Annotated in this window: 54 protein-coding genes (1 of these 54 cut by a window edge); 27 read left to right on the forward strand and 27 right to left on the reverse strand. The window is 61.8% G+C overall.

Annotated elements, in window-relative coordinates; translation table 11 throughout:
• Nucleotides 1-119 precede the first annotated feature (119 nt).
• The gene (locus tag SOP95_RS17495; protein ID WP_046815894.1) at nucleotides 120-1,004 is read left to right on the forward strand and encodes a sugar nucleotide-binding protein; all 885 of its coding nucleotides are present in this window, start codon (nucleotides 120-122) and stop codon (nucleotides 1,002-1,004) included.
• Nucleotides 997-1,926, forward strand: a complete 930-nt coding sequence (locus tag SOP95_RS17500; protein WP_323607766.1) for an NAD-dependent epimerase/dehydratase family protein — start codon at nucleotides 997-999, stop codon at nucleotides 1,924-1,926. The genes SOP95_RS17495 and SOP95_RS17500 overlap by 8 nt, the downstream gene beginning before the upstream one ends.
• Before the next feature lie 90 nt (nucleotides 1,927-2,016).
• On the opposite strand, the gene SOP95_RS17505 is transcribed toward SOP95_RS17500, so the two are convergent.
• The 5 genes from SOP95_RS17505 to SOP95_RS17525 all read right to left on the reverse strand — a co-directional run bounded on the left by SOP95_RS17505 (nucleotide 2,017) and on the right by SOP95_RS17525 (nucleotide 6,140).
• Nucleotides 2,017-2,715: an OmpW/AlkL family protein gene (locus tag SOP95_RS17505; RefSeq protein WP_274074404.1), complete on the reverse strand. Its 699-nt coding sequence runs from the start codon at nucleotides 2,713-2,715 to the stop codon at nucleotides 2,017-2,019.
• Nucleotides 2,716-2,937: 222 nt separating this feature from the next.
• Nucleotides 2,938-3,456, reverse strand: a complete 519-nt coding sequence (locus tag SOP95_RS17510) for a DUF3299 domain-containing protein (RefSeq protein WP_274074405.1) — start codon at nucleotides 3,454-3,456, stop codon at nucleotides 2,938-2,940.
• Between the two features lie 10 nt (nucleotides 3,457-3,466).
• Nucleotides 3,467-4,732: an ABC transporter permease gene (locus SOP95_RS17515; protein WP_323607767.1), complete on the reverse strand. Its 1,266-nt coding sequence runs from the start codon at nucleotides 4,730-4,732 to the stop codon at nucleotides 3,467-3,469.
• A gap of 1 nt (nucleotide 4,733) precedes the next feature.
• Nucleotides 4,734-5,444, reverse strand: a complete 711-nt coding sequence (locus SOP95_RS17520; protein ID WP_323607768.1) for an ABC transporter ATP-binding protein — start codon at nucleotides 5,442-5,444, stop codon at nucleotides 4,734-4,736.
• 135 nt (nucleotides 5,445-5,579) lie between these two features.
• Nucleotides 5,580-6,140, reverse strand: a complete 561-nt coding sequence (locus SOP95_RS17525; protein WP_274074408.1) for a DUF2796 domain-containing protein — start codon at nucleotides 6,138-6,140, stop codon at nucleotides 5,580-5,582.
• A gap of 135 nt (nucleotides 6,141-6,275) precedes the next feature.
• On the opposite strand from SOP95_RS17525, the gene SOP95_RS17530 reads away from it, so the two are divergent.
• On the forward strand, nucleotides 6,276-6,620 hold the full coding sequence (locus SOP95_RS17530; RefSeq protein ID WP_274074409.1) for a hypothetical protein: 345 nt from the start codon (nucleotides 6,276-6,278) through the stop codon (nucleotides 6,618-6,620).
• A gap of 95 nt (nucleotides 6,621-6,715) precedes the next feature.
• Here the strand turns inward: SOP95_RS17530 and trxA are convergent, their stop codons facing one another.
• The 3 genes from trxA to SOP95_RS17545 all read right to left on the reverse strand — a co-directional run bounded on the left by trxA (nucleotide 6,716) and on the right by SOP95_RS17545 (nucleotide 8,838).
• On the reverse strand, nucleotides 6,716-7,588 hold the full coding sequence (gene trxA / locus SOP95_RS17535) for a thioredoxin (RefSeq protein WP_323607769.1): 873 nt from the start codon (nucleotides 7,586-7,588) through the stop codon (nucleotides 6,716-6,718).
• A 132-nt stretch (nucleotides 7,589-7,720) separates the two neighbouring features.
• Nucleotides 7,721-8,377: a class I SAM-dependent methyltransferase gene (locus SOP95_RS17540; RefSeq protein WP_323607770.1), complete on the reverse strand. Its 657-nt coding sequence runs from the start codon at nucleotides 8,375-8,377 to the stop codon at nucleotides 7,721-7,723.
• The gene (locus SOP95_RS17545; protein WP_323607771.1) at nucleotides 8,374-8,838 is read right to left on the reverse strand and encodes a YbaY family lipoprotein; all 465 of its coding nucleotides are present in this window, start codon (nucleotides 8,836-8,838) and stop codon (nucleotides 8,374-8,376) included. The genes SOP95_RS17540 and SOP95_RS17545 overlap by 4 nt, the downstream gene beginning before the upstream one ends.
• A 118-nt stretch (nucleotides 8,839-8,956) precedes the next feature.
• Here SOP95_RS17545 and nrdR point away from each other — a divergent pair, with 118 nt between their 5' ends.
• The 12 genes from nrdR to SOP95_RS17605 all read left to right on the forward strand — a co-directional run bounded on the left by nrdR (nucleotide 8,957) and on the right by SOP95_RS17605 (nucleotide 17,711).
• Nucleotides 8,957-9,421 carry a transcriptional regulator NrdR gene (nrdR, locus tag SOP95_RS17550; protein ID WP_003228656.1) on the forward strand — a complete coding sequence of 155 codons (465 nt, stop codon included), beginning with the start codon at nucleotides 8,957-8,959 and terminating at the stop codon, nucleotides 9,419-9,421.
• On the forward strand, nucleotides 9,418-10,551 hold the full coding sequence (ribD, locus tag SOP95_RS17555) for a bifunctional diaminohydroxyphosphoribosylaminopyrimidine deaminase/5-amino-6-(5-phosphoribosylamino)uracil reductase RibD (RefSeq protein ID WP_323607772.1): 1,134 nt from the start codon (nucleotides 9,418-9,420) through the stop codon (nucleotides 10,549-10,551). The genes nrdR and ribD overlap by 4 nt, the downstream gene beginning before the upstream one ends.
• A gap of 47 nt (nucleotides 10,552-10,598) precedes the next feature.
• The gene (locus SOP95_RS17560; protein ID WP_007906836.1) at nucleotides 10,599-11,261 is read left to right on the forward strand and encodes a riboflavin synthase; all 663 of its coding nucleotides are present in this window, start codon (nucleotides 10,599-10,601) and stop codon (nucleotides 11,259-11,261) included.
• 32 nt (nucleotides 11,262-11,293) lie between these two features.
• A complete protein-coding gene (gene ribBA, locus SOP95_RS17565; protein ID WP_274074413.1) occupies nucleotides 11,294-12,385 on the forward strand; it encodes a bifunctional 3,4-dihydroxy-2-butanone-4-phosphate synthase/GTP cyclohydrolase II in 1,092 nt (363 codons plus the stop codon).
• Between the two features lie 91 nt (nucleotides 12,386-12,476).
• On the forward strand, nucleotides 12,477-12,953 hold the full coding sequence (gene ribH / locus SOP95_RS17570; protein WP_003228649.1) for a 6,7-dimethyl-8-ribityllumazine synthase: 477 nt from the start codon (nucleotides 12,477-12,479) through the stop codon (nucleotides 12,951-12,953).
• Complete coding sequence (gene nusB, locus SOP95_RS17575) at nucleotides 12,950-13,450, forward strand: transcription antitermination factor NusB (protein WP_008053839.1); 501 nt, start codon at nucleotides 12,950-12,952, stop codon at nucleotides 13,448-13,450. Before ribH ends, nusB begins: the two co-directional genes overlap by 4 nt.
• Nucleotides 13,451-13,468: 18 nt before the next feature.
• Nucleotides 13,469-14,434 (forward strand): thiamine-phosphate kinase, encoded by a 966-nt coding sequence (gene thiL, locus SOP95_RS17580; protein WP_323607773.1) that lies wholly within the window; start codon nucleotides 13,469-13,471, stop codon nucleotides 14,432-14,434.
• Complete coding sequence (locus SOP95_RS17585; protein WP_046815881.1) at nucleotides 14,431-14,934, forward strand: phosphatidylglycerophosphatase A family protein; 504 nt, start codon at nucleotides 14,431-14,433, stop codon at nucleotides 14,932-14,934. Before thiL ends, SOP95_RS17585 begins: the two co-directional genes overlap by 4 nt.
• A 24-nt stretch (nucleotides 14,935-14,958) precedes the next feature.
• Nucleotides 14,959-15,696 (forward strand): substrate-binding periplasmic protein, encoded by a 738-nt coding sequence (locus SOP95_RS17590; RefSeq protein WP_323607774.1) that lies wholly within the window; start codon nucleotides 14,959-14,961, stop codon nucleotides 15,694-15,696.
• A 181-nt stretch (nucleotides 15,697-15,877) separates the two neighbouring features.
• The gene (ribA, locus tag SOP95_RS17595) at nucleotides 15,878-16,495 is read left to right on the forward strand and encodes a GTP cyclohydrolase II (protein ID WP_180204442.1); all 618 of its coding nucleotides are present in this window, start codon (nucleotides 15,878-15,880) and stop codon (nucleotides 16,493-16,495) included.
• Nucleotides 16,492-16,911 (forward strand): MFS transporter, encoded by a 420-nt coding sequence (locus SOP95_RS17600; protein WP_323607775.1) that lies wholly within the window; start codon nucleotides 16,492-16,494, stop codon nucleotides 16,909-16,911. The genes ribA and SOP95_RS17600 overlap by 4 nt, the downstream gene beginning before the upstream one ends.
• Nucleotides 16,911-17,711, forward strand: a complete 801-nt coding sequence (locus SOP95_RS17605) for a cobalamin-binding protein (RefSeq protein ID WP_323607776.1) — start codon at nucleotides 16,911-16,913, stop codon at nucleotides 17,709-17,711. The genes SOP95_RS17600 and SOP95_RS17605 overlap by 1 nt, the downstream gene beginning before the upstream one ends.
• Nucleotides 17,712-17,849: 138 nt before the next feature.
• Here SOP95_RS17605 and SOP95_RS17610 read toward each other — a convergent pair whose 3' ends face one another.
• The 5 genes from SOP95_RS17610 to SOP95_RS17630 form a co-directional block, all read right to left on the reverse strand.
• Nucleotides 17,850-19,733 carry a TonB-dependent receptor domain-containing protein gene (locus SOP95_RS17610; protein WP_323607777.1) on the reverse strand — a complete coding sequence of 628 codons (1,884 nt, stop codon included), beginning with the start codon at nucleotides 19,731-19,733 and terminating at the stop codon, nucleotides 17,850-17,852.
• A 119-nt stretch (nucleotides 19,734-19,852) separates the two neighbouring features.
• Nucleotides 19,853-21,751, reverse strand: a complete 1,899-nt coding sequence (gene dxs / locus SOP95_RS17615; RefSeq protein WP_323607778.1) for a 1-deoxy-D-xylulose-5-phosphate synthase — start codon at nucleotides 21,749-21,751, stop codon at nucleotides 19,853-19,855.
• A 91-nt stretch (nucleotides 21,752-21,842) separates the two neighbouring features.
• Nucleotides 21,843-22,730 carry a (2E,6E)-farnesyl diphosphate synthase gene (ispA, locus tag SOP95_RS17620; protein ID WP_274074420.1) on the reverse strand — a complete coding sequence of 296 codons (888 nt, stop codon included), beginning with the start codon at nucleotides 22,728-22,730 and terminating at the stop codon, nucleotides 21,843-21,845.
• On the reverse strand, nucleotides 22,727-22,969 hold the full coding sequence (locus SOP95_RS17625) for an exodeoxyribonuclease VII small subunit (protein WP_007894317.1): 243 nt from the start codon (nucleotides 22,967-22,969) through the stop codon (nucleotides 22,727-22,729). Before SOP95_RS17625 ends, ispA begins: the two co-directional genes overlap by 4 nt.
• Nucleotides 22,970-23,131: 162 nt before the next feature.
• Nucleotides 23,132-24,271, reverse strand: coding sequence for a Fic family protein (locus tag SOP95_RS17630; protein WP_323607779.1), 1,140 nt, complete (start codon nucleotides 24,269-24,271; stop codon nucleotides 23,132-23,134).
• A gap of 276 nt (nucleotides 24,272-24,547) precedes the next feature.
• Between SOP95_RS17630 and SOP95_RS17635 the strand changes: the two genes are divergently transcribed.
• From SOP95_RS17635 to SOP95_RS17660, 6 genes are read left to right on the forward strand one after another with little or no spacing between them, the layout of a single operon-like run.
• Complete coding sequence (locus tag SOP95_RS17635; protein ID WP_323607780.1) at nucleotides 24,548-25,336, forward strand: YfaP family protein; 789 nt, start codon at nucleotides 24,548-24,550, stop codon at nucleotides 25,334-25,336.
• A 35-nt stretch (nucleotides 25,337-25,371) separates the two neighbouring features.
• The gene (locus SOP95_RS17640) at nucleotides 25,372-27,084 is read left to right on the forward strand and encodes a DUF2138 domain-containing protein (protein ID WP_323607781.1); all 1,713 of its coding nucleotides are present in this window, start codon (nucleotides 25,372-25,374) and stop codon (nucleotides 27,082-27,084) included.
• Complete coding sequence (locus SOP95_RS17645; RefSeq protein ID WP_323607782.1) at nucleotides 27,054-27,719, forward strand: DUF1175 domain-containing protein; 666 nt, start codon at nucleotides 27,054-27,056, stop codon at nucleotides 27,717-27,719. The genes SOP95_RS17640 and SOP95_RS17645 overlap by 31 nt, the downstream gene beginning before the upstream one ends.
• Complete coding sequence (locus tag SOP95_RS17650; RefSeq protein WP_323607783.1) at nucleotides 27,716-32,272, forward strand: alpha-2-macroglobulin family protein; 4,557 nt, start codon at nucleotides 27,716-27,718, stop codon at nucleotides 32,270-32,272. Before SOP95_RS17645 ends, SOP95_RS17650 begins: the two co-directional genes overlap by 4 nt.
• A 1-nt stretch (nucleotide 32,273) precedes the next feature.
• Entirely contained in the window at nucleotides 32,274-33,893 is a 1,620-nt protein-coding gene (locus tag SOP95_RS17655; protein WP_323607784.1) for a DUF2300 domain-containing protein, read from the forward strand.
• Nucleotides 33,894-33,896: 3 nt separating this feature from the next.
• A complete protein-coding gene (locus SOP95_RS17660; protein ID WP_323607785.1) occupies nucleotides 33,897-34,709 on the forward strand; it encodes a YfaP family protein in 813 nt (270 codons plus the stop codon).
• A gap of 55 nt (nucleotides 34,710-34,764) precedes the next feature.
• Here the strand turns inward: SOP95_RS17660 and SOP95_RS17665 are convergent, their stop codons facing one another.
• The 10 genes from SOP95_RS17665 to exaC form a co-directional block, all read right to left on the reverse strand.
• Nucleotides 34,765-36,216, reverse strand: coding sequence for a DUF1254 domain-containing protein (locus tag SOP95_RS17665; protein WP_323607786.1), 1,452 nt, complete (start codon nucleotides 36,214-36,216; stop codon nucleotides 34,765-34,767).
• 529 nt (nucleotides 36,217-36,745) lie between these two features.
• Nucleotides 36,746-37,492 (reverse strand): S24 family peptidase, encoded by a 747-nt coding sequence (locus SOP95_RS17670; RefSeq protein WP_274074435.1) that lies wholly within the window; start codon nucleotides 37,490-37,492, stop codon nucleotides 36,746-36,748.
• A gap of 229 nt (nucleotides 37,493-37,721) precedes the next feature.
• A complete protein-coding gene (gene ppa / locus SOP95_RS17675) occupies nucleotides 37,722-38,249 on the reverse strand; it encodes an inorganic diphosphatase (RefSeq protein ID WP_003205933.1) in 528 nt (175 codons plus the stop codon).
• A 113-nt stretch (nucleotides 38,250-38,362) separates the two neighbouring features.
• Nucleotides 38,363-39,175 carry a zinc-dependent peptidase gene (locus tag SOP95_RS17680; protein ID WP_274074436.1) on the reverse strand — a complete coding sequence of 271 codons (813 nt, stop codon included), beginning with the start codon at nucleotides 39,173-39,175 and terminating at the stop codon, nucleotides 38,363-38,365.
• Between the two features lie 4 nt (nucleotides 39,176-39,179).
• Nucleotides 39,180-39,836: a DedA family protein gene (locus SOP95_RS17685; protein WP_274074437.1), complete on the reverse strand. Its 657-nt coding sequence runs from the start codon at nucleotides 39,834-39,836 to the stop codon at nucleotides 39,180-39,182.
• A 212-nt stretch (nucleotides 39,837-40,048) separates the two neighbouring features.
• Nucleotides 40,049-40,510 (reverse strand): GNAT family N-acetyltransferase, encoded by a 462-nt coding sequence (locus tag SOP95_RS17690; RefSeq protein WP_077186306.1) that lies wholly within the window; start codon nucleotides 40,508-40,510, stop codon nucleotides 40,049-40,051.
• Between the two features lie 116 nt (nucleotides 40,511-40,626).
• Nucleotides 40,627-41,451, reverse strand: a complete 825-nt coding sequence (gene eutC / locus SOP95_RS17695; protein ID WP_274074600.1) for an ethanolamine ammonia-lyase subunit EutC — start codon at nucleotides 41,449-41,451, stop codon at nucleotides 40,627-40,629.
• 5 nt (nucleotides 41,452-41,456) lie between these two features.
• Complete coding sequence (locus tag SOP95_RS17700; protein ID WP_323607787.1) at nucleotides 41,457-42,851, reverse strand: ethanolamine ammonia-lyase subunit EutB; 1,395 nt, start codon at nucleotides 42,849-42,851, stop codon at nucleotides 41,457-41,459.
• A gap of 185 nt (nucleotides 42,852-43,036) precedes the next feature.
• Complete coding sequence (gene eat, locus SOP95_RS17705) at nucleotides 43,037-44,407, reverse strand: ethanolamine permease (protein WP_274074439.1); 1,371 nt, start codon at nucleotides 44,405-44,407, stop codon at nucleotides 43,037-43,039.
• A gap of 211 nt (nucleotides 44,408-44,618) precedes the next feature.
• A complete protein-coding gene (gene exaC / locus SOP95_RS17710; protein ID WP_274074440.1) occupies nucleotides 44,619-46,139 on the reverse strand; it encodes an acetaldehyde dehydrogenase ExaC in 1,521 nt (506 codons plus the stop codon).
• A gap of 301 nt (nucleotides 46,140-46,440) precedes the next feature.
• On the opposite strand from exaC, the gene SOP95_RS17715 reads away from it, so the two are divergent.
• Nucleotides 46,441-48,363, forward strand: coding sequence for a sigma-54-dependent Fis family transcriptional regulator (locus SOP95_RS17715; RefSeq protein ID WP_323607788.1), 1,923 nt, complete (start codon nucleotides 46,441-46,443; stop codon nucleotides 48,361-48,363).
• A gap of 36 nt (nucleotides 48,364-48,399) precedes the next feature.
• On the opposite strand, the gene SOP95_RS17720 is transcribed toward SOP95_RS17715, so the two are convergent.
• Nucleotides 48,400-49,524, reverse strand: a complete 1,125-nt coding sequence (locus SOP95_RS17720) for a J domain-containing protein (protein ID WP_323607789.1) — start codon at nucleotides 49,522-49,524, stop codon at nucleotides 48,400-48,402.
• A gap of 194 nt (nucleotides 49,525-49,718) precedes the next feature.
• Between SOP95_RS17720 and mpl the strand changes: the two genes are divergently transcribed.
• Genes mpl through SOP95_RS17735 form a run of 3 tightly spaced genes read left to right on the forward strand, consistent with a single transcriptional unit; the run spans nucleotide 49,719 to nucleotide 51,974 of the window.
• Complete coding sequence (gene mpl / locus SOP95_RS17725; RefSeq protein WP_274074443.1) at nucleotides 49,719-51,068, forward strand: UDP-N-acetylmuramate:L-alanyl-gamma-D-glutamyl-meso-diaminopimelate ligase; 1,350 nt, start codon at nucleotides 49,719-49,721, stop codon at nucleotides 51,066-51,068.
• Nucleotides 51,065-51,697, forward strand: coding sequence for a flavin prenyltransferase UbiX (gene ubiX, locus SOP95_RS17730; RefSeq protein ID WP_274074444.1), 633 nt, complete (start codon nucleotides 51,065-51,067; stop codon nucleotides 51,695-51,697). Before mpl ends, ubiX begins: the two co-directional genes overlap by 4 nt.
• Complete coding sequence (locus SOP95_RS17735) at nucleotides 51,690-51,974, forward strand: YceK/YidQ family lipoprotein (RefSeq protein ID WP_323607792.1); 285 nt, start codon at nucleotides 51,690-51,692, stop codon at nucleotides 51,972-51,974. Before ubiX ends, SOP95_RS17735 begins: the two co-directional genes overlap by 8 nt.
• An 85-nt stretch (nucleotides 51,975-52,059) precedes the next feature.
• Here SOP95_RS17735 and SOP95_RS17740 read toward each other — a convergent pair whose 3' ends face one another.
• The 3 genes from SOP95_RS17740 to SOP95_RS17750 all read right to left on the reverse strand — a co-directional run bounded on the left by SOP95_RS17740 (nucleotide 52,060) and on the right by SOP95_RS17750 (nucleotide 55,016).
• A complete protein-coding gene (locus tag SOP95_RS17740) occupies nucleotides 52,060-52,701 on the reverse strand; it encodes an oxidoreductase (RefSeq protein ID WP_274074446.1) in 642 nt (213 codons plus the stop codon).
• A gap of 27 nt (nucleotides 52,702-52,728) precedes the next feature.
• Nucleotides 52,729-54,447: a C13 family peptidase gene (locus tag SOP95_RS17745; protein WP_274074447.1), complete on the reverse strand. Its 1,719-nt coding sequence runs from the start codon at nucleotides 54,445-54,447 to the stop codon at nucleotides 52,729-52,731.
• A gap of 113 nt (nucleotides 54,448-54,560) precedes the next feature.
• A complete protein-coding gene (locus SOP95_RS17750) occupies nucleotides 54,561-55,016 on the reverse strand; it encodes a MaoC family dehydratase (protein ID WP_274074448.1) in 456 nt (151 codons plus the stop codon).
• A gap of 194 nt (nucleotides 55,017-55,210) precedes the next feature.
• On the opposite strand from SOP95_RS17750, the gene SOP95_RS17755 reads away from it, so the two are divergent.
• Both SOP95_RS17755 and SOP95_RS17760 read left to right on the forward strand, forming a co-directional pair.
• Complete coding sequence (locus tag SOP95_RS17755) at nucleotides 55,211-55,573, forward strand: CidA/LrgA family protein (protein ID WP_274074449.1); 363 nt, start codon at nucleotides 55,211-55,213, stop codon at nucleotides 55,571-55,573.
• Nucleotides 55,570-55,990, forward strand: the 5' portion of a protein-coding gene (locus tag SOP95_RS17760; RefSeq protein WP_008065952.1) for an LrgB family protein. Its footprint extends 296 nt past the window's final position; only the first 421 of its 717 coding nucleotides appear in the window; it begins with the start codon at nucleotides 55,570-55,572; its stop codon lies off the right edge, out of view. Before SOP95_RS17755 ends, SOP95_RS17760 begins: the two co-directional genes overlap by 4 nt.

The following is a 55,990-nucleotide window of genomic DNA, read 5'->3' on the forward strand; positions in this document are numbered from 1 at the left end:
CGGATGACGGTTGCGCACTAAACCCGCAAAATGCAACGATTCCGGCAACTATCGATGACATCGCCCGCGGGCGGTGTCGATACAGCCATCGTTCCAATCAGACTGGGCCTGCTGACTCTATGCGAATGCGCCTTATGTTACTGGGCGGCGGAAATGCCCTTGGGCAGGCGCTGATTCGCCTCGGTGCGGAGGAAGACATCGGTTTCCTCGCCCCCCGCCCACCACAGGACGGCTGGGATGCCGCGAGCCTGACGCAACTGCTCGACGACACCCGCCCGGACGCGTTGATCAACCTCGCCTACTACTTCGACTGGTTCCAGGCGGAGACGGTCAGCGAACAGCGCCTGGCCGGGCAGGAGCGGGCGATCGAGCGCCTGGCCGAACTGTGCCAGCATCACAACATCGTCCTGGTGCAACCGTCGAGCTATCGCGTGTTCGACGGCTCCCGGGCGACCGCCTACAGCGAAAAAGACGAACCGCTGCCGCTGGGCCTGCGAGGCCAGGCCTTGTGGCGGATCGAGCAAAGCGTGCGCGCCACCTGCCCGCAACACGTGCTGTTGCGTTTCGGCTGGCTGCTCGATGACAGTCCTGACGGCACCCTCGGGCGTTTCCTCGGCCGCGCCGAGCAACCCGAGGAACTGCTGTTGGCCGACGACCGCCGGGGCAATCCGACACCGGTGGACGACGCGGCCCGGGTGATCATTTCGGTACTCAAGCAACTCGACTGCAGCGCGCCGCTGTGGGGCACCTACCACTACGCCGGGCATGAGGCGACCACGCCGCTGGCCCTGGGCCAGGCGATTCTCACCGAAGCCCGCGCCCTGCACCCGCTGGCCATCGAAGCGCCGACCGCCCAGGCCCACGCCGCGCGCCCGGACGCCGCGGAAGAACCGCAACACGCGGTACTGGCCTGCAAGAAAATTCTGCACACCTTCGGAATCAAGCCACGCGCCTGGCGTGCGGCCCTTCCGAGCCTTCTGGACAGGTTCTATCGTCATGGCTGATCGCCCCGTTCTGATTACCGGGGGTGCCGGATTCATCGGCTCCCATCTCACCGATGCCTTGCTCATCAAGGGCTATTCGGTACGGATTCTCGATGACCTATCCACCGGTAAACGCAGCAACCTGCCGCTGGACAATCCCAAGGTCGAGCTGATCGTCGGCGACGTTGCCGATGCCGCCCTGGTCGCCCGTGCGATGTCCGGTTGCAGCGCTGTGGTGCACCTGGCGGCCGTGGCATCGGTACAGGCGTCGGTGGACGACCCGGTGAAGACCCACCAGAGTAATTTCATCGGCTCGCTGAATGTCTGCGAAGCCATGCGCCAGGCGGGCGTCAAGCGCGTGCTGTTCGCCTCCAGTGCCGCGGTGTATGGCAACAATGGCGAAGGCGAATCAATCGATGAAGACACGCCCAAGGCGCCGTTGACACCCTACGCGGTGGACAAGCTGGCGAGCGAGCAATACTTCGATTTCTACCGGCGCGAGCATGGGCTGGAGCCGGTGGTTTTCCGCTTCTTCAACATCTTCGGCCCGCGCCAGGATCCGTCCTCGCCGTACTCCGGGGTCATCAGCATTTTCAGCGAGCGCGCACAGAAAGGCCTGCCGATCACGGTGTTTGGCGACGGCGAGCAGACGCGGGACTTTCTCTACGTCGAGGATCTGGTCGATCTGCTGGTGCAGGCCATCGAGAAACCCCAGGTGGAAGAGGGCGCGGTCAACGTCGGCTGGAACCAGGCGACCAGTCTCAAGCAGATGCTGGCGGCCCTTGAGGTCGTGGTTGGCAAGCTGCCACCGGTGAGCTACGGCCCGGCGCGCTCAGGTGACATTCGTCATTCGCGGGCCAACAACCAGCGTCTGCTGGAGCGCTTCCGGGCGCCCGAGCCGACGCCGTTGAGCGTCGGGCTGGCGCGGTTGCTGGGACAATAGAAAAAGGCGCCTGTAGAGGCGCCTTTTTTTGTTACTGATCGTTCCCGTCCATAGGACAAGGGAGCGACCAATCCACCACCACGTGAATACTTAGAACTTGTAACCCAGACCGACCATGTAGATGAACGGATCGACATCCACGTTCACCCGTGCCCGGGTGCCCGGTGCCACGGCGTCGTTTTCCACGGTCGCGCGGGTATCGATGTCAATGTAACGCACCTGGGCGTTGATCATCACGTTGTCGGTCAGCATGTAGTCGGCACCGACCTGGAACGCCATGCCCCAGGAGTTTTCTGCCTTGAAGTTGCTGAAGCCGTTGGCCTGGGCTTCGCTGCCGACATGCTCGTCGTAGATCCAGGTGTAATTGATACCGGCGCCGAGGTACGGCTGGAAGTCGGATTTGGCATCCAGCGGGTAGTACACGATGCTGAGGGTCGGTGGCAGGTGTTTCAGCGTACCGAGTTTGCCGTTGGCCGCACCCAGGGCGGTGCCCTTGAGCTTGACGTCGTGCTCGAACGGCGTGGCCGCGAGCAACTCGATCCCCCAGTTGTTGGTGATCATGTAGGCAACGTTCAGACCCAGTTGCGTGTCGCTGCTCATGGTCGCCTTGCCACCCAGGTCGGCGCCGCTCAGCGGACCCTGATCGACCTTGACCGAGGAACTGTCGGCCTCCGGGTTGACGGTAATCGCACCGGCACGAAGGATGATGTCACCGGCTTCGTGGGCGTGGGCGAACGGGGCTGCAAGCGCCAGCGCTACCAGCGAGGCACCGAGCAAGGACTTGTTCATGGGGGGCTCCAGAGGACGTTAAAAATCTTCGATGTCCAATGGTAAGGCGGCTAACGATCTGGTCTTTTGATGCAGCTCAATGAAATCGTGATGGGTTTGGTTTTTGTGGTGTTCATGATGGCCTCATCGCCAGCAGGCTGGCTCCCACAGGGAGTCGCCGATCCTTGTGGGAGCCAGCCTGCTGGCGATGACTATCGACCAGACAACACACGACTACCGGGTTCACTCCGGCAATTCATACAGGTAGATCTTGTCCGCCTCCATCTGGTACCCGGCATCCGCCAGCTCACTGGTGGACGGCTTGACCTGCATCGGCCCCTCGATCCAGTAAGGCTGATACAGCTCGTCGAGCTTCACGCCGACTTCACTTTTGACGTGCACGATCTGGTTCGAAGGCGGTGGCGGTACGTGGATGCAGGCGCCGAAATACGGCACCAGCAGAAAGTCCGTGGTACGACCGTCTTCACTCACTTCCAGCGGCACGATGTAGCCCGGCAAACGAATGTTCTGACCGTCGAGGGCCTTGACCACCGGGGCGTTGGGCATGTCCTGTTTCGCTGCCGGCGCCGATTCGGCGGACAGTGCATCGCTGAGCTTCGACAGGTCGTGCAGCGGTGTCATGTTGGGCACTTCCGGTGCCGCATCCGGCGGGATCATTTCCGACCAGGTCAGCTCTTTCGGCTCGGCCGCCCACAACGGCAGGGCGACCAGCATCAACAGCGCAAAGACAGCGCGGGGCATTTCAACGTCCTCATAAACGGATCGACAGGCCATCGGCCAGGGATTGGCGATAGGCGCGCCAGGCTGGCACGCTGCCCATCAGCAACGCAGCGATCAGGATGCCACCGAGTAGCGTCCATTCATATTCGCTCGGCCACGCCAGCGGCAGAAACAGGCCGTAATTGGCTTGCACGTAACCCTGGGCTGCCGCGATACAGACGTAGAGCAATGCCACGCCGGCCACCACACCGGCCACCGCCAGGGCAAACGCCTCGAGCACCAGCAGCGTCGCGATGTGCCAGGGCCGCGCGCCCACCGATCGCAGGATCGCCATCTCCCGCCGACGTTCGTTGAGACTGGTGAGAATCGCCGTGAGCATGCCGATCAAGCCGGTCAGCACTACGAACAGCGACACCACGAACAGGGCCTTTTCCGCCGTGCTCATCAAGCTCCACAATTCTTGCAACGCAACGCCCGGCAGGATCGCCAGCATCGGTTCGCCACGGAATTCGTTGATCTCGCGCTGCAGGGCGAAGGTCGAGATCTTGCTGTTGAGGCCGAGCATGAACGCGGTGATCGCCTGGGGTGTCAGGTCCATGTTGCGCGCCTGATCGGCGCTGACCCGCCCGTTGCCCCGGGCCGGCACGCCGTTGTGCCAATCGACGTGAATGGCTTCCATGCCGCCGAGGCTGATGTGCAGCGTGCGGTCTACCGGGGTGCCGGTGCGCTTGAGAATGCCGACCACGGTGAAGGGCTTGTCGTCGTGCTTGACCAGGCTGATCACGGCCACGCCGTGGGCCAGCACCAGTTTGTCGCCGAGTTTGTAGTGCAGCGCGTCCGCGACTTCAGCGCCGAGCACCACTTCGAACGGGTCGCTGGCGAAAGCACGACCCTCGGCCAGTTCCAGGTGTTGCTGGCGGCCGTACTGGTAGTGTTCGAAGTACGCCCCGGTGGTGCCCATCACCCGATAGCCGCGATGGGAGTCGCCAAGGGACATCGGTATGGCCCACTTCACTTTCGGGTTGCTGGCGAAGTGTTCGAAGCTGTCCCAGCGGATGTTGTTGGTGGCGTTGCCGATGCGGAATACCGAGTACAGCAGCAGGTTGACCGAGCCGGAGCGCGCGCCGACGATCAGGTCGGTGCCGCTGATGGTGCTGGCGAAACTGGCCTTGGCCTCGGTGCGCACCCGTTCCACGGCCAGCAGCAGGCACACCGACAGGGCGATGGCAAACGCGGTGAGGATCGCGGTGAAACGGCGGTTAGCCAGGCTGGCCATGGCTAGACGGAACAGATACATCTCAGACCTCGGACGGGGTGGCGGCGCGATTGAGTTCGGCCAGCGACAGGTTGCGATCGAACAGCGGCGCCAGGCTCTGGTCATGGCTGACGAACAACAGGCTCGAGCCGGCCTCGCGGCATTCGGCGAACAGCAGGCGAATGAAGTTTTCGCGGGCGTCGTAGTCGAGGGCTGAGGTCGGCTCGTCGGCGATCACCAGTTCCGGCTGACCGATCAGCGCGCGCGCGGCGGCCACGCGTTGTTGCTGGCCGATGGACAGGGAGTCGGCGCGGCGCGCGAGGATGTTGTCATCCTTCAAACCCAGATGGGCGAGCAGGGTGGCGGCGGCCTGGTCGATGCTGCCGTGGCGCTGCTTCGCCCGCTCGGCGCGCAGTTTCGAGAAGTGGCAGGGCAGTTCGACGTTCTCGCGCACCGACAGAAACGGCAGCAGATTGAACTGCTGGAAGATGTAGCCAGTGTGATCGACACGAAAGTGATCGCGGGCGCCGGCCGACAGTTCCGTTAGCTCCTGGCCAAGCAGGCGGATGCTGCCACGATCGGGCTTCTGCACGCCGCCGAGCAGGCCCAGCAGGGTGGTCTTGCCGCTACCGCTGGGGCCCTTGAGGAACAGGGTTTCCCCAGGCGAAAGGCGAAACGCCGGGATATCCAGCAGCGGCGGGTGACCGGGCCAGCTGAAGCTCAGGTCGGACAATTCGATGAGTGCTTGGGTCATGGCGCTGATTTCATGGGTGTTGATTATCCTGTGGGAGCGGGCTTGCTCGCGAAGGGGGAGTGTCAGTCGACATCTATGTTGCATGACACACTGCCTTCGCGAGCAAGCCCGCTCCCACATTGGTTGTGCGGTGGATCAGAACTTGAGGGAGGCAGCCTTGGCCGTCACTTCAACCCCTTGCTGCCCGCTCGGGCCGATCAGTTGTACCTGAATTTTCCGGGTCGCCGGGAAGCTGTTGAAGATATTCGCCAGATCCAGGGTCTTCAGCGCGCCCGGCGTGGCGCAGGTGAATTGGTAGCGGGCGTGGATTTCACTGTGGTCATGGTGGTGTTCATCGTCGGCCTCTGGCGTGTCGCCAAACAACGGGCTTTCCAGCTCCTGGTTTTCCACCACGCAACCGGCGGCTTTCGGCAGGCTGAACAGCGCCAGCGGTTGCTCAAGGCGAGCGCGGGTCGCAGCGACCTTGGCTTTGTCGGCATCGGTTGCGGCGACGTGCTCAAAGCCCACCAGGTTCATCGCCGGACTGTCCAGCTCCAGCTCCAGGGTCAGGCCATCCAGTGCCGCGTTCAGGCGCCCGACACCGTGCTCATGGGCGCCAAGGCTGCCGTGCTCATGGTCGTGATCATGTTCGTCAGCGGCGTGAACGCCAGCCAGCGGCAACAAGGCAAACGGCAGAGCGAGAAGCAGGTGACGCATGGCGAGTCTCCGAAAGACAAGATGAAAGAGATGTTATGTAATCTTATAACATGACGCGCAGAGTGTGACTGCCTGCTTGGCGTTGCACAAGCCCCGTGGGAGCATGGGTGCGAAGAAATGTTCGGGAGCTGACTCATGTTGCGAATTCGCGGAAGCATCGGCGACTGGCCGGTGGATTTGACGCTGGAGATGGATGACGCCGACTGGGCAAGGCTGGGTGCGCAGTTGAAAGTGGAAAAAACCGAGGTCAGTGCTGCGCCAGTGGCGAAACCGCTGAATCAGGACGATGCGCTGTGGCAGGTCGCCAAAGATCTGCTGCGCAAGGCCGGGCAATTGAGCGGGCCGCAATTACTCGATCAACTGGAAGGGCTGACCGGCAGTGCGGCGGCGGGCAAGCGCCTGTTGGTGCGCTTGCGGCATAGCCCGGACGTGAAGGTGCAAAGTGGCGCGGATACGCCGATTTTCCACTGGATCGAATAAACCGCAAAAGATCGCAGCCTGCGGCAGCTCCTACAAGGGCAACGCATATCCCCTGTAGGAACTGTCGAGCGAAGCGAGGCTGCGATCTTTTGATCTTAATAAAGCGCAGCAAACAACTTGCGACGGTACGTCGTTACCAGCGGATGATCGTTACCCAGCAGTTCGAACACCTGCAGCAAGGTCTTGTGCGGCAGACCCTCGCTGTAGCTGCGATTGCGAATGAACAGCTTGAGCAGTCCATCCAGCGCCGCGTCGTATTGCTGGCGGGCCAGTTGTTGAACGGCCAGCTGATAGACCGCTTCATCGTCCTGCGGGTTTTTCGCCAGGCGAGCCTTCAAGTCGGCGGCATCCGGCAAGTCCTTGGCCTGGCCGAGGAACTTGATCTGCGCCTTGGCGCCGGCCAGGGCGGCCTTGTGCTCATCGCTCTTGACCGCATCGAGCACGGCTTGCGCTTCACCCAGCTCACCGCGCTCGGTGAGACAGCGGGCGTAGAGAATCAGCGCCTTGGCGTTGGTGTTGTCTTCGCCCAGCAGCACTTTGAGCAGGGCCTCTGCATCGGCGAAACGGCTGTCGTCGAACAAGGCCAGGGCCTGTTCGAACGGATCGGCGGCGGCCGGTGGCGGCATTTGCACATGGGGCTCGAGCAGCGCGCGCACGGCCGACTCCGGCTGCGCACCGGCAAAACCATCGACCGGCTGGCCATCCTTGAACAGCACCACGGTCGGCAGGCTGCGAATACCGAAACGGGCGACGATGTCCTGTTCGAGGTCACAGTTGACCTTGGCCAGCAGCAGTTCGCCCTGATAGCTCTCGGCGATGGTCTGCAGCATCGGCATCAGCACCTTGCAGGGCGCACACCATTCGGCCCAGAAATCCACCAGCACCGGTTTGTGGAAGGAGTTCTCGATCACCGACTGGTCGAAATCGGCAGTCGTGGCGTCGAAGATGTACGGCGTTTGCTGACTCATGGGCAATCTCGTAAAAGCGTGAATAGGTGAACTATAAGGCGTGGCGCAAAAGATCGCAGCCTTCGGCAGCTCCTACAGGTTAAACCGCATCCCCGTGTAGGAGCTGCCGCAGGCTGCGATCTTTTAGCGGCTTCAGCCGCGCCGAGCGTGGTAGAGGCTCACATGCCGAAACTCTTCCGGCTCGGCCAGGTCCGGCAAGGTCATCGCTTCAAGCATTTCAATGCGCCGATACAACGGATGGCGAAAATCCCTCACACGCGAATCCGCTACCAGAGCCTCCTTGCCACGACTCAGGAATTCATCAAGCAGAGGCAGGTTCGCCCTGTCGTACAGCACATCCGCAACCAGAATCAGATCGAAACGATCGGCCTCGGCGAAAAAATCCGTCGAGTAAACGAGCTGTACGTCATTGAGCTCGGCATTCGCCCGACAGGCGGCAACCGCCAGCGGATCCAGGTCGCAAGCCACCACTTCCAGCGCCCCGGCCTTCACCGCGGCGATCCCGGCCACGCCGGAGCCTGCGCCGAAATCCAGCACGCGCTTGCCCTTGACCCACTCAGGGAAGTCGGCGAGGTAACGCGCCACCGCCAGGCCACTGGCCCAGCAGAAGCTCCAGTACGGCGGTTCGTGCAGAATCCGCCGGGTTTCTTCCGGGCTGAACGCGCGATCCATGTTGTCGCCATCGATCAGCCACAACTTCAGGTCGGTCCCCGGTAATTCACAGGCAACCAGTCGCGCATCACCCAGCAGTTCCCCCAAGGCCTGTTGCAGGTCGTGCGGTGCACTCATGGGGCTTTGACGAATTGCAGCTGGCCCAGGGCCTGGGTGGTCGGCTGGCTAATCCGCTGTGACGGCAGATGCAGGATCAACTGGCCGGACTGGCTGGCGCGGCCACGAAGTTCTACACGGGCACCGGCCGGGAACGAATCCGGGTTGAAGCGCAGGTGAAACGGAAGTACCTGGTTGTTGCCGATCAGGCTCGAACTGGCCAGCAATTGCTGTGGACGGTCTTTGTCGTCGATCACCAGCAGCGCCAGTTCCACTTCAGCACCTGTCGGCACACCTTGCAGCGTACCGCTCAGTTCGCGCTGATAGGCCGGCAGCGGGCCGAGGTTCGCCGATTCCCGGGCTTTCTTCTGCGCCTGTTCCGGTGCAGGGCCTGGCGTTGGCGGCTGCGGCTGGGGTGTATCGCTGCTGCAGGCGACCAACAGGCTGAAAAAACTGAGCAAAACGAGTGGTCTCAGGGACATTTGCGGCTCCGGCAACACGTAATCCATATATAGCCAATCTGTATACCGCAAACCCTATGGCTTGTCTTGCCACCCGGATGCGCTACCATGGCCCTCCCTTTTTTTGTTGCCTGCCACCATGCACTGTCCCTTCTGCGGTGCCAACGACACCAAGGTCATCGACTCGCGTCTGGTCGCCGAGGGCGAACAGGTGCGCCGCCGGCGTGAATGCCTGGCCTGCGGCGAACGTTTCACGACGTTCGAAACCGCTGAACTGGTGTTGCCGCGCCTGATCAAAACCGACGGCAGTCGCCAGCCGTTCGACGAAGAAAAACTCCGCGCCGGCATGCAGCGGGCGCTGGAAAAGCGCCCGGTGAGTGTCGAGCGCCTCGAGTCGTCGCTGGTGCACATCAAACACAAACTGCGCGCCACCGGCGAGCGCGAGGTCAAGTCCCTCGTGGTCGGTGAGCTGGTGATGGCCGAGCTGCAAAAGCTCGACGAAGTCGCCTATATCCGCTTCGCTTCGGTGTATCGCCGCTTCCAGGACCTCAACGAGTTCCGCGAAGAGATCGATCGCCTGGCCCGGGAACCGGTGAAAGAATGACCACGTCAGCAGAGCTTGCCGTCCTCGACGCCCATTACATGGCCCGTGCTTTGGAACTGGCGCGCAAAGGTCATTACACGACCCACCCCAACCCGCGAGTCGGCTGCGTGATCGTGCGCGGCGGGCAGATCGTCGGCGAAGGCTGGCACGAGCGCGCCGGCGAACCCCACGCCGAAGTCCACGCCCTGCGCGCCGCCGGTGAGCTGGCCCGGGGCGCGACCGCTTACGTGACCCTCGAACCCTGCAGTCACCACGGGCGCACGCCACCGTGCGCCGATGCGTTGGTCAACGCCGGTGTGGCGCGGGTCGTGGCGGCGATGCAGGACCCGAACCCGGAAGTCGCCGGTCGTGGTCTGCAGCGCCTGGAGCAGGCCGGCATCGCCACCGAAAGCGGCGTGCTGGAAGGCGAGGCGCGCAAGCTCAATCAAGGCTTCCTTAAGCGCATGGAGCATGGCTTGCCGTTCGTGCGGGTCAAGCTGGCCATGAGCCTCGACGGTCGCACGGCAATGGAAAGCGGCGAAAGCCAGTGGATTACCGGCCCGGCAGCGCGCTCGGCGGTTCAGCGTTTGCGTGCTCAGGCCAGCGTGGTGCTGACCGGCGCCGATACGGTGCTGGCGGACAACGCCCGTTTGACCGTGCGCGCCGATGAACTCGGTCTGGACACCGAACAAGCCGCACTGGCCATGAGCCGTCCGCCGCTGCGTGTGTTGGTCGATGGCCGCCTGCGGGTGCCGCTGGATGCGCCATTCTTCAAGGCAGGTCCCGCGCTGGTCGCTACCTGCGTGGCAGTGGAAGAACAATACGCCAACGGCCCGGAGTGCCTGATCGTGCCGGGTTACGATGGGCAGGTCGATCTTCGTCAGTTGCTGGTCGAACTCGCCAACCGTCAGGTCAATGAAGTGTTGGTCGAGGCCGGACCACGGCTGGCGGGTGCCTTTGCCCAACTCGGTCTAGTGGACGAGTTCCAGATTTTCATCGCCGGCAAGTTCCTGGGTTCTTCGGCGCGGCCGTTGCTGGATTGGCCGCTCGCGCAAATGAAGGATGCGCCCGAGCTCAAAATCACCGAAATTCGCGCGGTTGGCGATGACTGGCGGGTCACTGCCATTCCTTTGCCAGTCGCCAGCGTATAATTCCCGGCCATCGTTATAGCGCTGGCCCTGTTCTCGAGGAGGACTCCATGTTTACCGGCATTATCGAATCCATCGGCAGTATTCGTGCATTGACCCCTAAAGGTGGAGATGTGCGGGTCCACGTCGAAACCGGCAAGCTCGACCTGAGCGACGTCAAGCTGGGCGACAGCATCGCGGTCAACGGCGTGTGCCTGACGGCGGTTGAACTGCCGGGCAACGGCTTCGCGGCTGACGTCAGCCGTGAAACCCTCGACTGCACCGCCATGAACGACCTGAAAAGCGGCAGCCCGGTCAATCTGGAAAAAGCCCTGACCCCGACCACTCGCCTCGGCGGGCACCTGGTCAGCGGTCACGTCGACGGCGTGGGCGAAGTGGTTGCCCGCACCGAGAACGCGCGGGCCGTGGAATTCCGCATCCGCGCGCCGAAGGACCTGGCCAAGTACATCGCCCACAAAGGCTCGATCACCGTCGACGGCACCAGCCTGACCGTGAACGCGGTCGATGGCGCCGAGTTCCTGCTGACCATCATTCCGCACACCTTGAGCGAAACCATCATGGCGTCGTACCAGCCAGGTCGCCGGGTGAACCTGGAAGTGGATTTGCTGGCGCGTTATCTGGAGCGCCTGCTGTTGGGTGACAAGGCCGCAGAGCCAACCTCCAGTAACATTACCGAAAGCTTTCTGGCCGCCAACGGCTACCTCAAATCCTGAAGCTCAAAATTTCGAAAGAAGGGGGGTGCCTTGTGGCGCTCAATAGCATCGAAGAACTGGTTGAAGACATCCGCCAAGGCAAGATGGTCATCCTCATGGATGACGAAGACCGCGAGAACGAAGGCGACCTGATCATGGCCGCCGAGTGCTGCCAGGCCGAGCACATCAACTTCATGGCCAAGCACGCCCGTGGCCTGATCTGCATGCCGATGAGCCGCGAGCGCTGCGAGCTGCTCAAGCTGCCGCTGATGGCGCCGCGCAACGGCTCCGGCTTCGGCACCAAGTTCACCGTCTCGATCGAAGCGGCCACCGGCGTCACCACCGGCATCTCCGCCGCCGACCGTGCGCGCACCGTGCAAGCGGCTGCCGCCCGTGATGCCAAGGCTGAAGACATCGTCAGCCCAGGCCACATCTTCCCGCTGATGGCCCAGGCCGGCGGCACCCTTGCCCGCGCCGGCCACACCGAAGCGGCGTGCGACCTGGCGCGCATGGCCGGTTTCGAGCCGAGCGGGGTGATCTGCGAAGTGATGAACGACGACGGCACCATGTCCCGTCGCGCCGAACTGGAAGCCTTCGCCGCCGAACACAACATCAAGATCGGCACCATCGCCGACCTGATTCACTACCGGATGATCCACGAACGTACCGTTCAGCGGATTGCCGAGCAGCCTCTGGACAGCGAACTGGGCCAATTCAACCTGGTGACCTATCGTGATTCCGTGGAAGGCGACGTGCACATGGCCCTGACCCTGGGCAACGTGTGCGCCGAAGAACCTACCCTGGTGCGCGTGCACAACATGGACCCGCTGCGCGACCTGCTGATGGTCAAGCAACCGGGCCGCTGGAGCCTGCGCGCCGCCATGTCCGCCGTTGCCGAGGCCGGCAGTGGCGTGGTGCTGTTGCTCGGCCACCCGCTCGATGGCGACGTGTTGCTGGCGCATATCCGCGAAACTGCCGACCACGCGGCGGTGAAAAAACCGACCACCTACAGCACTGTGGGTGCCGGTTCGCAGATCCTGCGCGACCTGGGCGTTCGTAAAATGCGCCTGATGTCGGCACCGATGAAATTTAATGCGATATCCGGTTTCGATCTGGAAGTTGTAGAATACGTGCCCTCCGAATAATGACCGGTCGTATCCGGCCCTGTATTCGCGGTTCAAATATCACTGAGGGATGCGTACGAGACGCGTCCCGGCTCTTTAAGAGATCTAACGAATGACCCTGAAGACCATCGAAGGTACCTTCATCGCCCCTAAAGGCCGCTATGCTCTGGTAGTGGGCCGTTTCAACAGCTTCGTCGTTGAAAGCCTGGTCAGCGGTGCTGTTGATGCCCTGGTTCGCCATGGCGTAAGCGAAAGCGACATCACCATCATCCGCGCTCCTGGCGCCTTCGAAATCCCGCTGGTTGCGCAGAAAGTCGCTCAGAAGGGCGAGTTCGCGGCAATCATCGCACTGGGCGCGGTCATTCGTGGCGGTACTCCGCACTTCGAATACGTGGCTGGCGAGTGCACCAAGGGCCTGGCCCAGGTGTCCATGGAGTTCGGCGTTCCGGTCGCTTTCGGCGTGCTGACCGTTGATTCCATCGAGCAAGCCATTGAACGTTCCGGCACCAAGGCCGGTAACAAAGGTGCCGAAGCTGCCCTGTCCGCTCTGGAAATGGTCAGCCTGCTGGCGCAGTTGGAGGCCAAGTGATTAGCGACGAAAGCGATCGTTTCAACCCGCGCGATCCAAAACCTGCGGATGCTGGCAAGCCATCGAAAAGCGTCAAGCGTCGCGAAGCCCGTCAGCTCGCGACCCAGGCGCTGTACCAATGGCACATGGCCAAGCAGTCGCTGAACGAGATCGAAGCGCAGTTCCGGGTCGATAACGATTTCACCGATGTCGATGGTGCCTACTTCCGCGAGATCCTCCACGGGGTGCCGCAGTTCAAGACCGAAATCGACACGGCGCTCACGCCTTGCCTGGACTTGACCATCGAAGAGCTGGACCCGGTTGAACTGGCGGTTCTGCGCCTGTCCACCTGGGAGCTGCTCAAGCGTGTCGACGTGCCGTACCGCGTTGTGATCAACGAGGGTATCGAACTGGCCAAGGTCTTCGGTTCCACCGATGGGCACAAGTTCGTCAACGGTGTGCTCGACAAGCTGGCCCCACGTCTGCGGGAAGCTGAAGTGAAGGCGTTCAAGCGCTGATTGGCGCTTGATTCAGCAATGGGTGAGTTTGAGCTGATCCGCAATTTCTTCGCCGCCGCGCCTTGTGCGCAGGGCGGCGAAGGCGTTGCCCTGGGGATTGGCGACGACTGTGCCTTGCTGGCTGTGCCTCCCGGGGAGCAGTTGGCGATTTCTACCGATACGCTGGTGGCCGGTGTGCATTTCGCCGACCCCTGCGATCCGTTTCTGCTCGGTCAGCGCTCGCTGGCCGTAGCGGTCAGCGACCTGGCCGCCATGGGCGCCACCCCCATTGCCTTTACCCTTGCCCTGACCTTGCCGACGGTGACCGCCGATTGGCTGCAGGCCTACGCCCGTGGTTTGAACCTCATGGCGCAGAGCTGCGGCGTGGCGCTGGTGGGCGGCGACACCACCCGCGGGCCGTTGAGCCTGACCATGACCGTGTTCGGTCGGGTGCCGGGTGGCCTGGCCTTGACCCGCAGCGGCGCGCGGCCTGGCGACTTGCTGTGTGTCGGCGGCGAGCTGGGCAATGCCGCTGGCGCCTTGCCGCTGGTGCTCGGCGAGCGCGACGCTGAAGCCGCCATCGCCGCGCCGTTGCTGGCGCATTACTGGTCACCCCAACCGCAGCTTGGCCTGGGGCAGGCGTTGCGCGGCAAGGCCACTTCAGCCATGGATATCTCCGACGGTCTGCTCGCCGATTGCGGACACATTGCCCTGGCTTCGAAAGTCGGGGTGCTGATCGAACGGGATCGCTTGCCGCTGTCCAAAGCACTGGTGGCCTTCCTCGGCCAGCCGGGCGCGCAGAGCGCCGCCCTGAGTGGTGGCGACGATTACGTATTGGTCTTCACCATACCGTCCGTCGAGTTACCGCCACTGGTGGCCGACGGCTGGCCGATCCATGTGATCGGGCGGATCGTGGCGGGGCAGGGCGTGACGCTGATCGATACCGATGGGCATGACATCACCCCGCAAACCCGGGGCTATCAACATTTTCGGGAGACACCGTGACAGATCATCCCAAACAGGTCCCGGCGGAATTCGTACCGCCCTCGGTCTGGCGCAATCCCTGGCATTTCCTGGCGTTCGGTTTCGGCTCGGGCACCTTGCCAAAGGCTCCAGGCACCTGGGGATCGCTGGTTGCGCTACCCTTTATCCCGTTATGGCAGATGTTGCCCGACTGGGGTTACTGGCTGATGCTGGGCATCACCATGCTGTTCGGCTTCTGGCTGTGCGGCAAGGTGGCCGATGATTTGCGGGTACACGACCACGAAGGCATCGTCTGGGACGAGATGGTCGGAATGTGGATCACCCTGTGGCTGGTGCCGGAAGGCTGGCAGTGGCTGTTGGCAGGGTTCCTGGTGTTCCGCTTCTTCGATATCCTCAAGCCGTGGCCGATTCACTGGGTTGACCGGCATGTGCATGGAGGCGTCGGCATCATGCTCGATGATGTATTGGCCGGGGTGTTTGCCTGGTTGGCGATGCAGGGGCTGGTATGGATTTTCGCCTGAGGGATTAATTAGGGAGAACTAGGGATGGCTCGACGCTGGTTGGTAACGATGGTGTTTATGGTGTTCGGTGCACTTGCCCAGGCGCAGGAGGCATCCACCCCGCCATCGGTGATTCATCTGGCCAGCGAAGACTGGGAAGACTACACCGCTGCCGACGGCCACGGCCTGGGCTGGGACGTGTTGCGCAAAGTCTTCGAGCCAGCGGGAGTCAAGCTGGACATCCGCAGCGAACCCTATGTGCGCTCGATGGGGCTGGCCGAGCGCGGTGAGGTCGACGCCTGTGTCGGCTCCTACCATGAAGAATCCAGCGACGTGCTTTATCCGCGCTGGAACTTCGATACCGACCATATCTATGCCCTGGGCTTGGCCAGCAGCCCGCAACCGACCCCGCAAACCTTGGGTAATTACCGCCTGGCGTGGGTGCGTGGCTACGATTTTCAGGATTATCTGCCCAATATCCGCCGCTACAACGAAGTGTTGCGGCGTACCGGCATCGTTTCGATGCTGACGCAGAACCGCGCCGACTTCTACATAGATGCTCTAACTGAAGTCGATTGGGTGCTCAGTCGGGCGAAGGATCCTTCCCAGTTCCGCCGCACGCATATTGCCGAATTGCCGTTGTACCTGTGCTTTGCCAAGACCCCGGCGGCCCGCAGCCTGATGGAACTGTTCGACCAGCGCATGGCGCAGTTGGTGAAAAGCGGTGAGCTCAAACCGATCTTCGAGCGCTGGAAGCAACCCTATCCGTTCGATGAGAACTAACCTGTAGGAGCTGCCGCAGGCTGCGATCTATTAAAATCAAAAGATCGCAGCCTGCGGCAGCTCCTACAGAGATCAAACTTTTTGATTGTTATGGCCGATAATTCAGCCTAAGCGTCGGTTGGAACCTGCTGTTACAATGCCGGCCTGCGAATCTTCAGACTTTTAGATCAGGAGCACACCGGTGCCTGTCGTTTTTGTCGCCGCTTCCAAGCTGCCAACGCCTTTTGCGCAATTCATCATGCACGGCTTTCTCGATGAGGCCACCGGCCGCGAGCACGTCGTGCTGAGCCTGGGCGAGATCGCCGACGGTGCCCCGGTACTCGGCCGGCTGCACTCCGAATGCCTGACCGGCGATGCCCTGTTCAGCCAGCGTTGCGACTGCGGCTCGCAACTTGAGGCCGCGCTGCAGGCCATCGCCCGTGAAGGTCGGGGCGTGTTGCTGTACTTGCGTCAGGAAGGCCGTGGCATTGGCCTGCTGAACAAGATCCGCGCCTATGAGCTGCAGGACGGCGGTGCCGACACCGTTGAAGCCAACGAGCGCCTGGGCTTTGCCGCCGACCAGCGTGACTACGCCATGTGCCTGCCGATGCTTGAGCACCTGGGGGTGAAATCCCTGCGCCTGATGACCAACAACCCGCGCAAGGTCAAAGCCTTGACCGACATGGGCATCGCGGTCGCCGAGCGCGTGCCGCTGCACACCGGGCACAATCCGCACAACAAACTCTACCTGGCGACCAAGGCCAGCAAACTCGACCACATGATGGGCAACGAACATCAGGGCGAGGTAGGCCGGGCGTGACCCGAGGCCAGGTGCGGCGGCGACTGTCCGTCAACTGGTGGCAATACCTGGCGTTGGCCTTGTTGCCGCTGTTCGTCATCAACGCCGTGTTCGGCCAGAGCGAGGCCATCCTGCCGGTGCTGGCGATGCCCTTGTTCATCGCTGGTGTCGCCTCGATGTTTGTCAGCCTGAAGTTCTTTGGCGGCTACAAACATGCGCTGATCGCCACCCAGAAAGCCCTCGACACCCCTGAAGAGCCTGGCGCCTGGATCAGTCTGGCGGCCAAGCGGCGCACGGCGTTCCTGGCAGCAGGCCTGCCGGCGTGGATCGGTGCATTGGCGGTGTTCGTCGGCCTCGAAGCGGTGCCGCTGATGCTGCTGGCGCTGTCGACTGCCGTGCTGTTCTACCTCTACCGTATTCCGCGTCAGCTCGGTTGATGCGTCCTGTCTGGCTGGCGGTGTTGCTGCTGGCCGCCAGTGGCTCGGCAGTCGCGGTCGAACGGGTTGTCAGCCTTGCGCCGTCGCTCTCTGAAATTGTCGTTGAGCTGGCTTCGGCCGACTTGCTGGTTGGCGTGCTGGATGCCGGCGAGCGTCCCGCCGAACTCAAGGATCTGCCCTCCGTTGGCCGCTACGGCCAACTGGACATGGAGCGGCTGCTCAGCCTCAAGCCCGACTTGCTGCTGCTCTGGCCCGGCAGTGTCGGCCCGGCCCAGCGTGAGCAACTCAAGCGCTTGAGCATTCCGACCTACGTCGCCGAACCCCATGATTTCGAACAGCTCACCGCGCAGATCGAGGCGATTGCCTTGCAGCTTGGCCGGCCTGAGCATGGGGCTGCGCTGGCTGGCAATTTGCGTCAACGCTTGGCTGAGCTGCGTCAACGCTACAGGCGCGAAGAGCCGTTGCGGGTGTTCTATCAGGTCTGGGACCGGCCACTCTATACCGTTGGCGGTGGCCAGATCATCAGCGCGGCGCTCGAAGTGTGCGGGGCGCGAAACGTGTTCGGCGATCAGACACTGCCGGCGCCGCAGGTCAGTGTCGAAGCGGTCCTGCAGCGCGATCCCGAGGTGATTCTGGCCGGTGATCAGGCGCAGCTGGATGCGTGGAAGGTGTGGCCGCAGGTGGCGGCGGTGCGGCAGGGGCAATTGCGGTGGGTGACGGATAAAGGCCTGGAGCGGCCGAGTGGGCAGATGATTGAGGCTACGGCCAAGTTGTGCCGGTTGATAGCGCCCGAACGCTGAGACCGAGTTGCGGCCCTTCGCGAGCAAGCCCGCTCCCACATTGGATTTCAGTGGACACCGATTTTGTGTACGACAGAGGTCAAGTGTGGGAGCGGGCTTGCTCGCGAAGAGGCCAGACTGGCCAACAAAAACTTCAAATCAGAGCCCAGGCGTCCAGGTCGCCCCAAACATCCACGCCCGACCCTCCTCGCGATACCCGTACTGGCTGCCTTCATGGCTGTACAGCGCCCGGCTGTATCCCTTGTCCAGAAGGTTATCGACCTTCAGCTCCAGGCTGACTTCACGATTGAGCGCCCAACTGCTGCGCAATCCCAACAATCCATAACCCCCCAATGGCTGTTGATTGTTCAAGTCGTCATAGCTGCTGCTCACAGCTTGCCAGCTGGCGCCCAGGCCCAGGCGGTCGAACTGGCGGTCCAGATCCCAGCTCAACGTACGCCGGGCACGACGGGCCAGGGTATGCCCGGTGTCGCGGTCCCGCGGGTCGATGATCGCCACGCCTAGGTTGCTCTGCCAGCCGAACAACTGCTGTTTCAACGCCGCTTCAAAGCCGTTGATCCGCGCCGAGGCGACGTTTTCCGGTCGTGAGTTGCTGCCGAAGATGATCGCGTCTTCGAGGTCCGTGCGGTACAGCGAGGCTTCCAGGCGACTGTTCTCGGTCAGTTGGCTGCGCCATTGCAGCTCGTAACTTTTCGAGGTCTCGGGTTTCAGGTCCGGGTTGCTGAAGTCCGGGTAGTACAGGTCGTTGAAGGTCGGAGCGCGGAAACCTTCGCTGTAGGTCAGCAGCACGTCGTTGTCCGGGTTCAGCGGCAGGGTGAAGGTACCGCTCCAGCTGTTATGGCCGCCGAACTGCTGGTTCTGGTCGCGGCGCAGGCCCAGCTCGGTGGAGAAGCTGTCGGCCTGGTAGCGATGCTGGATAAAGGCAGCGCGGTTCCAGCGACTGTCCTCATCGAACGGCGTGCTGCTGTTGACCCGGTCCTGGTACCAGTCGCCGCCGAGGATCAGGCTGTTGTGCTCGTTGAGTGTCAGGTCGTTCTGCCAGTTCACCGAATCGCGGTAGGTGTTGAACACGCTGCGTTCATCGCTGAGCTTGTCGAACGTCTTCTCGCGGTTTTCGCTATGGCCGAATTCGACGCGGGTTTTCCACAGGTCGTTGACCCGTGCGTCGACGTAGCTGCTGACGCTGCTCACATCGAATTCGTTGTAGGGCTGCTGCTGGACTGACTCGAAAGTGTCCAGGTCGAAGCGGCCAAACGGATTGTCATATTCGCTCTTGCCACGGTTATCCAGCAGGTTGGCGCCGATCTCGACGTCGTCGCTGAGGGCGTGACTCAGGCTCAGGCTCAGGGATTTGTTGCGGTATGCGTCGTGATCGCCGTCGCTGGGATACGACTCATGGGTGCGATCGATCCCGGCGGTTTCATCGAGGCTGGCGCCGAGGTTGAAGCGGGTCTGCTCATCGCCACCGGACAAACCGAGGCTGCGCTCCCAGGTCTGGTTGCTGCCAAAACCGACATGCAGGCGTGGCTGCAGGCCGGGCTCGCTGCCACGTCGGGTGAAGATCTGGATCACCCCGCCAATCGCATCGCTGCCGTAGATCACCGAACGGGAGCCGCGCAGCACTTCCACGCGCTCGACCTGTTCGATGTTGATGTGTTGCAGATTGCTGTCGCCGGAGGACGAATTGCCGATCCGTTGGCCGTCCACCAGCACCAGGCTCTGGGCCGACTGCGTGCCGCGAATGTAGATCCCCGGCAAGCTGCCGCGTCCGCCGGTTTGTGCCACTTGCACTCCCGGTACACGGCGCAGCAGATCAGTGACGCTGTTCGGTTGCAGTCGGTCGATGTCTTCGCGGGTGAATACCGTGTTGGCGGCGCTGCTGTCGTTGCGCGCCTGGACCTGGCGGTTGGCGCTGATCAGCACGTCGGGCAGTTTCAGGGCCTGGTCGCGTTCGAAGGAGTCGGCCAGCAGGTGTCCGGACGGCAGAAGCGTCAGCGTCAGGGCGAGGCGAAAGAAATTCATGGTCAATTTTTGTGCATCAAGGACGGCGCGGTCCTTGTAGGAGCTGGCTTGCCAGCGAAGCTCTTGGCGTCCTAGAGGGCGCCATCGCCAGCAAGCCGGCTCCTACAGGGGGATTGGGTTTACAAGTTGAGCAGTTGCAGGCGTTCGCGGATCGATGCTTCGATCCCGGCCTCATCCAGCCCGCACTCCGCCAGCATTTGCGCCGGCTTGGCATGCTCGACGTAAACATCCGGCAAGCCCAGGTGCAGCATCGACTTGAGGATGTTCTCGCGGGCGAGGAACTCACTGACCGCGCCGCCGGCGCCGCCCATGATGGCGTTTTCCTCGACGGTCACCAGCAGTTCATGGCTGCCGGCAATCTCGCGAACCAGTGCTTCATCCAGCGGTTTGACGAAACGCATGTCGACCACGGTCGCGTCCAGCGTCTCGGCGACTTTCAGCGCCTCGGCCAGCTGTACGCCGAACACCAGCAGGGCGACCTTGCTGCCCCGACGGCGAACCACACCCTTGCCGATTTCGATCGGCTCGAGGTCTTTCTCAATGGTCGCATTCGGGCCATTGCCGCGCGGATAGCGCACGGCCGCCGGGCCTTCGTACAGGTGGCCGGTGGTGAGCATCTTGCGCAGTTCGTTTTCGTCGCTCGGGGTCATCACCAGCATGCCGGGGATGCACCGCAGGAACGACAGGTCGAAGCTGCCCGCATGGGTCGGGCCGTCTTCGCCGACCAGGCCGGCACGATCGATGGCGAACAGCACGTCGAGGTTCTGCACCGCGACGTCGTGCACCAACTGGTCATAACCGCGCTGCAGGAAGGTCGAATAGATCGCCACCACAGGCTTGGCGCCTTCGCAGGCCATGCCGGCCGCCAGGGTCACGGCGTGTTGCTCGGCAATCGCCACGTCGAAGTAGCGCAGCGGGAAACGTTCGCTGAAGGCCACCAGGTCCGAGCCTTCCTTCATCGCCGGGGTGATCCCGACCAGGCGCGGGTCGGCAGCCGCCATGTCGCACAGCCACTCGCCGAACACGCCGGAGTACTTCGGCCCGCTGGCTTTTTTCGGCGGGTTGGCCGGCGCATCGACAGGCTCGAGCTTGGTGATGGCGTGGTAACCGATCGGGTCGACTTCAGCCGGGGCGAAGCCTTTGCCTTTCTTGGTGACGATGTGCAGGAACTGCGGGCCCTTGAGATCACGCATGTTGCGCAGGGTGGCGATCAGGGTGGGCAGGTCGTGGCCGTCGATCGGGCCGATGTAGTTCCAGCCCAGCTCTTCGAACAGGGTGCCGGGCACCAGCATGCCCTTTGCGTATTCTTCGGTGCGGCGGGCGATTTCCCAGGCACCCGGCAGACGCGACAGCACTTTCTTGCTGCCCTCGCGCATGCTCGCGTAGGTGCGGCTGGAGAGGATCTTCGCCAGGTAGTTCGACAAGCCGCCGACGTTGCGCGAGATCGACATGTCATTGTCGTTGAGGATCACCAGCATGTTGGCGTCCACTTCCGGCGCGTGGTTCAGCGCTTCGAACGCCATGCCGGCCGTCAGTGCGCCGTCGCCGATCACGGCAATCGCCTTGCGCTCGCTGTTCTGCAGGCGGGCGGCAATCGCCATGCCCAGGGCCGCGCTGATCGACGTACTGGAATGGCCGACGCCAAAGGTGTCGTACTCGCTCTCGGAGCGGCGCGGGAAGGCGGCAATACCGTCCTTCTGGCGCAGGGTGCCCATGCGCTCGCGACGACCGGTGAGGATCTTGTGTGGATAAGCCTGATGACCTACGTCCCACACCAGCCGGTCGTCCGGGGTGTCGAAAACGTAATGCAGCGCGATGGTCAGCTCGATGACGCCCAGGCCTGCACCGAAATGCCCACCGGTCTGGCCGACCGTGTAGAGCAATTCCAGGCGCAACTCATCGGCCAGGGTTTCCAGCTCGGCTTCGCCTAACCGGCGCAGGCCGTCCGGCGTGTTCGCGCGGTCGAGCAGGGGCGTGGTCGGGCGCTTGCGGGGAATCTCATGGAACGTCGTGGGCATCAGGCGAATCGTTATAGGTATAAAAGATGCGGCAGTTTACCTGATGCATCGGCCCCTGCCCACGCGTTGGTCTTTTTTGGCGGATACGCCGTCAGCTGCGGCGCGAGACGATGTAGCGGGCCAGGTCGCGCAGGGGCTCGGCAGCCGCGTCAAACGGTCGCAGCGCGTGCAGCGCCTGATCGCGCAGTTCCAGGGCATAGGCCTTGGCGGCGTCGAGGCCGAGCAGGGCCGGGTAGGTTGGCTTGTCGCGGGCAATGTCGGCGCCCTGGCGTTTGCCAAGAGTTTCGGTATCGCTTTCGACGTCGAGAATGTCGTCCTGGACCTGGAAGGCCAGGCCGATGGCCTGTGCATAAGTCTGCAGGGACTTGAGTTCGTCCTTCTCGGCGCGACCGCTGGCCAAGGCGCCGAGCTTGACGCTGACTTCGATCAGCGCGCCGGTCTTGTGCCGGTGCATGTATTCGAGCGCCTGCTGATCGAGCTTCAGGCCGACCGAGCCAAGGTCGATGGCCTGGCCGCCGACCATGCCCGCCGGACCCGCCGCCAGGGCCAGCGCACTGACCATTTGCAGGCGGATCTCGGCGTCGGCATTGCTCAGGCGCGGGTCGAGCAGGGCGCTGAACGCCAGGCTCTGCAAGCCATCGCCGGCGAGGATCGCGCAGGCTTCATCGAATTTTTTGTGCGTAGTCGGCTGGCCGCGACGCAGGTCGTCGTCGTCCATGGCCGGCAAATCGTCGTGCACCAGCGAATAAGCGTGGATCAGTTCCACTGCGCAGGCCGCGCCGTTGGCCTGCTCGGCCTTGCCGCCCAGGGCTTCGCAGGCGGCGTAGGCCAGCAGCGGGCGCACGCGCTTGCCGCCATTCATCACGCTGTAGCGCATGGCTTCGTACAGTCGCGCCAGCTCAGGGCTCGGCGCGGTGAACAGGGTTTCCATGGCGGCGTTGACACGGGCCTGGCTGGTCGCCGAATACGCTTCAATCATTCTGGTTGATCCGCGTCGAAGGGTTCCTCGGCCAACTCGCCGTCACGCTCGAGCAGCACCTGAACTTTTTGCTCGGCCTGGGCCAGCGCCGCCTGGCAATCGCGGGTCAGGCCGATGCCTTGCTCGAAAGCGGTCAGCGAGTCTTCCAGCGATAATTCGCCATTCTCCAGGCGCTCTACCAGCGTTTGCAGGTCAGCGAGGGATTGTTCGAAATCCAATGCAGCTTTTTTGCGGGCCATGGCGGCGATTTCCGGTTGACGTTAAACCGGCGCGACACTAGCAGATAGGGGGTTTATGGGCAAATACACCGGCCAAGCCCCCTGTAGGAGCTGCCGCAGGCTGCGATCTTTTGATTTTGTTTTTTAGAAGCAAGATCAAAAGATCGCAGCCTTCGGCAGCTTCTACAGGGTTTCAGGATAATTGATTTGATACCGGGTACTGCGTCCGCCACCCGGTAGTCGATTCAGGCAGCCCTTCGCCAGTAGTTCAGCCAAATGACGGGTCGCGGTCGCTTTGGATACTTTCGCCACCGCTTGATATTGCGCGGCGCTGATCCCGTCCTCAAACCCTCGCTCCCCGCCATCGAGCAAGCGATTCAGTACCTTGGTCTGCTCGGCCGACAAACCGGACTGCCGGTGCGCCTGCCAGAAGCGGGCTTTGCCCAGCACCGACTCGATCCGCGCCATGGCCTGCTGCAGGCTGCGCAACAAGGTCTGGAGAAACCACTCCAGCCATTCAGTGATGTCCAGAGTGGCTTTCTGACTGTTTTCCAATACGCGGTAATAGCCAGAGCGATCTTCGAGGATGCTCGCCGACATGGCGTAAAAGCGAATCGCCTGGGCCTCGCCCTGAGCCAGTGCAAGGTCGGTGATGGCGCGAGTCAGGCGGCCATTGCCGTCATCAAAAGGGTGAAGCGTGACGAACCAGAAATGTGCGACCCCGGCCCGCAGTAACGGGTCGAGCCCCGCCTGATTCCGGCTGCTTTCAAACCAGTCGAGGAAACTATCGACCTGGCGCTCGAGGCCCTGGCGCGGCGGCGCTTCGAAGTGAACGGTCGGCCTGTCGAGGCGACCGGACACGACTTGCATCGGATCATCGCCGCGCAACGCGCCGACCCGCATGCTGCGGGTGGCGAGGTCGGTGTCCTGATCAGGAAACAACCACTCATGCCACCCAAGCAATCGTTCCAGTGTCAGTGGTTCAGCGAAATGCTGCGTGGCATCGAGCATCAATTGCGCCAAGCCTTCGCTACGCTGGCTGACATGGTTGCCATCAAGTTGCTCCAGCCCCAGCCGTCGCGCCAATGAAGAGCGCACCGAGCCGACATTCAACTGCTCACCTTCAATGGCGGACGAGGTGACGATGTTTTGCAGCAATGCATCCAGTTCACTCTGCGCACTCAGCGAATTGCCCACGGAACTGACCATGCCCGTCAATCGACCTTGTGCCTGGACGCACTCGCGCAGCAACGGTGCCAGTCGTTCGGTGTTCCAGGTGAAACTCGGCCAATCGGGCTGCTGCCAGATCCAGAAAGGTGCCATGAACTCGCTACTCTTGAAGGCGTGAGCCGATTAGAAACGCTATTCGGCTCATATAGTGAGCCGAATATGATCTTTATTCGGCTCACCGTCCAGCCGTCGGCGTCATTCGCACCTCATTTTCAGCGTTCTCCGATTGTTAGGCGCGGACTGAGCGTCTAACCTTCGCGCCATCTACGACCCGCGAGCCTGGGTCTTTCAGACGAAACGCAGTATCCGCATCTGTAACGCGCCGAGGATCAGGCGCAAGGTTTCGTCATGCATGGCAGGAGGCGTTACATGCGCTCATTTCTTTTGCTGCTGATCGGCTGGTTCTGTGCGCCCGCCCTGGCCGCGCCGAGTGCCGAGTTGTCGGAGCCGGTGGGCGGCTGGCGCTTCAACGGTTTGCTCGACCGTACGGAAAACCCGCAAGTCGCCTATCCCACGCCCCCCATCGACCGCGGTGTGCAGCGCAATCGCACGATGATCCAGGGCCAGCTCAAGGCCATCGGCGCACAGCGCGGGCCCCATACCTTGGCGGTCAACGGCAATCCGCTGAACCTGTACACCGACGATCAGGGGCGTTTTGCCCGGCCCTATGCATTCGGGGCCGGTTCCAACAGCGTCGAAGTGCGCAGTGCCGAAGGCCAGTCGCTCAAGCGCGTGCAGTTCTATGAAGCCAACAACTTGCGCACTCCGGCGCGGATTCGCGTGGTGCTGGGCTGGGACGATCCGAAAGCCGAGCTCGACCTGCACATCGTCACCCCGGACGGCCAGCATGCGTTCTGGGCGCGCCCGGCCATGAGCAATGGCGGTGGCCTGGACCCGGACGGCGTCGACGGCCCTGGCCCGGAAATGTTCACCATGACCGCGCCGCTGCATGGCACCTATCTGGTTTACGTCAACTATTGGGGCAACTTCGGTAGCGGCGGCTATAACTTCGATGAGACCAGCAACCAGAACGAGGTCATCACCTCGCAGATCAACCTGGTGCTCAACGAAAACACCGTCGACGAAAAACGCGAAACCTTCATCGTGCCCCTGCGCGCGATCGGGGATCTGCTGCTGGTCAAGACTTTCAACTATTAAGCATCCCGCTCCACGGATGAACTGGGTTTTGTGAAATGAGCGATAGCACTATTTTACCGGCGGCTGAAACACCGAGCGCCAAACCGTCCCGCCGTTGGCCGGTCATTGTGGCCGGGCTGTGTCTGGTCGCGGGCGTGGCCGCTGGCATGGGCTGGCTGATGCATAAAAACAAAGCCCCGGCACCGCAACTGGCGGCTGAAAAGCTCGGCATGAGCCGGCCTGATGGTTTGCTCGAAACCCACTCCCTGAGCCAGTTGCCCAAGGACCTGCTGGCGGTGCCGTTCCTCAAGGAAACCCTGACCGAAGATTTCGTCTTCTATTACCAGACCCATGCCGATCGCCTCGGGCTGATTGGCAGCCTGCGGCGGATCATTTACGAACACGACCTGAAGTTGCAGGACACGCTGATCGAGCAGCTGTTCGATCAACCGGCGGACGTTGCGTTGTGGCGCGGGGCGGACGGCCGGCTCAAGGATTTTCTGCTGGTGATGGATCGCGGCGGCCTGGCCAAGGTGCTTGAGCCGCTGGCGAAAGTGGCGCTGGATGATTCGCAGTTGAGCAAACTCGCGGACGTGAAAGTCGGCAACGACGACGTGGCGCTCTATCAACTCACCTACAACGCCAGCAAGGCGCTGCTGTTTGCTTCCCACGGCGACAAGCTGGTGGTGCTGTCGAATCCGACCAGGCTCTACGATCCGCAAAGTGGGGCGACGCAGGAAGCGGGCGGCGTCTCGACCCAAGCCATCGCCGCGCTGCTCAACGGCGACAAACTGTTTCCCGAGGCCTTCGGCCTGCAACCCCGCGCGCCAGAGGTGAAACAGCGGCTGTCGGTGAATGCCAGTGTGCTGGCCATGGGGTATCAGCGTTTCATCCCGAACTTCGCCGGGTTGCGCTTCGACATGGACGACAAGGGCTGGCACAGCTTCCTCGCCATGGATGAACTGGACAACCAGCCGGACTTCGATTTCAAACCGATCTGGCAAGCCATGCCCATGGGCGCCAGCGCTTGTGTGACCCTGCCGCTGGCGGCCGAACAACAGCAGCCGCTGCTGCTCAAGCTCGGTGCCGACGAGGCAGCCGCCCAGGCGCTGACCGAGCACATGGGCGGTGCGGCGGGCCTGTGCTGGTACGCCGATTCGCGGCTGTATACACCGCTGCTGGTAGCCAGCCTCAAGGATGAAGACAGTGCCAGCCTCGATGGTGAACTGGGCAAACTGTTCGGCTCGATGGTCGGCGCTTATGAAGGCAAGGTCGATGAACATGCGTTCCCGGTGGTCGAGAAGCAGGAAGGCCTGAGTCATCAATGGCAGCGCCAGGTCAGCTCCAGTTTCGGTCCCTATGCGGCAAAGGATGCATCCGATCCCGATCAGATCACCGGCAAGGCCTTCATGAAAGTCAGCCTGGCGCGTCACGGTTCGACGCTACTGTTTTCCCTCGACGACAAGCTGGTGGATAAAGCCCTCGGCACCCTCGACAAACGCTTCCCGCCGATGGCCGACGTGGTGCCCAAGGACCTGCTGATGCCGGTGTATTTCGGCCCGGACTCCATGGCCCAACTGATGCAGCGCGAAACCCTCGACAGCCTGCCGCAAGACATGGAACCGGTGTTCTACAACGCAGCGCAAACCTACCTGATCCCGAAATTGCGCAAGCTCGGCGGTTACGGCAAGTACGCCCTGACCCTGCCCGAGGGCAGTGAACCTGATGGCCACTGGCAATGGCTGCCCCTGGAGTGGAAAGCGCTGTGAACGCACTGATCCGCAGCCTCGGCGTGCTCACATTACTGTTGAGCGCGGGCGCCCGGGCCATCGACGCACCGGCGCTCGACCCACAGCAATCCCAAATATTCCGCGCCTGGTTCGTGCGCATCGCCCAGGAGCAACTGAGCCAGGGCCCGAGCCCGCGCTGGTATCAGCAGGACTGCGCAGGGCTGGTGCGTTTTGCCGCCAACGAAGCGCTGAAAGTCCATGATGACAAATGGCTGCGCAGCAATGGCCTGTCCAACCGCTACCTGCCGCCGGAGTTGCAACTGAGCGATGCCCAGCGCGGCCTCGCCCAGCAGTGGCAGCAGGGTGGTGGCAAGGTCGGGCCCTACGTCAACGCGATCAAGCTGATCCAGTTCAACAGCCAACTGGTTGGCCGCGATGTCGCACAGGCACGCCCCGGCGACCTGATGTTTTTCGATCAGGGCGACGACCAGCACCTGATGATCTGGATGGGCCGCTACATCGCCTATCACACCGGCACCACCACCCCCACCGACAACGGCATGCGCTCGGCAAGCCTGCAACAACTCATGACATGGAAGGACACCCGATGGATACCCGATGCAGCCAACCCCAACTTCATCGGCGTCTATCGACTGAATTTTCTCTCCCAATGACCGGTGCCCGCATGCTGCGTTTTCTGTCCCTGTTGTTGGTATTGGTGCTGCCTCTGTCGACGGCCAACGCCGCAGACACTGTTGAGCCCAGTGGCTACACGCCGGTGGCCGGTGAGAGTTTTTTCCTGTTGGCCGACAGCAGTTTTGCCAGCGACGAACAGGCAATGGTCCGCCTCGAAGCGCCGGGTCGCGACTACCGTCGCTTGCGCATGGAACCCTACGGCGGCGCCGACATTCGGGTGTATCGCATCGACAAGCCGCTGGATTTCCTCAAGCGCCAGAAGAACCTGCACCGGGTGGTCAGTGACGGCCAGTTCAAGGGCGAAGGCTTGTCGAATACGCTCGCCTACCTGTGGGACAACTGGTACCGCAAATCCCGTCGGGTGATGCAGCGGGCGTTTTCCTACGAGTCGCGTAAACAAGTCACCGAGCAGGTGCCGGAACTGAAAATGGGCAACGCCATGGCCGCGCCAACGCCCTACGACGCGCAGCCGCAATTCGCGCTGATTCCGGGACTGCCGGTGGTCAGCCAGTTTCGTTATCCGCTGTGGCAAACCAAACCAATCCAGCCGCCTGAAGGCGTCAACCTCGCCGGGTCTTCCAGTGAATTCGTCAGTGTCGCGCCGGGCAACGTCTACATCCCGTTGGGCCACTTGAAACCGGGGCTGTATCTGGTGGAAGCGTTGATCGGCAAGTACCGTGCGACCACCATGGTCTTCGTCTCCAACACCGTGGCGGTGAGCAAGATTGCCGGGGACGAACTGCTGGTGTGGGCCGCGCGCAAACACGAGGGTAGCTCGGTGCCCAAGGTCAATGTGCTGTGGACCGATGGCCTGGGTGTGATGAGTAGCGGGGCGACTGACGCCGATGGTTTGCTGCGCCTGAAACACGTCAGCCCCGAACGTTCGTTCGTGATCGGTGAGGATGAAGAGGGTGGGGTTTTCGTTTCGGAAAACTTCTACTACGACAGCGAAATCTACGACACCAAACTCTTTGCCTTCACCGATCGCCCGCTGTACCGGCCAGGGGATTGGGTATCGCTGAAAATCGTCGGGCGCGAGTTCAAGAATGCCCGGGATTCGGTGCAGCCAACCGCTGCCGACGTCAATGTGACGGTGCTCGATGCGACTGGTACGGCGCTGCAAAGCCTGGACCTGAAACTCGACTCCAAGGCCGGCACTCAAGGCCGTTTCCAGTTGCCGGACAACGCCGTGGCCGGTGGATATGAGCTGCGTTTCAACTACAAGGAGCAGGCCTACAGCAGCGCCTTCCGCGTGGCTGAATACATCAAGCCGCACTTCGAAATCTCCCTGAACCTGGCCAAGCAGGACTACCGCACCGGTGAGCCGGTCAAGGGCAACCTGGTGCTGCTGTATCCGGATGGCAAGCCGGTGGCCAACGCCAAACTGAGCCTGAGCCTGCGCGCCCAGCAACTGTCGATGGTCGACAACGAGCTGCAATACCTCGGGCAATTCCCGGTGGAACTGACCAGCACCGAACTGACCACCGACGCCAAGGGCAACGCTGTCCTCGATTTGCCGCCTGCGGAAAAACCGAGTCGCTACATGCTCACGGTGTTCGCCAGCGATGGCGCGGCGTATCGGGTCAAGACCACCAAGGAAATCCTCATCGATCGCGGCGCGGCGAATTTTCGCTTGAGTGCACCCCAGCGCTTCAGTGCGGTGGGCGACAAGGTTGCGTTCAGGTACGTCAACGAAAGCGAACAAAGTGCAGCGGTCACCCCGGGCAGCTATGGCTGGGTTCGCCTGGAAGACCAGAGCACTGGCGAAGGTAAACTCGCGGCAGCGGACAAGGGCTTCACCCTGGCCTTCGAGCGTCCCGGCACCTACAACCTGACACTCAGGGACGACCACGGCCGCACCCTCGGCGCCACCGGTCATTCGGTCACCGGCGAGGGCGTCAAAGCCGTACCGGGCACCGTGGAAATCGTCCTCGACAAACCCGAGTACAAAGCCGGCGACGAAGCGCTGGCGTTGATCACCTTCCCCGAGCCGATCAACGATGCGCTGCTGTCGCTGGAGCGCGATAAGGTCGAGGCCACGGCGTTGCTGTCCAAGGGCAGCGACTGGCTGAAACTGGAAAAACTCAGCGACACTCAATACCGCGCGCGCATCGTGGTAAAGGACAGCTTCGCGCCGAACCTGACCTTCTCGGTGCTGTACACCAAGGGCGGCCAGTACAGCTTCCAGAACGCCGGGATCAAGGTGATCACGCCGCAGATCGACGTGGCCATCGCCACGGACAAAGAGACCTACCGACCCGGCGACACCGTTTCGGTGGACCTGACCACGCAGTTCGCCGGCAAGCCGATCCCGGCGCATCTGACGGTCAGTGTGGTCGACGAAATGGTCTATGCCTTGCAACCGGAAATCGCTCCGACCATCGACCAGTTCTTCTACCATCCGCGCCGCAACAACGTGCGCACCAGCGCCAGTCTGTCGTTCATCAGCTACGACGTCGCATTGCCCGGCAGCCCCGGCGCGCCGGGCAAGGCCAACCGCAGCGAGCGCGGGGTGAAAGTGCTGGAGCGGCCGCGTCGCGAAGACGTCGACACCGCCGCCTGGCAACCGGAGCTTGTGACCGACGCCAACGGCAAGACCCGGTTCACCTTCAAGATGCCGGACTCGCTGACCCGCTGGCGCATCACCGCCCGGGCCATCGCCGATGACGGCCAGGTCGGGCAGAAGAAGCAGTTCGTACGCTCGGAGAAACCGCTGTACCTGAAGTGGAGCGGGCCGAGCAAATTCCGCGCGGGCGACAAACCGGGTCTCGGTGTGTTTGCTTTCAGCCAGGCGCAAAACTCGGTCAAAGCTGAGCTGGTGATTCATTACGCGGGCAGCGATCAACGGGTTCCTGTCACGCTCAACAGCGGCATCAACTACCTGCCGTTGCCAGCGTTCGAGTTGGTCAATGGCGAGTGGAGCGCCGAACTGGTACAGGACGGCAAAACCGCCGATGCCCTGGCCGTGCGCCTGAGCGCAACCGGCGAAGGTTGGCAAGTCACGCAAAGCCAGCGCCTGGACGTGGCTGGCGCGGAGACGCCGCTGAGCCTGCCGGCGGATGCCACGGATATTCGCCTGCGCCTGGATGACAGCCCGCAAGCGCTGTTCCGTGCGGCCCTCGATGACCTGCTGGGCTACCCGTATGGCAGCGTCGAGCAAACCGCCAGCGGTTTGCTGCCGCTGAGCATCGCCTATCCCGCCTTGTCGTCTAACCCGCAGGTGCGCGATCGCTTGCGTCTGATCATGCAGAACAGCCGCCTGCGCCTGGTGCAGATGGCTGGTCCTTCGGCGAGCTTCACCTGGTGGGGCATGGACGGCGAGCCGGACGCGTTTCTCACCGCCTACGCCTATTACGCCGACTGGCACGCGAGCCGGGTGCTGGAGTTGAGCCTGCCGCCGGAGCACTGGCAGCGGGTGCTGGAGGTGTACGCGAAACAGGCGAAGAGCACTCCGCTGCTGCAACGGGCATTGATCCTGTCGTTCGCCAGGCAGATGCAGTTGCCGGTCAACACCTTGCTCAGCGGTTTGATGGAAGATCTGATGCAGGCGGGTGAGGGGCGTGCCGAGAACGTCATGGACGTGGCGGGCGATAGCCTGGTCATGGGGGATCCGGATTCGGCATTGGGCCTGGCCGCTGCCCGCGTCTTGACTGCCTCGTTAGCCGCGCAATCGAAGGTCGCTTTGCCGGACGCGTTCAAGCGGCAACTGGCCGACGCGCAGCAGCGCCTGGCCAACAGCTCCGAGCCGTTTGCCGAGGCGTTGAATGCGTCACTGCAGCCTTTCGATCAGGCCCACGCGCAAGCGTTGTTGCAACGTCTGCTGCCACAGCAATCCACCCTGGAACGCGCGCTGGCACTGACGTGGTTGCAACGCAGCATCGAACAGGCCGCGCCGGCCGTGGCCCTGAAACCGGGCGACGGCTGGAAGCAGGAGCAGGGCGCCACGGGTGAAGTCTATTGGACCTGGCAAGGCGCACAGGTACCCGGCGTATTGTCGTTGAGCGGTGCGCAGGAGCGGCCACTGAGCGCCGCATTGAGCTTCCAGAGCCAGCAGCCAGCGGTCGATCCGCTGCCCGTGACCATCACCCGTCGCCTGTCGCAACTGGTGCCGGGCGATGAAGCCTTCACCTTCAAGCTGCAGCCGGTCGGCCATGCGCCGTTGTCCAGCGACAATCTGTATCTCGACGAAGTGATCCTGACCAGCAAAGCCGCCAGACCCTTGCGCTATGGCCTGCTGGAAGTACCGCTGCCACCGGGCGCGGATGTCGAGCGCACGACCTGGGGCATCAAGCTCATGGGCAAGGCCGGGACCGAACCGTCGGCGCTGGAGAAGGCCCGTTTCGAGCCGGGACAAATGGCCTACGCCGTTCCGGTGGATGCCTTGAGCGGCGAACTGCGCCTGCGTCACCTGGTGCGTTTCTCGCAGAAAGGCCAGTTCAACCTGCCACCGGCGCGCTTCACCCAGGTCTATGCGCCGCAGCATCAGGCTCAGGAGCAGAAGCCGGCGCTCGGTCAGGTGACGGTTCACTGACATGCATCGACCTTGGGTCTGGTTGCTGCTGAGTCTGATTCCCGCGCTGGTCACAGCGCAGGAGGAACCGTTACGGCTGGCCTACAAGGATCAACTGCTGACGTTGAGCCACACGCAGCTGCTGTCGCGCGAGCCCTTGGCCGACAGTCTGCAGGCGCCCCTGGGCAGTGTCTGGAAGCTGTTTGTGTATGCCTGGTTGGTGGATGCCGGCGCGCGGGAGCCGGCGTATGAGTGTCGCGGGCAGTCGAAAGAGGAAGTCTATTGCTGCGCTGCGGGTGGCAAAGTCGAGCGGGATCAGGCGTTGGTGAAGTCCTGTGGGTTGTATTTCGAGCCGGCGCGCCTGGCGCTTGACCCTGGCGCCTGGCGTGAATACTGGCAGGCACGACAGGCACCGCAGTGGCTGCTGGACTTGCCGTCATTGCAGCCCGCCACCCGGGTGTCGGTGGTTGAATTGTTGCGCGCGCTGGCGCTGATGCCGGCGCAGGACCAGGCGCGTCGCGTGTTGCTGGATGTGCTATTGAACGCGGCGGATGGCAACGTCGTGGGCGAGCTCGGCAGCCGCTTGCGGGTAAAGACCTGGAGCTGGCTGGGGGATCGGGATGCGGCATCGCGCCAAGGTGGATTCGCCGGTTGGACGGCGGATGGCACGCCGATCTGGGCGGGAGGGCGCGGAACCAGCCAGCGGGTCCTGCGCGACTACGCCCAGGCGTTGTCTGTGGTGGTGCCGGCGTCCTGGCCGGCGGAGGCGGGGCAGTGTGTCGAGGTCGATCTGTTCTCGCGTTATCCACTTCAGCGGGTCATGTCAGGTGACCGCGTGGTGTCCTCCGGCCAATTGCAGGGCGATTACCGCGTCGAGTTCGTCAACGGCAACCAACTGGATATCCACAGTGACGGCGAACTGTTTTTATTCAAGGACAAGCTGGTCGCCCGACTGGATCGCGAAGAGTATGTTGCCCGAGTTCTGCAGCGTGAGGCCAGCGCCGAACCCGCCGAAGCCGCCAAGGCACTGGCCGTGGCCATCCGCACCTACCTGCTGCAAAACGCCACGCGCCACGGTGATTGCCTGAGCATCGACGACAGCAGCCAGCGCCAGCGAGTCGCCCCACGCCCGGCCACTGCGGATACCCGCGCCATCGCCGCCTGGACCAGCGACCTGGTGCTCGCCGGCAGTACGGTGACCTACCACTCCAACCAGCCAGGCCTCGACAAATTGTCCTGGCAACAAGCCGTGGAACAAGCCAGCGCCGGCCAGCGTTACGACGCCATCCTGCTCCACGCCTACCCACGCGCCAGCCTCAGCCGCTGGGACAATCCTGTGGCTTCCTGCGAAGCACTGCCCGCCGCACAAGACTGGCTGCAAAAGCAGCGCCGCAGCTGGCGCCCGCGCCTGGAAGGCGAAGCCGGCTACAACGAAGTCAGCACCTTCGCCGTCTGCCGCCTGGCCTTCGGCCGCCCCTTCGTCGACCGCGAACGCCAGCGCCTCTACGTGCGCGGCGTGCTCTCCCTGCAGGACCGCCTCGACCTGACCCACGAATACCTGCACCTGGCCTTCGAAGCGCACCCCAACGGCCAGGATGAAACCTACATCGAAGGGCTCGCCCGCCACCTTTTGCTGGAATAGACCATGACCCATCGTTATCCACAGGTCTTGCTGCTGCTCTGCGCGATCGCCGTGCTATCGCCGGCAACCGCCGCCGACAGCGTCAAACTCGACACCCCCTCCGGCGGCTGGCGAACCGGCGCAGCCGAAGGTGAAGGCGAGAGTTTTCGCCAGGTCGTCAACTACCCGGCATCGTCGGTGAACACCCCGGCAGGCCAGGCAAACACCGCGCGCATCGCTGGTCAGATCAAAGCTGCGCCGAAGAACGGCGACCCCGGCCGGCTGATCGTCAACGGCGTCAGCATGCCCCTGAAAATCGATCCATCAGGCGGCTTCGATCGACCATTCTCCTTCCCCAACGGCAGCAACAGCGTCGAAGTCCGCAGCCCCGACGGCCAACAACGCCACCGAACCCAGTTCCTCAACGCCAGTGGTGGCGCGACTCCTGCCAAGCTGCGCGTACTGCTGGCCTGGGACAGCGACGGCACCGACCTCGACCTGCACCTGATCACCCCGGACGGCGCCCACATCTGGTACGGCGACCGCGCCGTGGCCAACGGCGCCGCCCTCGACGTCGACGTCACCACCGGCTACGGCCCGGAAATCTTCGCCATGCCTGCGCCGATCAAGGGGCAGTATCTGGTGTATGTGAATTACTTTGGCGGTGGCTATCGCAGTGATGAAGAAGGGCAGGAGGATGCGGTTCAGCCGCTGACCACGGCCCAGGTGACCGTGATTACCGAGGAAGGGACGCCGAGCGAGAAGATGGAGACGTTTCTGGTGCCGATGCGGGCGGTGGGGGAGTTGACGTTGGTGAAGGCGTTCAGTTATCCGTAAATCGCCAGTCGCGCGAACGGCTGCTTGCCAGGCGCAAGCAGCCGCAACATTCACCCTACTTCGCGACCACCAGCGCCGGTGGCTGCCAGCTGCCGTTGCCAGCGGGAAGAATCGAAGGCGGTGCGGTCTTCGGCCAGTAGAGACGCATCACCAGATACACCGTGTCGTCAGGCGCGGGCAGCCAGTTGGGCTCCTTGGCCTTGCCCGGCGAATCCTTCTGTATGTACAGGGTCAGCGAGCCATCCGCGTTCTTCGTCATGGCTGACAGCATCGGCGAATTGATCAGGTAGCGGTTGAGCGGATTCTTGATCAGCAGCTGGCTTTTGCCGTCGTACATCGTCACCGACCAGAAGGCATTGACGGGCGGCAGCTTGCCGGCCGGGAAGGTGAGCGTGTAATTGTGCTTGCTGGTATCGAGCGTCTGGCCGCTGCCGTCGGTGCGCGTGAAGGGGTACATCGCCTCGGCGGCGTCGTTGCCGTACAGGCCGCCCTTCGCGGCACCGGCACGCATGAGCCAGTTGGACTGGTAGAACGCCTGATCACCGAAGAACGCACCGACGTTCCAGCCATTGATATTCTTCATGCCGCTCGAGAGAAACTTGTCGACCTTCTCGTCACCGGCCTTCATCCCAAGAAGGACCGCGGCCTTGTGCTCGAGCGAGAGGTCCTTGAATTCAAATCTCCGGCCGGGACCTACCCCGATGCTTGCCAGCCTGGCCCGGATCGCCTTGTCGTCAGACGATGCTGGCACATACTCCATCGCGGCAGACAGGTACTCGAAGAAGTTGGCCTTGATACCTGCCGTGGTCGCCGGTACGAAATCGATCTTCGGTGCAGCGGGCGGCGCGGGTTGATGAAGGAAGGCGGACAGCGGCTGGATCTTGTAGCCCGCCTGCACCTTCTCGACATTTGGCATGTCGGCCGGATTGAACAACTGGGTGCGGATCAAGGTGAGCGCGAAGGGGGTCGAGGACGTAAACACCTTGTCGATGCCCGGAGGTGTCGCACCCTTCCAGTCAGGCCCTGCAACCAGATAGCTGCCGGCTGCGCTGGCAGTCGCCCGACTGCCGATGTAGCCATAGTTATAGGTGTTGCCGTCGATCAGTTGTATTGAGTAGTAACGCTTTTTGGAGACCGCGGGCACCGTGATCACCAGCGGCTCCGCGCGCAGGTCGGCCCAGAGTATCGAGTACGGCGTGTCGCTGTTTGGCGTAATGACCGCGGTATCGGCGGGCGTCGCGACCCGATGCTCGTTGTGCAGTTGATTGAAGGGGGCCTTGAACTGGCTGGACTTGGGGTCCACCGCGAACTCATTCATCACCGCATAGTTCATGACCAGCGGCAAACCGTAGATAAACCCTTCCTCGGCGATCGCCTTGGTCTGCTCAAGACTCGGCGCGGCCACGCCCTTGGCCACATCCGCCTTGTCTGCCTGCGCAATCGGATCGTTCTTGCTCGCGCACCCCGCGAAAAGCGTTGACCCCGCTACGACAACTGCCGCAGCCATCGTCCAGCCCCTGTATGACATCCTGTTCATTTTTACCTCGTTAGTTATGAGCAACTGCAGGTTATGGGCAGTTGCAAAGAAAACTGGGGATCAGGTCCGCGGACAGCATGCAGACATCAGAAATGCATCTTGCATTTTCGGACAGCCAGCGAGAGGTATAGCTCGGATTTTTGGGCAGTGCATACGAGAGGGGGGATTTCACTCGAGGCGACTCGGGACGGCTTCCATTCAAAAGCCCGGAGGGCGTTATCCCGAGTTTTTTCAGGCGAGTCGGCTTTCTGGCGGGCATTAAAAAGCCGGCTTGTGGCCGGCTTCTCGGGGACTGGCTTGGTTCATTTTTGGTAAACCGCGCCAGCCTTCAAAACGTACACCCGGATCTTGCGTCCGGCTGTGGGACTTGGCGAGAAAGTCATCTGCCTTGTCGGTGCGATCAGGGCCGCTTGGCGGGGTGATGCGCAAATGTGGGGCGCAGCATACTGATTTTTTTGCAGAATTCCCAGTCTGGTGTGTGAGTTGGCGTTTCCTGGGGCTACAGGAACGGTAGCGGTGGTCGTCGTTTGTTCAGTGTCGACCACCAGAACACCCAGCCCAGTACGCGGATGTTCTGTTCTTCGATTTGCGCGGGGCGGAAGATTTCGTCGGGGTAATCGGCGCGGTTATGGCTGCGCATGCGCAAGGCATTGCCGGGCATTCGGTGCAGGTATTTGATGCGCAGCATGCCGTCGTGTTCGATGGCGTAGATTTCGCCGTCGACTATCTGGGTCAGGCCGCGGTCGATTGCCAGGGTGGAGCCGTCGTCGATTTTCTCGGCCATGCTGTTGCCGATCATGGCGGCGCCGATGGCATCGGCGTGGTTGATTTCCAGGGAGTCGAGGTGGCTGCGGGGCAGGCGCAGGCTTTGTCCGCGGTCTTCGATGACGTGGGTCTTTTTGGAGCCGGGGGCCGTGATCACTTCCTTGTAGAAGGGCAGTTCGATGTCGGTGGGCTCGACCACGGTGTAGACACCGCGGATGGCCTGGGCGTCGAAGGTGTGGCCGGTGTCGTCGACCAGGCGCAGGTGCCTGGCGTCTTTCGAGCCTTCGCCGGTTTTTAGCCAGTCGCTGTTGACCGAGAGTTTCCGGGCGACTTCTTCCATGCAATGGGCGGGGACGCCGCGGGTGTACCAGTTGTGTACATTTTGCGGAGCCGTATCCAGGAATTCGGCGAATCCTGTCGTCGTGATGTTCGCTGCTTCAAGGAGCGCTTTAAACCGTGGGCCGCTAGTGTTCTTTTTCATGAACGGGAGTCTACTGGCGCCCGCCGGGGCTTTGAATAAACGGCTCGTTCAAATTTCGAGGGAAATTTACGACTGGATGTGAGGCGCGTTGGGTAAAAAATAAACAGGAAAACCCGGCATTGCAGCGCGTTAAACGAATTGTTTAATACGCTTTACAGACGCGCAAAAAAAAACCCCGGATCAACCGGGGTTCTTCTTGAAGCGTGCGGCTTGAAGCCTGCAGCTGCTCTTAGCCTTTATAGGCAGCAACCGACTTGGTGATCGCTTCGCGGGCGGCGTCTGCGCCGGCCCAGCCTTCGATCTTGACCCATTTGCCTTTTTCGAGATCTTTGTAGTTCGCGAAGAAGTGCTCGATCTGCTGGATCAGCAGCGGCGGCAGGTCGGTGTATTCCTTCACGTCGACGTACAGCTGGGACAGCTTGTCGTGTGGAACCGCGATCACTTTGGCATCGCCGCCGCCATCGTCGGTCATGTTCAAGATGCCGACTGGACGCGCGCGGATCACCGAGCCTGGGGCAACCGGGTAAGGGGTTACGACCAGCACGTCGAGTGGGTCACCGTCGTCAGCCAGGGTGTTCGGGATGTAACCGTAGTTGGCCGGGTAGAACATTGGGGTGGCCATGAAACGGTCAACGAACAGGCAATCGCTGTCTTTGTCGATTTCGTATTTGATCGGCGCGTGGTTGGCCGGAATCTCGATCGCGACGTAGATGTCGTTCGGCAGGTCTTTGCCAGCCGGAATCTTGCTGTAGCTCATTGGGCGTTGCCCCCGTTAGTTGACCAGAAACACTTGGCCGGATTGACCAAAAAGTGGCGGCGATTATAGGCATATTCCTACGTCGACGCCACGTACCAGAGGTCGTGTAGACCTTAGTCGTGTGCCTGATAGACCGGGTTCTCGGCCAGAAGTTGCCGCAGCCTTGCCAGTGGATCCTGGCGATAGAACAGCTTCAGTTGCTCATAGACCTGTGGATAAGCCTCGTGCAGCAAATCCGGGGCACTGAAGAAGTATTCGCTGGTGACGGCGAAGAACTCGGCCGGGTTTTCCGCGGCATACGGATCAATGGCGGTCTCGGCGTCCGGATTGCGCTCCAGTTGGCGGTCGAGATCGTCGTAGGCTTGCTGCATGACCCTGGCCCAGTCGCTCACCCGCATGTCCGAGTGCAGCGGTGGCAGGCCGTTGGCGTCGCCGTTGAGCATGTCGAGCTTGTGCGCCAGTTCGTGGATCACCAGGTTGTAGCCTTCCCAGCCGCCGCTGGCCATGACGCCCGGCCAGGCGAGGATGATCGGCCCTTGTTGCCAGGCTTCGCCGCTGTGCTCGCCGTCCCATTCGTGCTCGACGCCACTGGCGTCACGATGGCGCTGGGGGCTGAGGAAATCGTCGGGGTAGAGCACGATTTCGTGAAAACCCTGGTACCAGTTCAGGTCACCCAGGTGCAGCAACGGCAGTTGCGCCTGGGCGGCGAGCAATAGGCGTTGTTCCTGATGCAGTTCGACCCCGGGCAGGGCGGTCAAGTGTTTGTCTTGCAGGAACAGGACGCAGGCTTCGCGCAGCCACTGGTCTTCGGCGGCACTGATGCCATCGAGAAAACTCAGGTGATGGCGCACCCGTTGCCACATCTCGTCGGCAATCGGGTGCTTGGCCAGGGTACGCCGGCGTCGCCAGGCGCCAAGGGACCACATGCTGTCAGCGTGATGCGGTTTTGGAGTTCGAACCGCCAAGGCGGCTGCGCACAAGGCCAATGATCATCGGCACCAGCGACAGCAGGATGATGCCCACCACCAGCAGCGACAGGTTGGATTTGATGAACGGCACGTTGCCGAAGAAGTAACCCAGGGTGACCAGGCCACCGACCCAGAGAATCGTGCCCAGCACGCTGAAGGCAAAGAAGCGTGGGTAGGGCATTTTCGCGACGCCGGCGACGAAGGGGGCAAAGGTGCGGATGATCGGCAGGAAACGCGCCAGGGTCACGGTTTTGCCGCCGTGCTTGTCGTAGAAGTCGTGGGTTTGCTGCAGGTAGTCGCGCCGGAAGATCTTCGAGTTCGGGTTGCTGAACAATCGCTCGCCGGCCGTTCGTCCGATGATGTAGTTGGTGCTGTCACCGAGGATGGCCGCGAGCATCAGCAGGCCGCCCAGCAACACCGGGTCCATGCCGCCACCGGCCGCAACGGCGCCGGCGATGAACAGCAGTGAATCGCCCGGCAGGAAGGGCATGACCACCAGCCCGGTTTCGCAGAAAATGACCAGAAACAGAATGGCGTAGATCCATGGCCCGTAGTTGGTGACCAGCAAATCGAGGTAGACATCGAGATGCAGGACGAGATCGAGCGGGTTGAAATCCATGGACGGCACCTGTGGTAACGGCCCGACTTGGCAGGCCTGCGGATGACTTCGCGTAAGACTACAGACAGGAGGTAGTATTTCTTACAAGCCGGAAAGTACGGGATTATACGGGCTGGGAAGTGAAAAGCGCGTAGGGTTTGTAGCAGGGGATTTCAGGGTGAATTGAGGACAAGACCGCAGCCTTCGGTCGAAAGCTGCGATCTCTTTTGACCTTACAACTCGTCGCTGATCGGCAATACGTAGTTCTTGAACTCGGTGTCTTCCTTGAATCCGATGGATTCGTAGGTTTTCTGCGCCACTTCGTTGTTGCTGCTGGTGGACACGCGCATGCGCACGGCGTTGGTTTCCTTGGCCATTTTCTTCGCGGTGCGGATCAAGTTGTCTGCAACCAGCTGGCGGCGGGCGTCTTCGGCGACGTAGATGTCGTTGAGGATCCACACGCGTTTGAGCGACAGCGAAGAAAAGCTCGGGTACAGCTGACAGAAGCCCAGCAGTCTGTTGCTGTCGTCATCGGACAGGGCCAGGTAGATCACCGACTCCTTGCGACGCAGGCGTTTCTCGAGGAACGCCCGGGACGAGTCCGGATAGGCCAGGGAGCCGTAAAACTCGCGATATTTGACGAACAACGGGGTCAGCTGGTCCAGGTGTTCGAGGGTCGCTTGAATAATCCGCATGGTAGGTCTCGTCTTCAAGTGGCTGTCTTCACGTGCTTTGGCGGCAAAGGGTACTCACTGGCAGCCGTGCGTCGATCCTGCCTGAAAAAGGTGAGAAAGCGCAATGCGGAAGCGGTTCAGGTTTGGGGCGCATCAAGCAGGAAATTTCCTTTGAGGTCCGCTCCTGCGTCCGATTCCAGCGTTTGCACCTGCGCTTCGTCCTTCAGATTGACCCCGGATAACTGTCGCCGGCACGCCTCGCGCATCAAATACAGCAAACGGTGTGCCGCCATGCCGTAAGTCAGGCCTTCGAGACGCACATTCGAGATGCAGTTGCGATAGGCGTCGGTCAGGCCGACCTTTGGATTGTAGGTGAAATATAATCCCAGACTGTCTGGAGAGCTCAGGCCAGGGCGTTCGCCGATCAGGATCACGGTCATTTTTGCACCCAACAGTTCGCCGATCTCGTCGGCTACCGCGACTCGCCCCTGTTCCACCAGTATGACGGGCGCGATTGACCATCCGTCGGCTGAACTCTGCTCTGCAAAGCGCGCCAGGAACGGCAGCGTATGGCGATGCACCGCCAATGCCGACAAACCATCGGCTACCACGATGGCCAGATCGACTCCGCCAGGATTGGCCGTGGCGTATTCGCGCAGGTTTTTTGCCGATTCCACGCTCAATTTGCGCCCCAGATCGGGGCGCTGCAGGTAGCTGTTGCGATCAGGCGCTGCGCTATGCAGCAACAGGCTCTGACGACCCCGTTCGGCCAGTTGCTCGCTGAGGGCGGCATGATCAAACGGCAAGTGCACCGCGTCTCGCGCCTGGGCGTGGGCATACTGAAAGTCCAGCTGGGCACGGGTGGGCATGCTGGTGCCAGTGCGGCCCAGGGCAATGCGCGCGGGGGTCAGGCGTCGCAGCTCCAGCCAGGGGTTGTGCGGATCGAAGGGTGGTTTTTCCATATCACTCATCCCAATTGCGCCAGGGCCTGGCGGAAGGCCGGTGGCAGGCTGTTACCGAAGAGGACCTTGCCGTCCGCCTGGGTGAAGATGCCCATTTTCGCCAGCCATTGCTCGAACTCCGGCGCAGGCTTGAGCCCCAGCGTCTGCCGGGCGTACAGCGCATCGTGGAACGACGTGGTCTGGTAATTGAGCATGATGTCGTCTGAGCCAGGGATACCCATGATGAAATTGATCCCGGCCACTCCGAGCAGGGTCAACAGGGTGTCCATGTCATCCTGGTCCGCCTCGGCGTGGTTGGTGTAGCAGATGTCGCAGCCCATCGGCACCCCCAGCAGTTTGCCGCAGAAGTGGTCTTCGAGGCCGGCGCGGATGATCTGTTTGCCGTTGTAGAGATATTCGGGGCCGATGAATCCGACAACGGTGTTCACCAGGAACGGATTGAAATGGCGGGCCACCGCGTAGGCCCTGGTTTCGCAGGTCTGCTGGTCGATGCCGTGATGGGCATTGGCCGACAGGGCGCTGCCCTGGCCGGTTTCGAAATACATCAGGTTCTTGCCGAGCGTGCCGCGATTTAGGCTCAACCCGGCGTCGTAACCTTCCTTGAGCACATTCAGATTGATGCCGAAGCTGGCGTTGGCCGCCTCGGTGCCGGCAATCGACTGGAACACCAGGTCCAGGGGGACGCCGCGATTGACCGCTTCGATTGAAGTGGTGACGTGGGTCAGCACACAGGCCTGGGTCGGGATTTCGTAGCGCTGGATGATCGCATCGAGCATTTCCAGCATGGCGCAGATCGAGGCGATGCTGTCGGTGGCCGGGTTGATGCCGATCATGGCATCGCCGTTACCGTGCAGCAGGCCATCGAGAATGCTCGCAGCGATGCCGGCCGGTTCATCAGTGGGGTGATTGGGTTGCAGGCGGGTGGACAGGCGGCCGCGCAGACCGAGGGTGCCGCGGAACTGCGTGACCACGCGGATTTTCTGCGCGACCAGGATCAGGTCCTGTACGCGCATGATCTTCGAGACGGCCGCGACCATTTCCGGGGTCAGGCCGGGGGCGAGGGCGCGCAGGACCTGTTCGTCGGCGGCATCGCTGAGCAGCCAGTCGCGAAAACCGCCGACGGTGAGATGGCTGACCACCGCAAAAGCCTGTTTATCATGGGTGTCGATGATCAGCCGGGTGACTTCATCGGCTTCGTAGGGAATCAGCACTTCCTGCACGAAGTGGCTCAGCGGAATGTCGGCCAACGCCATCTGCGCCGCCACGCGCTCGCCGTCGTTGAGGGCGGCGATGCCGGCCAGATAGTCCCCGGAGCGCGCCGGGGTTGCCTTGGCCATCACTTCCTTGAGGTTTTCGAAGCGGTAGGTCTGGGCGCCGACGGAATGGGCAAATACGGCCATGGGCGGTGTCCTCCAAATAACTCAAATTCATTTCCGACCCTTTGTAGGAGCTGTCGGGTGCAACGAGGCTGCGATCTTTTGATCTTGCTTTTAAAGATCGCAGCCTCGTTGCACTCGACAGCTCCTACAGGGGGGTGTGCACGTCCATAGGGCGTTGCCGGGCAACGGGCCCGGCGCCGGTGCAACTAGATACCTTCGAGCATAGCGTCCGCCGGTGCTTCGGAACGTTGCCGCGCGGTCAGTTGGAAATACAGGTAGCCGGCGGCCATGAAGCCGAGGAAGACCACGCCGATCAAGGTGTTGAACCACGCCATCGCCACCAGGCACACCAGCGCCAGGAACAGCGCGATCCCCGGTACGATCGGATAGCCCGGCGCGCGGAAGGTGCGCTCCAGGTTCGGCTCGGTTTTACGCAGCTTGAACAGGCTCAGCATACTGATGATGTACATCACGATGGCACCGAATACCGACATGGTGATCATGGCCGCCGTCAGCGACATGCCTTGCAGGTTGACCAGGCCATCGCTGTAGATGGCCGCAATGCCGATCACCCCACCGGCCAGGATCGCCCGATGCGGGGTCTGGAAGCGCGAGAGCTTGGCCAGGCTGCGCGGCAGGTAACCGGCGCGGGCCAGGGCGAAGAACTGGCGCGAGTAGCCGAGAATGATCCCGTGGAAACTCGCCACCAGGCCAAACAGGCCGATCCACACCAGCATGTGCATCCAGGTTGAATTGTTGCCAACCACCGCTTTCATGGCCTGGGGCAGCGGGTCGTTGATGTTTGCCAGCTGGCGCCAGTCGCCGACGCCACCGGCCATCACCATTGTGCCGATGGCCAGGAACACCAGGGTCAGGATGCCGCTGACGTAGGCCCTGGGAATCGTGCGTTTGGGGTCCTTGGCTTCCTCGGCGGCCATGGCTGCGCCTTCGATGGCGAGAAAGAACCAGATGGCGAAGGGAATGGCCGCGAAAATGCCGGGAATGGAAGCAATGGTGAATTCGCTGGAGCCAGACCAGCCATTGAGTACGAAGTTACTGAAACTGAAGCCTGGCGCGACCACGCCCATGAAGACCAGCAGTTCGGCGACTGCCAGCACGGTCACCACCAGTTCGAAGGTGGCGGCGATGCTGACACCGAGGATATTGAGGGTCATGAACACGAAGTAGGCGCCCACCGCGGCGATTTTCGGGTCCAGTTCCGGGTATTGCACGTTGAGATAGGCGCCGATGGCCATGGCGATGGCCGGCGGCGCGAATACGAATTCGATCAGGGTGGCGATGCCGGCGATCAATCCGCCTTTTTCACCGAAGGCCCGTCGACTATAGGCAAACGGCCCGCCGGCATGGGGAATGGCCGTGGTCAATTCGGTAAAACTGAAGATGAAGCAGGTATACATCGTTGCCACCATCAGTGCGGTGACGAGGAACCCCAGGGTCCCGGCGGTGCCCCAGCCATAACTCCAGCCGAAGTATTCGCCGGAGATCACCAGGCCAACGGCAATGCCCCATAGATGCAGGGTGCCGAGTGTGGGTTTGAGCTGTGTGGAAGAAGTCATAAGTCCTCGCTGTTTTTTTTTGATCTTGTTGGACTTGCGTGAGTTGCGTTTGGGTGTGATGCGGGCACGCAAAGCCCGTGCCAGAGCGGCCAGGCCTTGAGTGTTATGTCAATGAGGGCGCCTTCGCCGGCAAGCCGGCTCCTACAGGTGCGGTGTGATCCTTGTAGGAGCTGGCTTGCCAGCGAAAGCCGTTACACGGTGTCGCGCCAGGTTAGAAGAAGCCCAGCGGATTGATGTCGTAGCTCACCAGCAGGTTTTTGGTCTGCTGATAGTGGTCGAGCATCATCTTGTGGGTTTCACGGCCGACGCCGGACTTCTTGTACCCGCCGAACGCGGCGTGCGCCGGGTACAGGTGGTAGCAGTTGGTCCAGACACGACCGGCCTTGATGGCGCGGCCCATGCGGTAGGCACGGTTGATGTCGCGGGTCCAGAGGCCGGCACCGAGGCCGAACTCGGTGTCGTTGGCGATGGCCAGGGCTTCGGCTTCGTCCTTGAAGGTGGTGATGCTCACCACCGGGCCGAAGATTTCTTCCTGGAACACGCGCATCTTGTTGGTGCCCTTGAGCAGGGTCGGCTGGATGTAATAACCGGAGGCCAGGTTGCCCTCGAGTTTTTCCACCTTGCCGCCGGTCAGCAGCTCGGCGCCTTCGCCCTTGGCGATTTCCAGGTACGAAAGAATCTTGTCGAACTGCTGCTCGGACGCCTGGGCGCCGACCATGGTGTCGGTGTCCAGCGGGTCGCCACGTTTGATTTGCAGGACTTTCTTCATCACGACGGCCATGAACTCGTCATAGATCGATTCCTGCACCAGTGCGCGGGACGGGCAGGTGCAGACTTCACCCTGGTTGAAGAACGCCAGCACCAGGCCTTCGGCGGCTTTTTCGATGAAGGACGGTTCGGCCTTCATGATGTCTTCGAAGAAGATGTTCGGCGACTTGCCACCCAGCTCCACGGTGGACGGAATGATGTTTTCGGCGGCGCATTTCATGATGTGCGAGCCGACCGGGGTCGATCCGGTGAAAGCGATCTTGGCGATGCGCTTGCTGGTGGCGAGGGCTTCGCCGGCTTCTTTGCCGTAACCCTGGACAATGTTCAGCACGCCCGGTGGCAGCAGGTCGCCGATCAGCTCGACCAGTACGGTGATGCCCAGAGGGGTTTGCTCGGCAGGCTTGAGCACCACGCAGTTACCGGCGGCCAGGGCCGGGGCGAGTTTCCAGGCGGCCATCAGGATCGGGAAGTTCCACGGAATGATCTGCCCGACTACGCCCAGGGGTTCATGGATGTGATAGGCCACGGTGTTGCCGTCGATTTCGGCAGCGCTGCCTTCCTGGGCGCGGATGCAGCCGGCGAAGTAGCGGAAATGGTCGGCAGCCAGCGGGATGTCGGCATTGAGGGTTTCGCGCACGGCCTTGCCGTTGTCCCAGGATTCGGTGATCGCCAGCAGTTCCAGGTTCTGTTCGATGCGGTCGGCGATTTTCAGCAGCACCAGCGAGCGTGCCTGGGCGGACGTGGCGCCCCAGGCATCGGCGGCCGCGTGGGCAGCGTCCAGGGCCTTGTCGATGTCTTCGGCCGTGGAGCGTGGGAATTCGGCAATGGGTTGGCCATTCACTGGCGAGGTATTGGTGAAGTACTGACCTTTGACAGGCGCGACGAACTCGCCGCCGATGTAGTTACCGTATTTGGCTTTGAACGAAACGATAGCGCCTTCAGTACCGGGGTGAGCGTAACGCATGATGTTTTCTCCTTGGTTCTTGTGCTTATAAGGAAGACGCGCGTGTGCGCTTGCTTTAAGCGTAGAGCAAGGGCCGGGCCACTGCCTTGCAGGTCATGTAAATCAAGGCCTTGCGCGGTTTTTGTCGGACGGGCGGAGAGTGCTTGTGACGCTTTCGGTACAGTGCTCGTGACACTTTGTACCGTTTTTGGCACAGGCTGTGACTGGCCGGTCTCGCCAGCATTGCAATGCTGGCCCGGCTGGAGGATGCTCGGCATCACCGCATGCACGGGTCGCCGAGCCCCGGGGAGCATAATAAGAAATGCACGACAACCATTTGAGTCGCCATGCCCAGCAGGTGTTGACCGTCGCCCAGGGCAAGGCCCACCTGCAGGGGCCGGGCAGCGATCCGTCCATCGCCCGTTCCTGGCTTCGGTGCCTGGAGGACTATCATCTCGACCCCGCCCTGACCATGGCGCCGACGGTGCTGGAACATGGCCGCGTCCTGGAAAGCCGCGAGCGCTTGCAGCAGGTGCTGCACATCGCCGGCAATGAAATGACCAGCCTTCATCAGCAACTCTCCGGTGCCGGCCACGCTGTGCTGTTGACCGATGCTCGCGGGGTGATCCTCAATTGCGTGACGGCACCGGCCGAACGCAAGATTTTCGAGCGTGCCGGCCTCTGGCTGGGCGCCGACTGGAGCGAGGCCTGTGAAGGCACCAACGGCATCGGCACCTGCCTGGTGGAGCGCCAGTCGCTGACCATTCACCAAGATGAGCATTTCCGCGGGCGACACACCGGCCTGACCTGTTCGGCAAGCCCGGTATTCGATCCGCACGGCGAGCTGTTGGCGGTTCTCGACGTGTCCTCTGCCCGGCACGAGGTCTCGCGGCAAAGTCAGTTTCACACCATGGCCCTGGTCAATCTTTCGGCGAAGATGATCGAGAGCTGCTATTTCCTGCGTTGTTTCGACAATCAATGGCTGCTGCGTTTTCATCTGCAGGCCGAGTCCGTCGGTTTGTTCAGCGAAGGGCTGCTGGCGTTCGACGGTGAAGGGCGGATCTGCGCGGTCAATCAGAGCGCACTGAACCTGCTGGGGCATATCCGTGGCGGCTTGCTGGGCAAGCCGGTGGAGGCGTTTTTCGACTGCTCGCTGGACGAACTGCTCGGCCGCGCGAGCGTCAACGCCAGCGCCAGCTGGCCACTGCGCACCCGTGACGGACGCAACCTGTTCGCCGTGTTGCGCGGGCAGTCGCGTAAAGCGCCGGTAACGCCGGTGCCGCTGGTGCCAGGCCCGGTGGTGGAAGAGCGCTCGCGCTTGTCGGGCATTTGCCTCGGCGATCCAACGTTGCAGGCGGATTTCCGCAAGGCCCTGCGCGTATACGAGCGGGACGTCCCTTTGCTGATCAACGGCGAAACCGGTTCGGGCAAAGAAGCCTTCGCCAAGGCCGTGCACCAGGCCAGCCAGCGAGCGGAAAAAGCCTTCGTCGCCCTCAACTGTGCGGCCATCCCCGAAAGCCTGATCGAGAGTGAGCTGTTCGGCTATCGCGGCGGCAGTTTCACCGGTGCGCGCAAGGAGGGCATGCGCGGCAAGTTGCAGCAGGCCGATGGCGGGACCTTGTTCCTCGACGAAATCGGCGACATGCCCCTGGCCATGCAGACCCGTTTGTTGCGCGTGCTGGAAGATCGGCAAGTGGTGCCAATCGGTGGCGAGCCGGAATCAGTCAACGTGCGGATCATCAGTGCCACGCACCGCAATCTGCTGGAGCGGGTGCAGGACGGCGGTTTTCGCGAGGATCTTTATTATCGGCTCAATGGGCTCGAAGTCGCGTTGCCGGCGTTGCGCGAGCGCAGTGACAAATCGCAGTTGCTCGACTTCCTGCTGGCCGAGGAGGCGCGCGGGGAAACCGTGCTGATCGACGGGCCGGCGCGCGAGGCGTTGTTGGGATTCGCCTGGCCGGGCAACGTGCGGCAGATGCGCAATGTGTTGCGTACGTTGGCGGCGTTGTGTGACGGCGGACGGATCGGGCTGGAGGATCTGCCGGCGATGATTCGTCAGGCGCAGCCGGTGGTCGTGCCAAAAATTGAAGAGCCTTGCGAACATCCGCTGGAAGATGCCGAGCGGCTGGCGCTGTTGAATGCGCTGGAGCATACGCGCTGGCATATGACGAATACGGCTGAGCTGTTGGGGCTCAGCCGCAATACCCTCTACAGGAAGCTACGCAAGCACGGGATCTCCCGTTAGGGAGTGGGTGTTTGAGTGAACCTGAACAACTGTGGCTCAACGAAAAAATGTATCCGGGAAGTCATCGAATAGAGTTTCATCAAACTCCATGGTCTTCTGATATTGCCGTAGTTGCTTTAGCCATGATTTCAGGACTTTAGGATCCTTGAGCTGTTCATGCAGAACGCTTAGCTCTTCGATGTCAGTGTTCAACATGTCGAGTTGGTGTTGATAGATGTCAGGCAGGTTCTGAACGGATAGCTCATCGAATGGCTCGAGATTGAATTGTTGCCTGAAAGACAGTTCAAGGTTGAGCACTTCCAGTTCCAACTCATCCAGTTGCTCGGTCAGGACCTGGTTGTAGTGCTTGAGTCGATCAGCAGACAGTGTTTCAAGAGTGCTCGCATTGATGTGCTCCATTTCCAACTGCAGTTGCAGCAGTTCGAGCAAGTTCCGTTCGCTATATGCCTGGTTGACGCGCTGCATCAGCGATGTCTTTCGTTTGCGCTCGTCCGGATCGGTTTCCCGGTCGGGGTGCAGGGCACTGGCCAGTTTGCGGTAAACCTCGCGAATAGATTGACTGACTTGGGCAGCCTCTTCTTTCAGGCGCTGTTGGCGTGCGTTTTTTTTACCCGGTTTTTGCTGCTGTGCGGTGTGTTCAGCTTGCTGCTGTTCAATAATTTTTTGCGCAATGTCTTCAGGGGACTGCATGTCGACATCATCGTCCAACTCAACACCGAAAATGTCTTTCAGGCCGAGTTTGAATAATTCGTCTCCTTCACGCTCATCTGCGTCAAAGTCACCGCCGCTATGCTTGTTGTACAGCGCTTTCAAAGCGGCTTCCTGCTCCTCATTACAGCCGCGATCGATCAATGAGTAAGCTTGGTCAAGTATTTCCTGAACCAAGGTCCGGCGATCGACTTTCGAGAGCTTGATCCGTTCGCTGAGATGATCCAAGGCATGCACAAGCTCAACATTGCATTGATGAAATTGCTCGAGCCGGGGGGCGAACTCGAGATGCCAACGTTCGATATACAGGGGAGTAGCGGATTGCCATTCCTGAAGCACCAGGCGTTGTTTTTCGATCTTCTTGATGAGCCCGTTGAATTTCCGCTGTCCAGCGGAAAGTTTTTTCGTGCCTGAGGCAGGTGCGATGTTGATCTGGGAAGTGTTGTTCTTCACGGACTGCTCCAAGTGAACGTTCAAGGGATGAGCGGCATTATCAAGGTAAATCCAGCCTGGAACAGCGCATTCTGATGCCAAGTGTTTTCGGATGATGCAATAGTGTAGAGGGAAGCAGCATGGGTCAGCTCAAACACAAGGTGCGATTTTCCCCTCCCTAAGCTAACCTGCGGCCATGTTTTACGAGGTCGACTATGCACATTCATATTCTGGGTATCTGCGGCACTTTCATGGGTTCGATGGCGGTCCTGGCCAAAGAGCTCGGCCATCACGTGACCGGCTCCGATGCCAACGTCTACCCGCCAATGAGCACTCAGCTCGAGGCGCAGGGCATTGAGTTGACCCAGGGCTACGACCCGGCGCAACTGGACCCGGCCCCCGATCTGGTGGTCATCGGCAACGCCATGTCGCGCGGCAACCCGGCGGTCGAATACGTGCTGAACAAAGGCCTGCCTTACGTTTCCGGCCCGCAATGGCTGGCCGACCACGTGCTGCAGGGCCGCTGGGTACTGGCGGTCGCCGGTACGCACGGCAAGACCACCACCAGCAGCATGCTCGCCTGGGTGCTGGAGCACGCGGGCATGAGCCCGGGCTTCCTGATCGGCGGTGTACCGCAGAACTTCTCGGTATCGGCGCGCCTGGGTGACACACCGTTTTTCGTGATCGAAGCCGACGAGTACGACAGCGCGTTCTTCGACAAACGCTCCAAGTTTGTTCACTACCGTCCGCGCACGGCGATCCTGAACAACCTGGAGTTCGACCACGCCGATATCTTCCCGGATCTGCCGGCCATCGAGCGACAGTTCCACCATCTGGTGCGAACCATCCCGAGCGAAGGCCTGGTGATTCATCCGACTACCGAACCGGCCTTGCTGCGCGTGATCGAAATGGGTTGCTGGACCCCGGTGCAAACCACCGGTGCCGGCGGGCAGTGGCAGGTCAAGCTGCTCAGTGAGGATGGCTCGAAGTTCGAAGTGATGTTCGAAGGTGTCGCTCAAGGCGTGGTCGATTGGGACATGACCGGCCAGCATAACGTGGCCAACGCATTGGCCACCTTGGCTGCCGCGCGCCATGTTGGCGTGGTTCCGGCCATGGGCATCGCCGCCTTGAGCGCCTTCAAAAGCGTGAAGCGACGCATGGAAAAAGTCGCAGAGGTGCGCGGCATCACCATCTACGATGACTTCGCTCACCACCCGACGGCCATCGCCACCACACTCGACGGCCTGCGCAAGCGCATTGGCGATGCGCCGTTGATTGCGATCATCGAACCGCGCTCCAACTCCATGAAGCTGGGCGCGCACCGTGACGGCTTGCCGGAGAGCGTGGTCGATGCCGACCAGGTGATCTGGTATGCACCGGCCAATCTCGGCTGGGATCTGGCCGGCACCGCGGCGCTGTGCACGGTACCGTCGATTGTCAGCGACTCGCTGGAAGGCATCATCGAGCGGGTCAAGAGCCAGGCCCAGCCGGGCACCCACGTGGTGATCATGAGCAACGGCGGCTTCGGCGGCCTGCACGGCAAGCTGGCCGAGGCGCTCAAATGAGTAACGGTCCGGACCGCATCACGCTGGCGATGACGGGCGCTTCCGGCGCCCAGTATGGCTTGCGCCTGCTCGATTGCCTGGTGCGCGAAGAGCGCGAAGTGCACTTCCTGATTTCCAAGGCCGCGCAACTGGTGATGGCCACCGAAACAGACGTCACGCTACCGGCCAAGCCACAGATGATGCAGGCCTTCCTCACCGAATACACCGGTGCTGCCGCTGGGCAGATTCGGGTCTACGGCAAGGAAGACTGGATGTCGCCGGTGGCCTCGGGCTCCGGTGCGCCGGCGGCGATGGTGGTGGTGCCGTGCTCCACCGGGACCCTGTCGGCCATCGCGACGGGAGCGTGCAACAACCTGATCGAACGCGCCGCCGATGTCACGCTCAAGGAGCGCCGGCAGCTGATCCTGGTGCCCCGTGAAGCGCCATATTCGAGTATTCACCTGGAACACATGCTCAAGTTGTCGAACATGGGCGTGACGATTTTGCCGGCCTCGCCGGGTTTCTATCATCAGCCACAAACCATCGACGACCTGATCGATTTCGTCGTGGCGCGGATCCTCAATCTGCTGAACATTCCTCAGGACATGCTGCCGCGTTGGGGCGAATACCATCTGACCAGCGATGAGTAAGTGGTTGGTTATAGTGCTGGCGTTACAGCTGGCGGGATGTGCGACGGCGCGTACGCTGGATGCGGCCAAGCCAGGCGCGCCAGTGGTGTACTCCGGGACGCGGCTGGATTTGTATGCGCTCAATGGCGGTTGTTGCGCGATGGACCGCTTCGGCGCCGAGGCACCGAGCTATCCGGGTGTTGATCTGCCGGCCAGTGCGTTGCTCGACACACTGTTGTTGCCATTGTCGTTGCTGACGGTGATCGGCGTGAGTTTCCAGGCAACCGGCGGATTGTAAAAACAAAAGATCGCAGCCTTCGGCAGCTCCTACATCGGGAAGGTGTACACCCTGTAGGAGCTGCCGAAGGCTGCGATCTTTTGATCTATTTGCCCAGCTTCCTCAACTCATCCGACTCGACAATCCGCACCCCATCCTGCTCCTCCAGGGCGAGGCGCCACATCGCGCGGGCCAGCTGACAGGCTTCTATGCCTCGGTACTTGCCGGGAATCAGTTTCGACAAGGGCCCGGCGAACTGCTCGCCCAGGCGTGGCTGGGTGCGTTCGCCCAACAGCAACGAAGGACGGCAGATGGTCAACTGCGGCCAGTCCTGCGCGCGCAAGGCATACTCCATTTCGCCTTTGACCCGGTTGTAGAAAATCGAGGACCTGCGATCGGCGCCCAGGGCGCTGATCACGATCAGGTGCCGTGCACCCATCTCCCGGGCACGCTTGGCGAACGCCACCACCATGTCCAGGTCCACCGCGCGAAACGCCTGCTCCGAGCCGGCCTGTTTGATGGTGGTGCCCAGGCAGCAGTAGGCGATGTCGACGCGGCCGTTCAATTGCGGCAGGAACTCAGTGGGGTCGCCTACCGGGTTCTCCAGGTGCGGATGTTCGGCCAGTGGTCGGCGCGAGGGGGCCAATACTCGCGATATCGTTGGCTCGTTGAGCAAGCGATCGAGTAAGTGTTCACCGGTCAAACCAGTGGCTCCGGCAAGCAACACGTGCTGAGGCGTCAAGTACATAATGTTTCTCCCTTGATACAGTTCAGCTTAGTTGTTCTTTGCATCCTTGCTGTCAATGGAGACACTTTGCAGCGCTTTTCGTGCCTGCTGCTTACGTAACAGTTGCCAATGCGAGAGCACGGTTTTCGGTGCCCAGATCTGCGGTTCGGAGGCTTCGAAATTGTCCGCCAGCTCGCGCTCGGCGACAGTGGCCTTGGCCAGTTTGAAGGCTTGCTCCAGGTCATCGGTCTGGTTCAGCGCCTGGGCGAACAGGGCGTCGCCGAAGTAGGTGAAGTTAGCTTCTTCGGAACAGCCGAAGGACACGCGGTCAGCTCGCGAGGCGGTCATGATCAGGGTGCGTTCGTCCTTCAGGGCGGGGATGAAACCGCCGGAGTAGCAGGACGAAATCACGATGATCTTGTCGCGGTTTTTCAGCGGGGCAAGGACGGCGGCAAGCTCGTCGGCGGGCAGGTCCGCCAGTTCCATGCGCGGCTGGTCGAGCACCAGTTCGTGCTCGCTGGTGCCATGGCTGGTCAGGTAGATGAACACCAGGTCTTCCGGGCCGCTGCGTTCGGCCAGCGTCTGGGCGGCGCGCCGCAGGTTCTCCCGGGTTGCCATCGGGCGGTCGCCGAGGTGGTCGCGATGGTTCACCAGGCGGATCTGGCCATAGGCGCCGAAGCGGCTGGTGAGCATGTTCGCGACGTAGTCGGATTCGCGCAGGAACACGCTCTGCTTGCCGTCGCCGCCAAGGGTCAGGGTATAAAGCTCCACGGCCGGGGTCGAGGCTGGAACGTTGCTCAGCGCCTCTTCGAGCAAGCGCCCCTGGGCCAGCAAGCCAAGCTCGAGGGTGTCAGGCAGCAATTTGCCCTCGGCGTCGCGCACGCGCTGGCCGTTGATCCAGGTGCCACTGAGCACGGAACCGTCGGTGAGGACCAGGGTGCCGCGCCCGGAGTAAGTGTCGTTGTCGAACTGGCCGGTGTAGAAGCTGCCGTCGGCCAGGTTCAAGCGGCCCTGGCCGGTGAAGCGCCAGTCGCTGAAGTGGCCGATGTAATGGCTGCCGTCGGCACCGATCAATTCGCCCTTGCCGTTGAGCGAACCTTCCTTGAACTGACCCAGCCAGACGTCGCCGTCGGCGTTTTCATAACGACCCTTGCCGTGCAATTGGTTGTTCTTGAACCCGCCGACATAGATATCGCCTTCGGCACTGTTGAAGGTTCCGTTGCCTTCCAGCTGACCATCGACGAAGTGCCCGGTGAATTGATTGCCGCTGCCGTCGCTGCGTTGGCCATCGCCATTGGGCTTGCCGTGGGCGAACTGGCCCTGATAGGCGCTGCCATCTTCGAGCTCCAGGCGGCCGAGCCCCGAATATTGGTCGGCCTTGAACCCGCCCCGGTAAAGCATGCCGTGTTCTTTGAGGGTGCCTTCGCCGTCGCGTCGGCCCAGCTTGAAGCCACCGTCGTAACTGCCACCGTTGGTGGTCAGGGACCCTTGGCCATCGAACAGGCCTTGCTTGAACTGCCCGCGATAGACCTCGCCATTGCTGCCATGCCATTCACCCTGGCCATGCCACTGGCCCTGATCGAACTCGCCGGCGTACCAGCTGCCGTTCGGGTAGTCGATGCGGCCCTGGCCCTGCAGCAACCCGTTGACCAGCTCCCCGCGATAGCGTCCACCGTCCGGCAGGCGGGCGTCCGCGGGCAATAGCGATTCGCCGTCGCCGCAAGCGGTGAGCATCAGGGTCAAGGCGAGGAGTGCAAGTGGGCGCATAGCGGGTTCCGGGCAATTAGGCGACCGAGTATGCCGCAGCTATGTGTCCTTATACAGCCGGTAGAAAAACAGCCGGTGCGAAACAGCCTGTGCTGCTTCGCATCCCGGAGGGCTTACACGAAGCAGAGCGACAGGGATTCGGCGACGTACGCCGGTTTGTCCATGCCGTCGATTTCCAGTGTGGCGATGGCCTTGAGCAGCCATTGACCGGGTTTTTTCTCGGTGACCTCGGACAGTTCGACCTTGAGGCGCACCTTCGAATCGACCTTGACCGGCTGAATGAAACGCACGCTGTCCAGACCGTAGTTGACCACCATCTTCAAGCCTTCTGGCATGACGAGGATGTCTTCCATCAGTTTCGGAATCAGCGACAGCGACAGAAAGCCGTGGGCAATGGTGCCGCCAAAGGGCGTTTGCGCGGCCTTGACCGGGTCGACGTGGATGAACTGATAGTCCCCGGTGGCTTCGGCGAACAGGTTGATGCGCTCCTGATCGATGGTGAGCCATTCGGAACGTCCGAGTTCCTTGCCGATATAATCTTTGAGCTCTGCAACGGGTACATAGGGCATTGAGACTCTCCTGGGTTCATCGATTTTATAGTTTTTAGGTGGGGGGATTTGACCTCCCGGATTTACCACTTTAGATCACCATGGCAAAAGGCCGCGGTCAACAGACCATGCTTATGGCGAATGCCGGTCCATAGCGCAAGCGTGCTTATAATGCGCGGGCCGATGCGGGTGACGGATTTTGCGGGAGATCTTTGATGTTGTTACGTGGCCTGACCTGGCTGGTGCTGTTCCAATTGCTCGGCACCGCGATCAACCATTTGTTCTTGCCCTTCCTGCCGGGGCCGATCATCGGCCTGCTGCTGTTGCTGATATTTCTGATCGGTCGTGGCCAGGTCGGTGAGCCGTTGAACCTTGCAGCCAGCAGCCTGCTGCGCTACCTGCCATTGCTGCTGGTGCCGCCGGCCGTAGGGGTGATGGTGTACGCCGCGGACATCGCCGCCGATTTCTGGGCCATTGTCGGCGCGCTGGTGTTGTCATTGTTGCTGTCGATGGCGTTCGCTGGTGTCCTCATGCAACGCATGGTCAAGCGCCATGTTCAACCTGAGGACGGCCAATGATCCTTGACTGGCACGGCGCCTGGACGTCGGTGATTCATCATCCCTTGTTCGGCATCGGCATCACGCTCGGCGCCTATCAACTGGTGCTGGCGGCGTTCGAGAAAACCCGCTGGATCTTTTTGCAGCCTGTGCTGGTCTCCATGTTGCTGGTGATCGGTGTGCTGGTCGGCTGCGGTCTGACCTACGCCGAGTACCGCAAGAGCACCGAGATCCTGAGCATTCTGCTGGGTCCCGCGACGGTCGCGCTGGCCGTGCCGCTTTACCTCAATCTGCGGCGGATCCGACAGTTGTTCTGGCCGATATTTACTACGCTGGTGATAGGCGGTGTGGTCGCCACGTGCATGGGCGTGCTGTTGGGCTGGTGGTTTGGGGCCGAACACATGATCCTGATGACCATGGCGCCGAAATCGGTGACGT

It is taken from the genome of Pseudomonas sp. YuFO8, assembly GCF_035065025.1.
Lineage (GTDB): Bacteria > Pseudomonadota > Gammaproteobacteria > Pseudomonadales > Pseudomonadaceae > Aquipseudomonas > Aquipseudomonas putida_AE.

Coding starts and splice junctions, on each gene's coding strand:
- SOP95_RS17755 (WP_274074449.1), top strand. CDS start 55,211: ATGTTGTTACGTGGCCTGACCTGGCTGGTGCTGTTCCAATTGCTCGGC.
- SOP95_RS17525 (WP_274074408.1), bottom strand. CDS start 6,140: ATGCGTCACCTGCTTCTCGCTCTGCCGTTTGCCTTGTTGCCGCTGGCT.
- SOP95_RS17715 (WP_323607788.1), top strand. CDS start 46,441: ATGCACGACAACCATTTGAGTCGCCATGCCCAGCAGGTGTTGACCGTC.
- thiL (WP_323607773.1), top strand. CDS start 13,469: ATGGGTGAGTTTGAGCTGATCCGCAATTTCTTCGCCGCCGCGCCTTGT.
- dxs (WP_323607778.1), bottom strand. CDS start 21,751: ATGCCCACGACGTTCCATGAGATTCCCCGCAAGCGCCCGACCACGCCC.
- eutC (WP_274074600.1), bottom strand. CDS start 41,451: ATGGAAAAACCACCCTTCGATCCGCACAACCCCTGGCTGGAGCTGCGA.
- SOP95_RS17530 (WP_274074409.1), top strand. CDS start 6,276: ATGTTGCGAATTCGCGGAAGCATCGGCGACTGGCCGGTGGATTTGACG.
- ribD (WP_323607772.1), top strand. CDS start 9,418: ATGACCACGTCAGCAGAGCTTGCCGTCCTCGACGCCCATTACATGGCC.
- SOP95_RS17625 (WP_007894317.1), bottom strand. CDS start 22,969: ATGGCCCGCAAAAAAGCTGCATTGGATTTCGAACAATCCCTCGCTGAC.
- ppa (WP_003205933.1), bottom strand. CDS start 38,249: ATGAGCTACAGCAAGATTCCGGCTGGCAAAGACCTGCCGAACGACATC.
- SOP95_RS17590 (WP_323607774.1), top strand. CDS start 14,959: ATGGCTCGACGCTGGTTGGTAACGATGGTGTTTATGGTGTTCGGTGCA.
- SOP95_RS17655 (WP_323607784.1), top strand. CDS start 32,274: ATGCATCGACCTTGGGTCTGGTTGCTGCTGAGTCTGATTCCCGCGCTG.
- exaC (WP_274074440.1), bottom strand. CDS start 46,139: ATGCGTTACGCTCACCCCGGTACTGAAGGCGCTATCGTTTCGTTCAAA.
- SOP95_RS17560 (WP_007906836.1), top strand. CDS start 10,599: ATGTTTACCGGCATTATCGAATCCATCGGCAGTATTCGTGCATTGACC.
- SOP95_RS17685 (WP_274074437.1), bottom strand. CDS start 39,836: ATGGATTTCAACCCGCTCGATCTCGTCCTGCATCTCGATGTCTACCTC.
- SOP95_RS17750 (WP_274074448.1), bottom strand. CDS start 55,016: ATGCCCTATGTACCCGTTGCAGAGCTCAAAGATTATATCGGCAAGGAA.
- SOP95_RS17545 (WP_323607771.1), bottom strand. CDS start 8,838: ATGTCCCTGAGACCACTCGTTTTGCTCAGTTTTTTCAGCCTGTTGGTC.
- SOP95_RS17520 (WP_323607768.1), bottom strand. CDS start 5,444: ATGACCCAAGCACTCATCGAATTGTCCGACCTGAGCTTCAGCTGGCCC.
- SOP95_RS17635 (WP_323607780.1), top strand. CDS start 24,548: ATGCGCTCATTTCTTTTGCTGCTGATCGGCTGGTTCTGTGCGCCCGCC.
- ribH (WP_003228649.1), top strand. CDS start 12,477: ATGACCCTGAAGACCATCGAAGGTACCTTCATCGCCCCTAAAGGCCGC.
- mpl (WP_274074443.1), top strand. CDS start 49,719: ATGCACATTCATATTCTGGGTATCTGCGGCACTTTCATGGGTTCGATG.
- SOP95_RS17700 (WP_323607787.1), bottom strand. CDS start 42,851: ATGGCCGTATTTGCCCATTCCGTCGGCGCCCAGACCTACCGCTTCGAA.
- SOP95_RS17505 (WP_274074404.1), bottom strand. CDS start 2,715: ATGAACAAGTCCTTGCTCGGTGCCTCGCTGGTAGCGCTGGCGCTTGCA.
- SOP95_RS17735 (WP_323607792.1), top strand. CDS start 51,690: ATGAGTAAGTGGTTGGTTATAGTGCTGGCGTTACAGCTGGCGGGATGT.
- SOP95_RS17540 (WP_323607770.1), bottom strand. CDS start 8,377: ATGAGTGCACCGCACGACCTGCAACAGGCCTTGGGGGAACTGCTGGGT.
- eat (WP_274074439.1), bottom strand. CDS start 44,407: ATGACTTCTTCCACACAGCTCAAACCCACACTCGGCACCCTGCATCTA.
- SOP95_RS17630 (WP_323607779.1), bottom strand. CDS start 24,271: ATGGCACCTTTCTGGATCTGGCAGCAGCCCGATTGGCCGAGTTTCACC.
- SOP95_RS17690 (WP_077186306.1), bottom strand. CDS start 40,510: ATGCGGATTATTCAAGCGACCCTCGAACACCTGGACCAGCTGACCCCG.
- SOP95_RS17680 (WP_274074436.1), bottom strand. CDS start 39,175: ATGTGGTCCCTTGGCGCCTGGCGACGCCGGCGTACCCTGGCCAAGCAC.
- SOP95_RS17670 (WP_274074435.1), bottom strand. CDS start 37,492: ATGAAAAAGAACACTAGCGGCCCACGGTTTAAAGCGCTCCTTGAAGCA.
- SOP95_RS17605 (WP_323607776.1), top strand. CDS start 16,911: ATGCGTCCTGTCTGGCTGGCGGTGTTGCTGCTGGCCGCCAGTGGCTCG.
- ubiX (WP_274074444.1), top strand. CDS start 51,065: ATGAGTAACGGTCCGGACCGCATCACGCTGGCGATGACGGGCGCTTCC.
- SOP95_RS17500 (WP_323607766.1), top strand. CDS start 997: ATGGCTGATCGCCCCGTTCTGATTACCGGGGGTGCCGGATTCATCGGC.
- SOP95_RS17665 (WP_323607786.1), bottom strand. CDS start 36,216: ATGGCTGCGGCAGTTGTCGTAGCGGGGTCAACGCTTTTCGCGGGGTGC.
- SOP95_RS17645 (WP_323607782.1), top strand. CDS start 27,054: ATGGCTGCCCCTGGAGTGGAAAGCGCTGTGAACGCACTGATCCGCAGC.
- SOP95_RS17660 (WP_323607785.1), top strand. CDS start 33,897: ATGACCCATCGTTATCCACAGGTCTTGCTGCTGCTCTGCGCGATCGCC.
- trxA (WP_323607769.1), bottom strand. CDS start 7,588: ATGAGTCAGCAAACGCCGTACATCTTCGACGCCACGACTGCCGATTTC.
- SOP95_RS17610 (WP_323607777.1), bottom strand. CDS start 19,733: ATGAATTTCTTTCGCCTCGCCCTGACGCTGACGCTTCTGCCGTCCGGA.
- SOP95_RS17745 (WP_274074447.1), bottom strand. CDS start 54,447: ATGCGCCCACTTGCACTCCTCGCCTTGACCCTGATGCTCACCGCTTGC.
- ispA (WP_274074420.1), bottom strand. CDS start 22,730: ATGATTGAAGCGTATTCGGCGACCAGCCAGGCCCGTGTCAACGCCGCC.
- nrdR (WP_003228656.1), top strand. CDS start 8,957: ATGCACTGTCCCTTCTGCGGTGCCAACGACACCAAGGTCATCGACTCG.
- SOP95_RS17495 (WP_046815894.1), top strand. CDS start 120: ATGCGAATGCGCCTTATGTTACTGGGCGGCGGAAATGCCCTTGGGCAG.
- SOP95_RS17740 (WP_274074446.1), bottom strand. CDS start 52,701: ATGTACTTGACGCCTCAGCACGTGTTGCTTGCCGGAGCCACTGGTTTG.
- SOP95_RS17515 (WP_323607767.1), bottom strand. CDS start 4,732: ATGTATCTGTTCCGTCTAGCCATGGCCAGCCTGGCTAACCGCCGTTTC.
- SOP95_RS17640 (WP_323607781.1), top strand. CDS start 25,372: ATGAGCGATAGCACTATTTTACCGGCGGCTGAAACACCGAGCGCCAAA.
- SOP95_RS17650 (WP_323607783.1), top strand. CDS start 27,716: ATGACCGGTGCCCGCATGCTGCGTTTTCTGTCCCTGTTGTTGGTATTG.
- SOP95_RS17510 (WP_274074405.1), bottom strand. CDS start 3,456: ATGCCCCGCGCTGTCTTTGCGCTGTTGATGCTGGTCGCCCTGCCGTTG.